The following is a 57671-nucleotide window of genomic DNA, read 5'->3' as shown; positions in this document are numbered from 1 at the left end:
TAAATAGCCATCATTATCAATATCATAGCTTACGTTTTCGTGACCATTTGGAGCACCACTGACGCCTGCACCTGGAGTCACATTAACAAAAACACCGTTTCCATCATTTCTTAACAGCTTATGGGTTCCTGAACTTGCTCCTACAAATGCGTCCATATCACCATCGTTGTCATAATCCCCCCAAGACGAAGACCATGTTTGCATAATATCGTCAAGTCCTAAAGCTGCGGCATTTTCACTGAAAGTCCCATCACCATTATTAGTTAACATGTTGTTTTTTCTTCGATCTTCACTACCACCACATTTTGCAATGAACATATCCATATCTCTATCGTTGTCATAATCTATCCAGATAGAACCATAGTTACCTCCAGAAGGATAATCACCTAAATTTACAGGTGCATTAGGAGTAACATTAGATTGGTAAAATGTTAGATTTCCAGAACCATCATTGATATAATAAACATTAGGCGCTACATCATGGCAGACAAACGCATCGAGGTGACCATCGTTATTGATATCTACAAAGTTAGAACGCTGAGAAAAGACGTAGTCTGAAGTAGAGGACTGTGTAAAACTAGTACCAGCACTATTTAATTTCATAAAGGTTACACCACTACCAGAACCATATAATAAATCTGTTTGTCCATTTCTGTCATAATCTGCAGCTGCCATACTCCAACTAGGCATGAAATCCGCACTAGGTGTAGATAAATCAACCTCATTGAAGCCTCCTGCGCTTAATTGATAATGAACTTTAACACTATTTTGAGATACAGAGATGATATCATCTAAATGATCTCCATTCATATCAACTACAGCTAGGTCATAATCATTAGCAGACATTGGTTGTGTTGAGAAATTTACACGCGAATCAACTAAAGTAGTAAACGTTAAAGGCCCAACCCAATTGCTATAATCTGAACCTCCACAGAAACCTCTAACAAAAACCTCGTAAGAAGTGGATGAAGATAATCCAGAAACGGGGTAAGGATTATTTAATGTTGTAGAAATTCCTGAGCTAGTAGGTACTCCAGAACCAGTATCCTGAATAACAATTTCCCAATTTGTTTCTGTACTTCCTGGTTGCCAATTAACATTTGCAGTATCTGTATTAATATTAGATACACTTAGGTTAGAAACATTAGGACAAGCAGGTGGTGTTTGTGAACTTATTGTAGGAGAGTTAAAACAAAAACCGTATCCCCAAATGTTATTATCGTCATAAGAAATCCGATATCTAAAATTACTTAATTGATTTGGACTAAAGGATGCAATATTTAAAGGAGCGGAATTAAATCCTTCATAAGTTCCAGAACAGAAATTATCTGTTGGTGGGTTTTGAGTTCCTGATATTTCATTTCCCCAGTTTACCCAAGAACTTGAGTCTGCATCCCAATATTGAATGATTAGAGTTTCACCAAAATCATGAAAAACATAACTAGATCCAACTGAAAGCCAGCTTTCGTCAGCATTGAAGGCAGCTGTTAAATTTATGATTGGAGACTCTGCTGCGATATCATCATTGTGACCGTTTTGAGCATCGTCATCATCATATGCAAAGTTTGACGTTACTGTTGGATTGGCTTCAAATACATTAGCATCTGTTAAATAGTCACCTGTAATACTCCAATTGGAGTTAGGCCAGTTCGCAGGTTGATTTAATGTTTGGGAATAGCTAAGAAAAGCACTAAATAATAAGAGAGCGAGAGTAATTTTTTTCATAGTCAAATTAAGTATAGTGCATAAAAGTAACAAAAAAGCCTCTAAATCGTTAATTTAGAGGCTGTATTATTTAGTATTTTATAAATTTTTGACTCTTTATCGAAGAACCTGATACAATTCTTAAAACGTAATTACCAGGCGATAATTTGGAAACATCAATGGACGACTCTTTAAGTTTAGAATTCATTATCCTCTTACCCGTTATATCAAAAATTGTGTAAATCATATTATCATTTAATTCTAAAGAATTAATATTTAATACATCTTTTGCTGGGTTAGGATAAATAACTAATTCATTTGTTAAAGAGTTTTCTAAGCTTAATGTATCTCCTTCAATAACCTCTAATGCTCCATTAATTGGTGGGTTTGTGATGGTATCAATGATACCAGAAGGCCAATAAATAACAACACTATTAATTGTATTATCTGCACCAATACCAATATGAGTGTTTAAAGAATTCATATATCTAAACCCGTCACCACTTTTTACATCTCTAATTCTAATACCAGAAGGCGTATGAACTTCAACACGAGCTCCAATACCATTTATATTACTAACAGTCCCTGTTGTATGTATTTTAATCCAGTTATTATTACTTTCAGCATTATTATAATAAATAGCTCCTGAGTTAAACGAATCAATATAACCATCATCATTTAAATCCCCAAAAGAGCCAGAACCCGGAAATACATTCGTATAAACATCAAATGTCATATCACCTTTTCCGAATAAAATATTATTACCAGAGACTAAATCTAAATGACCATCATTATCAAAATCAAAAGTCACCGTTTCTGTAGAAGTACTAGTTAGAACATTAATACCTGAACCGGGTGTAATATCTGTGAACATTCCATTATCATTTCTCATAAGTTTATGAGGTCCAGAGCTGGCTCCTACAAAAACATCCATATCACCATCGCTATCAAAATCACCCCAAGCAGCAGACCAAGTTTGCATTGGATCTGCAAGGCCTATAGCGAGAGCATTTTCGGTATAATTTTCAGTTCCGTCATTGGTGTGCATTTCGTTAACTCTACGAGCAACTTCTCCACCACATTTAGCAATAAATAAATCTAAATCTCTGTCATTATCATAATCTATCCAAATAGATCCATAATTTCCACCAGAAGGATAATTTCCTAGCCCGCCTTGGTTGAACGTTAAATTGCCACTACCATCATTTAAGTAATACACATTTGGAGCAACATCATGACATACAAAAGCATCGAGGTTACCATCATTATTTATATCTACAAAATTTGAACGTTGAGAGAATACATCTTGAGGTCCAGAAATTTCTGTAAAACCAGTTCCTGTGCTATTTGCCTTCATGAAAGTAACTCCATTACCACCACCGTATAATAAATCTGTATAACCGTTTCTGTCGTAATCTGCAGCCCCTAAGCTCCATGTTGGAGGGAAATCTGCATTGGTGGTTGTAATGTTTTTAGTTGTAAAACCACCACCAGTATTTTGTTCTCTAATATTAATATTATTTGAAGAGATAGAAACCATGTCATCAAGGAAATCACCATTCATATCAACTATTGCGATTCTATAGCTTCCTGAGGCTCCCGAAGATTGTGAATCAAAGGTAATAGGTGCAGGAGGAGGAGCAACAAAATTAGAGGTTTCTAAGCAGAAAGCGACATCAGAGTTTAACGCATAATCATAAATTTGAATGATTAACTCATCGTTAATAGCCCATCCAGATATGTTTTCACTTACAAAGGTATCTGTACACGAAATTTCAATTGTTCCCGTTGCATCCCATATTGTTATTCCTGGGTTTCCAGGATTTCCAGAGGTAAAAAACAACCCAGTACTTGTTGCTGTCCATGTAAAGAATTGATCATTGGCAGAACTCGTACATGACCCTTGAACACCACTATCTGTAGTTCCGTCAGTTGAAAAAGGCAAATAAAAACTTTCCGTACCACAACCAGTACCTTCAGGGGAAGGCGTAATTGGGATTGCACCACTTATATTATCGTTAGCAGGTTGCCCAAAAGATGGGATACAAAGTGCTATCGCTAAAACTGTTAAGATGAGTAATTTTGATTTCATAATTATAATAATTTTATTTTATTGACAGTCTATATTAAGCGAGTTTATCCATTCTTCTATTAATCGAACGCCTTCTTCATGTTTAAGCGTTCTACCTATGATTGGCATTCTATTTTGTTCTTCAATTGAAGTTACTCTATACCTTAGCACAGAAGCCTCTAGATTTCCAGGAGCAACTATAAATGATGTACCTTCAATTTGCGTATCTGGCTCTACACATACACCTTTATTAGTATCATCTTCACTCTCATGGAAAGCAAAGCGTATTGGTCTATACTCACAATAGCTTTCTTCTGAGTGGCAATGCGCACAATTAATATCTAAATAGGACCGCAATCTTAAATCTAAATCAAGAGATTCATCATCCCACTTAACTGTAGAGACTATTGAAGTAGGGAGATTATTTTCTAAGTAACCTACTTCAATCCATTTTTGTAATTGATTTGCAGCGCCATCTGGATAGCTTAAATCTCTATTTAAGTTTTGTGGTTTTGGACCTATTGGCACAGGAGTACCAAATTTATTATGACATGCAAAGCATTCATTTCGTGACGGAATTCTATAAGTAACAGTATTCGTTACACCGTTTTCTAGCCAATCAACATTTGTAAAGCTTCCCGAATTCGTAAAAGTTGCTTCGGTTTGTTCATCATTCCAAACATATTCTGCAAAATCCCAACCATCTTGAGTGAAATACATTAATCGAGTTTCTATAATGCGTGTTGTATTGTTTGGTAGCACATTGTCGTAATAGAAGTTTTTGATTAGCACAGACCCAATAGGAAAATCTAAAGGCGTAAAATCACTATTGTAATTTGCTTTAGAGCCCTCAGGCATCCATACAAATCGCTTTTTATGAGCATAATCTGAAAATAAACTAGAATTTAAATCATAAGGGAAAACACCAAATGATGGGTCTAAATCTTTCATTACACCATCAAAAAAGTTATATTCTGAAAGTGTATTAAATGGAACCTCTTCTAAATTAAAGTTTACAGTAGATACAGGTGTCACTGTGATATTAATTGTTCCTGTTCCGCAGTTATTGTTGTCATCACAAATTGTATATTGAAATGAGTCGCTTCCCACAAAATCATTGTTAGGTGTGTACCGAATAACATCGTCTGATGGATCGTTTGGAGTTGTATTAGGATCTAAAACTTGGGCTGTTCCGTTTTGAGACGTTATGGTGTTTAGTAACCCACTACTAGGAACATTAACATCATTGGACAAAACATCAATTGTAATAGAACTGTTTTGAGAAACCTCTATACTATCAGAATTTGCCTCAATTGTTATTGCTACATAATTATCGTCGTCACTACAGGAAAATAAACCTAGGGCGAACGTAAATATGCTTAAGAATTTTAGGTATTTTTTTAACATTTAATGTGCAATTTGGATAGTAAATATAAATACAAACCAATAGTCTTTATAATTAATTAGTTGTAATACACTTTTTATCAGACAACAAGAGTGAATTTGTTTATAAAATCTATTAAACTCTGTCCTATTTATACATAGTGTGGTTTTCATAATTATAAAACATCTTGTATATGAAAAACCCTACCTAATTATTTGAAGTATTTATAATCAATTTTGTTTCAATAGATACTCTGTTATTTGAATTGTATTTGTTGCAGCACCTTTTCTAAGATTGTTATTTACCACCCATAAATTTAGAGTATTAGGTTGAGAACGATCACGACGAATTCTACAGACAAAAACATTTTCTTTGCTTTTAAAAGAAATACGTGTTAGTTATAGATATAAAACAATAATTAATCTTGGGTTTTTTTTTATTTTGAAATAAGTTTTCTCATATTGACAATCCCAATAATTTTTTCTGTCGTTTTAAGCCCAATAACCTTTATAACTTCCAATCTTATAACATTTAAAAGTGTGAACCATGAATGGTTGTAATGATGAATACAATATGTGTTTTTTGTTTTAAATACTTGACGTGTTTGATGATCTTTAGGGCTAAAATATTCGGAAGGAAATAAAAACAGAGAACTTTTATCTTCAATTAATATCTCAATACCTTGAACCTCAATATATTTGAGTTGAATTATCTTCTTGTATTTCTTAATTTGAGAACGCATTACAACAGGTAATATCTCTTGATTATAGCTTCCGTCTTCTTTTATAAAAGATTTATTATCATAATGTTCTAAACAACCTTTAATCCAATCAGTCCCTTTTTGTGCACCAATAATAGCAGCTTCAATATTATTATCACACTGTAATCCAACGAAATACGGTAAATCAAGTAGTTCGTCAAAGGTTTTTAAAACTTCAACATCACTATCTAAATAAATACCTCCATAGTTGTAAAGAGCATGTAATCTTATGTAGTCTGCTGCAAAGGCATATTGTTTGGCTTCAAAAGCTTGTTTAGTCCATGTTGTTGAGTTGATGTCAAATTTATTTGTATCCCATAAAACAAATTCGTAATCTGGTAATTTATTTTGCCAAGACTCGATACATTTTTTAATAACTTTTGGGTATTCGTCGAAACTTAACCAACAAAAATGGATAATTTTTGGAATCATAATTGTTTTTTAAATGTATTTGTTTTTACAAGTTACATTTTATAAGAACTTACAACAAGTTATTAGCAACTAAATATTCGGCAATTTGAATTGTATTTGTGGCAGCACCTTTTCTAAGGTTGTCACTTACCACCCATAAATTTAGAGTATTAGGTTGAGAACTATCACGACGAATTCTACCGACAAAAACATCATCTTTTCCATTGGCATAAATTGGCATTGGGTAAGTATTTACATCAATATTATCTTGGACGACTATTCCTGGGGATTCATTTAATAAGTGTCTTACTTCGACTATATCGAAATCATTTTCAAACTCTACATTTATCGATTCACTATGACCTCCAGCAGTTGGTATTCTTACAGCGGTTGCAGTTACTGCAATTGTGCGATCATCGAATATTTTTTGAGTTTCTCTCACTAATTTCATTTCTTCTTTAGTGTAGCCATTCTCTTCAAATACATCACAATGAGGAATTGCATTTTGGTGAATTGGGTAAGGGTACGCCATTTCACCTTTTATTCCAGCCATTTCATTTTCTAATTGTTTAACCGCTTTCACACCAGTACCTGTTATAGATTGGTAAGTAGAAACAACAATACGCTTGATTTTGTATGTATTATGCAGAGGAGCTAAAGCCATAACCATTTGTATGGTAGAACAGTTTGGATTTGCAATAATTTTATCTTCGGAAGTTAATTGAGCCGCGTTAATTTCTGGAACAACAAGTCGTTTTGATTGATCCATTCTCCAAGCCGAAGAGTTGTCAATAACAGTAATGCCAGCTTCAGCAAATTTTGGAGCCCATAGCAAAGACGTATCACCTCCAGCCGAAAATAACGCAATATTAGGCTTCATATCAATAGCTGTCTGCATTCCGACAACTTTATAATCGTTTCCCTTAAACGAAATTAATTTACCAATAGAGCGCTCTGAGGCCACTGGGATTAATTCTGAAACAGGAAAATTACGTTCTGCAAGAACTTTAAGCATGACTTCGCCAACTAAACCAGTGGCACCAACTATAGCTATTTTCATTGTATGAAATTTTAAGCTATAAAATTATAGATTTTATTAGATTAAATCAGTTTAACAAGACACTTATTTTTAATAAATAAAGCGTTTTGTTAAAACTAGTGTTTTTGATTTTAAAATTTAATTTTTAAGAATTCAACAAGAAAAAACCGCTTACATGTGAAGCGGTTTAAGTTTAATTAAATAGGTAATGTAGCGGTTAGCTAAAAGCCCTTATTTTTTTAACGAGTCTCTAATTTCTTTTAAAATATCGAGCTCAGAGGGTCCTGCTGGAGCTTTTGGCTCTGGCGGAGTTTTTGTTTTATTGTATGCTTTAACAATCATAAATAAAACAAGACCTACAATAATTAAATTGATGATTGAATTTACCCATTTACCGTACATGACAGCATTTTCTGGTTTTATGATTTCACCATCTGCTCCAATTGTCGCAGGAGACAGGACGTGTTTTAGGTCAGCAAAATCAACTCCTCCAGCAAAGTTTCCTATTACTGGCATCATAATGTCATTTACAAATCCGTTAATTACCATTCCCATAGCTCCTGCTAGGATTACAGCAACAGCTAAATCAATGACATTTCCTGTCATTATAAATTTTTTAAATTCTTTAAACATAATTTGGAATGTTTTGTTAGTTAGTTATAGGACTCCAATTTAGTTAAAAAGTCACATAACACAATAAAAAGATATTAACCCTTTATAAGTAAGCGTTTAACGCGTTGAGAAATCGCAGTGATTATCTCATATGTAATTGTATTTGTAGCATCTGCAAATTGAGAGGCATTTGGGTGATTACCAAAGATTATAACTTCATCCCCTTCGTGACAATTAATATTAGTTATGTCAATCATAATCATATCCATGCAGACATTACCTATGATTGGTGCTTTGTTTCCATTCACAGTGACAAAGCCTTTTTTATTTCCATATTGTCTGCCTATTCCATCTGCGTGACCAATTGGTATGGTCGCTGTTTTTTCAACTCCCTCACTTTTATATGCTCTGTTGTAGCCTACAGTTTCTCCTTTTTCTATAGTATGAATCTGAGAAATCACAGACTTAAGTGTTGCGATAGGTTTTAAATTTTTATTTTCTTCTTTAGAATTTCCAAAACCATACAATCCAATTCCAGTTCTAACCATATCTAAATGCGCTTCAGGATAGTTTAATACACCAGACGTATTTGCTAAATGAAGCATGGGTTGGTAACCGATAGCTTTAGAAAATTCTTTCGAAATAGATTTAAATGTTTTTATCTGTCGTTCTGTAAACGTTTTTTCATTAAGATCTTCGCTTGCCGCCAAATGAGAAAAAATAGATTTCACTTTAATGGCAGACGTTTCCAAAGCTTTAGAAACGATATAGTCTACATCATTTTCAGAAAACCCTAATCTATTTAAACCTGTATTAAATTTAATATGAACCGGATAGTTACTTTGCTTTTCTTCGGAAGCAATAGCGATAAACTCATTAAAGATTTTAGCACTGTACAAACTGGGCTCTAAGCAACGCTCAATTACGGTTTTAAAATTTATAGCTTGTGGATGGAGCACTAAAATAGGTGTTTCAACACCAGCATCCCTAAGCGCAACACCTTCACTAGCATAAGCCACAGCAAAGTAATCTACTTCTAAACTTTGAAGATAATTGGCAACTTCATTCGCATCACTGCCATAAGCAAATGCCTTAACAACCGCTAATATTTTGGTGTTGTTATTAAGCTTTGATTTAAGATACTCAAAATTGTGTTTTAGTGCTTTTAAATCAATTTCTAAAACAGTTTCTCTAGCTTTAGGCATTTGATTTACCATCTTTATTAGGGATTTCCTCAGCTTCATTTACATCCATATGACTTACTTTTTCACGTAACATTGCTTTGTAATAGGCGCCTCTACTTAGGGGTTCATATTCATCAACTTCTCCCAATAAAACGAGTGCGTCACTTGAGGCCTTTCTGTAGCTGTATTGTGCTAAATTTCCGGTTCTAGTGCAAACAGCATGAACTTTAGTAACATACTCGGCAGTTGCCATTAAACTTGGCATAGGTCCAAAAGGATTACCTTTAAAGTCCATGTCTAATCCAGCGACAATAACACGAATGCCCTTGTTAGCTAAATCATTACAAACTCTAACAATTTCATCATCAAAAAATTGTGCTTCATCAATACCAACGACATCGCAGCCATCTGCCAAAATTGGAATATTTGCAGCCGCGGGAACAGGCGTAGATCTTATTTCGTTAGAATCGTGAGATACGACCATATCTTCATCATAACGCACATCAACAGTAGGTTTAAAAATTTCAACCTTTTGTTTTGCAAATTGAGCACGTCTGAGCCTGCGAATTAACTCTTCGGTTTTACCAGAAAACATTGAGCCACAAATGACTTCAATCCATCCAAATTGTTCTTTATGATTTACTGTATTTTCGAGAAACATTTCGTAATTTTAACACTAAAACCAACTTTGCGTTCGTTTTGTATAAAGATGAAGCAAATTTATTAAAAATTAAAAACCTAATCAGGAATTAAAAACAAAAGTTATGAAGAAGAAACTTGAGGCAGATTTAATTAGCATTGCCCATAGAGTTTTAAAGCTTACAGGAAAAGAAAATATTGCGAAATTGCATGCCGAAACGGGAGCTTTATATGAAAAACTAAGTGTATTAAAATTTGCGAATGAGAATTTTGAAGGCGATTTACCAACAATTGGAAGCGATTCTTCTTTCTTTGGAATGTTAGATACCGCTTTTAATAATAAAGTAAGTGATAATATTGAACACGACGACAAAATTTATGTCAATCTTGATGAGAATGAAGACGACGGTATCTATGAGCCAGTGATGGAAAAAATAAAAGATATGGTGGCCCAGATGCCACAAGAATCACAACAAGTAGATGATATGTTTGCGAGTGCTGTAGCTCAAAAAGAAGCGCCTAAAACACACTTAGAAGATATCACTGCTGGCTTTGAGGAAATACCGGTTTTTGAACCTATTAGTCAGGCTAATGAGAATCTTAGAAAATCATTAAATGATAAACTTAAAAACAGTGGATTAAACATAGGTCTTAATGATAAATTAGCATTTATTAAGCACCTTTTTAATGGTGAAGTTCAAAATTATGAACGTGTGTTATCTCAATTAAATACAACAAGTACTTACCAAGAGGCTTCTCATCTTCTTAACGATATTGTTAAACCAGATTATAATAATTGGAAAGGTAAAGAGGAATTTGAATCACGTTTTTTTAATATTGTTGAGCGAAAGTTTGATTAAGTTTAAATGGTTTTTATTCGGAAATTTTAATATACCTAGTAATTTAGATACAACCAACCTGTCCTAGGTTCATCTCCAGTCTTTAAGTCTAGAATGTAAAAATAAACACCAACAGGAAGTACGTTTGAAGTCTTTGTTAAACCCATATTTGCTGTGCCATCCCAATTATTTTGGTAATTATTACTTTCATAGATTTGAACACCATCTCTATTATATATTTTAAGATTGTTATCTGGGAATTCTTCAATACATTCACTATGAAATGTATCATTAAGGCCGTCGTTATTTGGTGACAATCCATCTGTTATATAAATACAGTTATCAATGGTAACTTCAGCATCATCCCTATTATTGGTATCATCCCTATCTGGTTCATTTAAAGAATTAAGTAGCGCTGTGTTTAAAAGTGCTGTACTTGACAAGATTTGAGCAACAACTGTTAAGGTTTCAGATTGATTACTTGATAACACATTAATTGACCAAATAAAGGTGTTATTATTAAATAGTTCTTCGGATGTTGATGCAGATATCTGTTCCATCAGTACTTAGTGCTTGAGTAACAATTGACAAATCTGTTGTTTGCGCGTTTAATTGGACGCAAAAAAGGAGGAAAAATATAAAGCGGACTAATTTTTCAATCATAAAATGCTTGGTTTCTATAAAGATGCTAAATATTGGTAAAGGTTGCGTCAATTTATATGAAAACATTGTAAATTTGAAATGAAATCTCTTACTAATGAGCAAACTTTATATTGTACCAACACCTATCGGAAATTTAAAAGACATGACTTTTCGTGCTGTAGAAGTTTTAAAGGACGTTGATTTAATTTTAGCAGAAGATACTCGTACCTCTGGAAAGCTCTTGAAACATTATGAGATTAACACACAAATGCAAAGTCATCATATGCATAATGAGCATAAAATGGTTGATAATTTGGTTGAAAAATTAAAAAGTGGAATTACAATTGCACTTATCAGTGACGCAGGAACTCCTGCTATTTCAGATCCTGGATTTTTAATAACGAGAGCGTGTGTAGAACATAATATTGAAGTGGATTGTTTACCAGGAGCTACTGCTTTTGTTCCAGCATTGGTTAATTCTGGTTTACCAAATGATAAATTTATATTTGAAGGTTTTTTACCAGTAAAAAAAGGAAGACAAACGAGGTTACTGTTTTTAGCAGAAGAAACGCGAACAATTATTTTTTATGAAAGTCCGCATAAATTGATAAAAACACTCACTCACTTTTGTGAGTATTTTGGAGAAGATAGACCAGTTTCTGTATCCAGAGAACTGACAAAGCTATATGAAGAAACGGTGAGAGGTACTGCGAAAGACGTTTTGGAGCATTACACAAATAAACCACCAAAAGGGGAGATTGTAATTGTGGTTGGTGGGAAAAAGTGAATAAATTAGAAGTGTTCAAAGTATATTGAATAACCTTATCTCTATAAAAAAACCTCCAATTTCCGAAGCATCGAAAAAAAAAGGTTAATTGTTTATATATCATATTTCGACTCATGTAGCACAACAGTAAACCGCTGTAAACTGCAACTGTAAACTAATAACAGGCTAATACTTAGAACCATCATGCTTTCCAACCTCAAAACCGTGTTGACCTAGATATTGATTTCCACTGTCAACAGCATCGTCTTCGATATCTGTTCCCATAGAATCATTCCAGCGGTTCAGGTAGCCAAAGAGAGAAATAACGCCAAGCATTTCTACGATTTCACCTTCATCCCAGTGTTCATATAAACGGCTTTTAATATCTGCATTCACCGCATTTGGCACTTGAGAAGCAGCCAAACTAAAATCGAGCGCAGCACGTTCAGCATCAGAAAAGGCACTGTGTGTTCTATACTCCCAAATATGATCTAATTGCTCTTGCTCTGCACCATAACGTTCTGCCGCTCTAATAGCGTGTGCTTGGCAGTAACGACAACCTGCAGCATTACTGGAAACCCAAGCAATCATGCGCTTTAAGGCAGAAGTTACGCAACCTTCATTGGCCATAACCGCTTTGTTGAGGTTAATGAATGCTTTTGAAATTGCAGGACGACGTTGCATAGTTAACACCGAGTTTGGACAAAAGCCAAGCGTCTCATTAAAGAATTCTGCTAATTGTTGCGTTTCTGGATCGTGTTCTGCAGATAAAGGAGTTACTAATGCCATAGTTTTGATTTTTTAAGTGGTATTTTTGATTCTAAATGTACTTAAAGTGTCTAACGTTATAAGTATTTAAAGTTAAAAATTTTTCAAAACCGTAACCTCTTTCTGGTGCAGATAAATTACTTTAACTCTAAATATTTCAAGAACTCTTAATTTAAAACTTATAAAAATGTCTCATAAAGTAGTCACACATTGGAAAGGAAACTTACAGTTTGAATCTGATAATCCAAGCGGAAATTTGGTCACTATGGATGCCTCTCCTGAAAACGGAGGTTATAATTCTGGTGTATCGCCAAAAGCCATGATGTTGTCATCTTTGGCGGGTTGTTCTGGATTGGATGTGGTGTCTATTCTTAAGAAAATGAAAGTGCCTTTTTCAGATTTTAGAATTGATACCTATGGAGAACTCACAGACGAGCATCCTATATATTATAATAAAGTTTCAGTAGAATATCATTTCTACGGAAATGAGCTAGACGAGAAAAAAATTGAAAAGGCAGTAAATATGTCGATAGATACATATTGTGGTGTGATGGAAATGTTCCGAAAGTTTGCAGATATAAAAACAGCCATTCATTATCATAATTAGTCAAATTATTTAATGAGACCTCATAGGGTTTTAAAATCTGTGAGGTCTTTAGATCGTAAATGTTATATGCGCTGGACGCTAAAACCAAAACCAGATTCTAAAACCGTTGAAGAGCTGCAAAAGGCTCTTCAGGTAGATCGCTCTGTGGCAGTGTTACTTGTTCAGAGAGGGATAGATACTTACGAACAAGCGAAGCGTTTTTTTAGACCCAGTTTTGATGAGCTGCATGATCCGTTTCTTATGAAAGATATGGATAAAGCAGTGGCAAGAATTGAAGCAGCGCTGCTCAACAATGAAAACATCTTAGTATTTGGAGATTATGACGTGGACGGTACAACCTCGGTTGCTTTAATGTCTTCCTATTTAAAAACAAAATCAGATAGAATTGCGACTTATATTCCTGATCGTTATGATGAAGGTTATGGGATTTCTTATAAAGGGATTGACTTTGCTCAGGACAATGAGTTTTCATTAATAATCGCATTAGACTGTGGTGTAAAAGCGATTGACAAAATAAACTATGCTTTAGAAAAAGGGGTAGATTTTATTATCTGTGATCACCATAGACCAGGCAAGGAATTACCAAAAGCAGTGGCCGTTTTAGATCCTAAACGAGACGATTGCAACTATCCATTTAAAGAACTTTGTGGTTGTGGCGTCGGGTTCAAACTCATACAAGCCTTAGCCTCAAAAGACGGAAAAACTGTTGAAGATTTAGGCGAATACCTCGATTTGGTAGCGACTGCAATCGGTGCAGATATTGTTCCTATTGTTGGTGAAAATCGCGCATTGGCTTATTTTGGTTTACAAATTATCAATACACAACCAAGACCAGGAATTAAAGCTATTATTGAACAGGTCGAAAAAAAGGTACTCACAATTACTGATGTTGTATTTATTGTGGCTCCAAGAATAAATGCAGCAGGTCGCATGAAACACGGTAATTATGCAGTGACTTTATTGACAGAGAATGATGAAGAATTGGCCAAAACGTACGCCCATGAAATCAACGAATTTAATCTTGATAGACGAGAAACCGATAGACGAATTACTGAAGAAGCGTTAATTCAAATTAAAGAAAATAAGGAAGAAGACCGATTAACAACCGTTGTTTATAACGAAACTTGGCACAAAGGTGTGATTGGGATTGTTGCTTCTAGATTAATTGAAACGTATTACAGACCAACGTTAGTTTTTACAAAAAGTGGTGATAAATTAGCAGCATCAGCGCGATCAGTAGAAGGCTTTGATGTGTATAACGCCTTAGAAGCTTGCGCAGAACATATTGAGCAATTTGGCGGACATAAATACGCAGCAGGATTAACTCTCCATCCAGAAAATTACGAAGCCTTTAAACAAGCCTTTGAAGAGGAGGTCACCAAAACTATTGATAGAAATTTACTCAAACCAGAAATTAAAATTGATATGCAGATTGATTTGCAAGATATTACACCAAAATTTCACCGTATTATTAGTCAGTTTGCACCTTTTGGACCAGGCAATATGACACCCATTTTTATGACTGAGAACTTAAAAGATACAGGGTATGGAAAGTGTGTTGGTGAGGATGATAAGCACTTGCGTTTAACTGCGAACCAAGGCAAAGAAAAAATAGTGTGTATTGGTTTTAACTTAGGTGATAAGAGTAATTTGATTACCAATAAAAAATTGTTTGACGCTGTATATTCCATTGATGAAAATCACTGGCAAGGGAATGTGAGTTTGCAATTGAAGTTGCGAGATATAAGATAAATTCAATCTATACCGAGAAGCACTACAATTTTAGTATTTAATAAAAAACTAAAATAAGAGGACTTCTTATTTTACATTTGCGCATAAAACTAAATTAGATCTATCAGATTGTTAAAATCTTTAAGGTCTGTTATCTCATTATTTTGCAAAAAAAAGACCCATACGCAGCATTGCGATACAGAGAATTCAATATATTTTTATTGGTGCGTTTTGCCTTAATTTTTGGTTGGTCTATGCAATTTATTGTTATCGAGTGGCAGGTTTATGCGTTAACAAAAGACCCTTTGAGTTTAGGCTTAATAGGTCTTTTTGAGTTTGCCCCTGCGTTTCTTATGGCCTTGTTTGCGGGTCATATTGTAGATCAGCGTGAAAAACGAAATCTTTTAGCGTTATGTATTGCTGCTTTTTCTTTAATAAGTTTCGGATTATTTTGGTTGACGTCTCAATCGGTTATAGAGGCGTGGTCTAAAAATAGTATTCTCTACTCCATTTATGCTTTGGTGTTTTTTGGTGGTTTTTTAAGAGCATTTTTTGGACCCACTATATTTTCATTAGTTGCGCTTATTGTTCCGAAGAAAATATATCCTAACGCAGCGACATGGAATAGTTCTACATGGCAAATGGCACGTGTTTTAGGTGTTGGTTTTGCTGGATTTTCAATTAGCTGGATTGGTGTACACTGGTCGTTATGTGTCGTTTTTGGACTCGTCGTGTTTTCGTTTATTATGTTGTTTCAAATCCCTAAAAAACCGATTCTCAATCCAAAAATTGGAGAGAATATAGTATCGAGTTTAACTGAAGGTTTATCCTTTGTTTTTAAGACCAAAGCTGTTTTAGGCGCATTAACACTTGATATGGTGTCCGTTTTATTTGGAGGAGCCATAGCACTCGCAGCAGTTTTTGCTCAAGATATTTTAAAAGTTGGACCTCAAGGTTTTGGGGTTTTAGTTGCAGCACCTTCAGTTGGTGCTTTTTTAACGATGTTGGTGACTGCTTATATCCCAATAAGTAAAAATGCTGGTATGAAATTGTTGGTGGCTATTTTTGGTTTTGGCGTTTGTATTATCGTATTTGGATTATCCTCAGTATTTTGGATTTCGGTGGTTGCACTATTCTTTAGTGGTGTGACAGATGGTGTATCAATGGTGATTAGGCAAACGATATTACAAATTAAAACACCAGACCACATGCGTGGTCGTGTATCATCAGTAAATTCTATGTTTGTAGGCTCTTCTAATGAATTGGGTGCACTTGAAAGTGGACTCACAGCTAAACTCATGGGAACAGCAACTGCGGTTGTTTTTGGCGGTACGATGACGTTGATAACCGTTGTGACTACAGCATTAGTATCTCCTACGTTTAGAAAATTAGATTTGACTAAGGATATTGAGGCGCATGAGCGGGAGGAAGGTTAAATTTGTATTTAAAAACTATAGCTAAAATTTAATAGAATGTACCTATTGAGCAAATCAACTCGTTGTATGTTTGTCGAGTTATCAGTAGTGTTAATTTGTTCAAAAACTTTTTCATTTAGCAAATTAACGCCATTGATGTTCATTTGCCAATTTTTATCTTTTGGTTTATATGAAATAGTAGATTCTAAAAATGAAAAATTATTTGAATACGTATCAAGGTTAGGAACTATATAATTGTAATTCAAACTTACTACTAATTCTTTGTTAGGTTTGAAAACCAATTTAAATTCATTTTCTATGGATTGATTTATAAATAAATTTTCACTTCTATTTTCTTGATAGGAATGTGTGGTTTTGTTTTGAAAATTTATGGGTGAATTAAATGCTGTTTTGAAGAATATAGAATTAATAAAAAAATTGCTTTTAATGTCTCTTAGTTCTGAATTATTTAAAATATTCTTGAAATTAGCTATTGAATAATTAGATGTTACTTTAATAGTTGTGTCAATCCATGGTAATAATTTAGTGGCATCAAAGAAAAAATTTAAATTTTCATTACGTTCACGCAAAAAGAAATCTGTTATAGTAGTTGATAATTCATCAATCTCTGTGTTTGTAAAAAAAGCATCACGTTGTTTAACATAATTAGTTCCTAGAGATAATTCTAATTGATTAAAAAGATCATTTTTTTGATATGTCAAACTATAATTTTGGCTTTTATTTAATCTTAAATCAGGAATATTGTTGCGCAGGATTCTATTATCTAGTAATATGCCATTGGTGTAAAAGTTTTGAATAGAATTTGTTCCTTGATAAATTCTAGAAGTGAAATTTATATCAGATGATTGATCTATTTTATATATGAGCCTCAGTGAAGGTTCAAAAATGAAATCGCTTGATTTTAGGGATGTATTATCTTGTAATAATTGTAATGATTGATTAAGTATTCTAAAAGTATATTCTGGAGAAATGATAAATTTCCCTAGTCTCCGGGTATAAGAACCTTGCGTAAATATGTCATTAAATGTATATTCCAGATTATTCAAATTACTACCATTAGCAACTGTTTGAAAGTTGTTTTGACTCAATAAAGCCGAACTAAAATTTTCGGTATTATGCGTGCCACCAAATATCAAACTGTAGTTACTGTTTTTATGCTTGCCTAATAAAAGGGTTTTGAAAGTCAAATTATGCTTTTTGGAATCTGTATTCTGAACATCGTCATCAAACTCAGGATTATTGAATACAGAAGGTTCAATATTAAAATTTTGCCCTAGGTCATTGGTAACATAGTTTAAATTAAATTGTAAAGCTTTTTCAGGTGATAACCTTTTAGTGAATTCTAAGTTTTGGTTAATAAATACATTTTCTGAGTCTAGAAATGAGCTAAAATTATTGGCTTGATTAGAAGAAATAGTCCTGTCTGTTTTGATGATTTCATCTCTAAAACTTATATTATATTCAAGTAAGGACGACTTAGATGAATTTAACTTTAATTCTAAATCACCACGATATTGTACAGGACTTTTCGTGAAAATAGCAGCGTCGAAAATAGTAAACCGCTCATCAACTATTTCAATATCGCTTTTTGAGAACTGATTACTGTTAATTCGATCATTGACATAAAATAAATTAACTCTAGCTTTTAATTTCTTATTTAGATCAAAAATACCATTGAAATTACCAAAAAATTGATGGTTTATATTAGATAAATTATTGTTTGTTACTCGAGGAAGTGAAAGCTCTGGAATTACTCTTTGAGCGTATAAATTGTCTTCTCTAATTTGTTCTATACTAACTTCATTTCCGTAATAATTAAATGGTGATAAATTGTTACCAATAGTATTGTAACTACCTACCGCAAAAGATTTAAGTGAACTATTTATAGCCAAAAGATTAACAGATGTATTAATTGGGGTATCTTTTGCATCAGGTTTATCGCCTAATCCTAGATCCATGCTGCCAGTAAGATCTGTTATGTTTTTTTTAAGCTTTAGATTTAATGCTACTTTATCGCTATTTTCAATACCTTTTAGGAGCTTATTTTCAGAGTAGTTTTCAATAGCTTCAATTTCATCTACTAAATCTATATTTATATTTTTAGTGCCTATAGTATAATTATACTCAAAAAGATTATCACCTTCTAGAGTTACGGTTTCTATTAATTTTCCTCTGTATTTAATTGCACCAGTGGTTTCATTTACCTCAATACCTGGAATGTTTTTTAATAAATCTTCTACTTTACGTTCGGTTCCATCTTTATAAGCGTCTACACGAAATACAGTAGTATCTTTTTTGATTAAGAATGGCTTTGTTTTACTTTTGACAATGACTTCATCTAGTAGTTCAATTTTTTCATTAATTAAAGTAATATTATAAACAAGAGTTTCTTCTTTATTTGTCGAAGTTATAATTGTCTCAAAATCAGAATAACCTGCAGCAGTTACCCTTAAAATAAGACCATTATTATAGTTTTTTTTAAGCTTATAAGAAAATTTACCATTTAAAGCTAAGCAATACTCACTAACTATATCGTTTTGGTTAGAAGCTATAAATAATATTTTAGCATTCAAGGGTTTTCCTATGCTATCTAAAACTGTACCTTCAAGTGTTTGTGAGAAACCCAAGCTAATATTAAGAACAAAAAAACTAAATAGCGTTAGAAACTTGAGAGATTGTGTAAGTGTCAAAATAATAATTGTTATTGCTTTTTCATTTTTTCTAGCGCATTATTATAATCAACGTCATCTTCGGTTATGTAAGTTTCAATACCTCCTCTTGAAGTCTCAACACCAAAAGAGTTTTCAGTAGGTCTATAACTCATTAGTTCAACAGCTTTAATTTTGTATAATTCTGTAAATTCTTGCCAAGTCAATACTTTTTCTTTTGAAAGCGGATTTTCAAGATTTTTTAATTCAATATAACCATTTTTTATACTTGTGGCTTTGAAAGAAATAAAATTATCAACCGATGTAATTTCTAAGATCATCCCTGGTAATCCGTCATATTTCCATGGACCACCAGTAGGAAGTGTTGTTGCAAACCATGCTTCATAATCTCTGCCTCTAAAATTCATTTTAGCTAGTTGACAACTATATCCTAATATGTCTTTTTGAGTGTCTATAATTTCCCAATTAAAAAGGTCTAAAGTGTCTTGAACGACAAAATATTTATATGATACTTCATGTTTAGAGAACAATTCTTGCTTAAGATAATCTTTATAAACTAAGCTAATATTTTTACCTGTAGGCTTAAAGTAAAAAACAGTATCATCATCATCACTTTCAACTAGTGAATTTTGATTTTCCTCTGATGATTTTACCTCCTTTGGATTAGTTACGACATTAAATATAGATTTATTCAATTCAATAAATCTAGTGTATGTATGACTAGCAGAAAAAGATCCTCCAGATTCAAAATTAATCGTCTTTACATAGTCAATTGTATAGGTGTTTACCTCATTGTTTTGTGAATTTCCAAAATGAAAACTAGAAATTAATATATAGTATAAAAGGTTTTTTTTCATAATTTATATAATTAACAGCTCAATATTAATTTTAAATACTGAGCTGTTTAATATGTTTATTTACCGAAAACTATTATTCTATAATAAAAAATTCTCTTTTAGCTTTCGCTCTAGCATTTTTTTCGCAATCTAGAAGAGCTAAGCCAGGTGTTGCTCCAGTTCCTGAACTAAAAACTTTTCTTTCTTCTCCCGTAACTTGATTCACAATTGTTATGTAGCAGGTGACTCCCCATCCAGAATCTTCAATAGTAGTAAAAGTTTTATTATCTATTTTAGTAAATTTAAAATCTAATTTGTTTGAAATAGCATTACTTGAGAAAGCCGAAAATGTCAAAGACATCATAAATAAAAACACAATTTTTTTCATAATTTTAAATTTTTAAATTTACTGTTCGGTTATTAAATTTTGCAAAATTTTAATTATGTAAATGTCTATGTAAATGTCCATTATAACTATAACTATTTAGAGCAAATGATTACTTTTGGTAATAAAATTATAATATTTAGTTATGGACAGTGTTATCGAAAATATTAAGCGTATTCGGAAAGAGAAAGGATATAGCCATGAATATATCGCACATGAGTTGGATATTAGTCAAGTAGCATACAGTAAATTAGAGAAAAAAGAAACTAAACTCAGTGTAGAACGTTTGTATAGACTTGCAGAATTATTTGAGGTCAACGTTTATGAATTATTAGAAATAAATGTCATAAATCAATTTAACAAAGAGGATTCAATTCGGTATTCACAGCAATTACAACGTTTTCATGAAGAAAACAAAGAGCAACATCAAAAAATCATTCAACTCTATGAGGCTCGCTTACGAGATAAGGATATACTTATTGAAAAATTAGAAAAAATGATAAAGTGATTTTCTCAAAGTTTAAAACTACTTATAAGTCTTTAATTCAAAATTCTCACCATCAAAAACACCATAAGTAAAATAAGTAATCCAGTCTCCTAGATTTACATATTTTGATCCTTGTCCAATATCTAGATCCATTGGTAAATGTCGATGACCATAAACAAAAAAGTCACTATGTTTTTTCTCCAGTTCTGACTTACTAAATTGAATAAGCCATTCTTTATCTTCTCCTAAAAATGTAGCGTCATGCTCTCCAGAAATGAGCTTGTTTTTTACAGATAAATATTGTGCAACTTTCATCCCAATATCAGGATGTAGCCATTTGAAGAGAAACTTAAATATAGGGTTTGTAAACACTTTTTTCATACGTTTGTAACCTTTATCAAAAGGGCCTAAACCGTCACCATGAGCAATATAAAACGTCTTGTCATTGAAGGTAAATTCTTTAGGTTTGTGATACACAGGAATATTAAGCTCTTTTTCAAAATACCCATTCATCCAAAGGTCGTGGTTACCAACAAAAAAATAGATTGGGATACCAGAATCGCTAATTTCAGCCAATTTCCCTAGAGTTCTTACAAATCCTTTTGGAACTACTGTACCATATTCAAACCAGAAATCAAATAGATCACCTAATAGAAAAATAGCTGCAGCATCTGTTTTAACATCGTCTAACCAAGCTACAAATTTCTTTTCACGCGGCAGTGATGCCTCATCGGTTGGAGCACCTAAATGATTATCGCTTGAGAAATATATTTTTTTTCCTTTGGGGATTTGCATGTTGTAAATATAAATAAAATAGCCGCGAATTCACGAATGCGCTTCCTAAGCTAGACGGTGCACTGAAGATTGTTAACTGAAGACTTTTTTAATTATCACTCGCAAACCACTGTGCATAAGAGCTTGCTGTTTCTTGTAGTTTTAAAGAATGTAACGTGATATTATTTGGTAGACGTCTTTTAATCTTTTCGGCAAAATCAATGACCATCATTTCACTTGTAGGCTGATAGTCTACTAATAGAACGTTATGATCTCTCTTTTGAAGCTCTCTTGCTAATTCTAGGTGTGGTGTGTTCTTATTAAATACTGTAGCGTGGTCAAATACATCTACAATTTCTTCTTTAACGATTTTTTTGAGATCAGTGAAATCAATGACCATTCCAAATTTAACATTAGTATTATCTGAAATAGGTTGTCCAATAACGGTGACGTCTAAACGGTAGCTATGTCCATGAACGTTTTTACATTTTCCGTCGTAACCATATAAAGCATGGCCAGTTTCAAAAGAAAACTGTTTTGTGATGCGAATATTACTCATTTAATTATATGTTTTCGGTGCAAAGATATTCATTTTGTGAAAGCAATTGGTTTTTAGATTACATTTGCTCGCTTTTAACTAAGAAAGCTTAAATTTTGAAAAAGGAAGGATATGATTGAAGCCATTCAAAATCAACTTTTCGAAGAGATTTCTTTTGTTGAAAACCCAGTCTACGAGCAGATAATCCAAGATATCGGATTGAAGAAGTTTAGTGTAATAGATGATTTTTTTTCTTCGGAAATCGTCTCACATTTACGGCAGTCTCTACTAAACAAACATGAGGAAAATCATTTTAGAAAAGCGGCTATAGGCAACCGTGTTAATGAGTTAATCTTAAAGTCTATTAGAGGTGATCATATTTTATGGATTGATGAAATGACTGCCAATACTGCAGAGAGCTTATTTTTTAATCAAATTAATGACCTTGTCTCTTATTTAAATAAAACCTGTTTTATGGGGATTTTGCAAAAAGAATTTCATTATGCACTTTACCCTAAAGGTACTTTTTACAAGCGTCATATTGATACATTTCAAAATGATGATAGACGTAAACTATCTTTTGTATGCTATTTAAATACGGAAGATTGGAATCCAGAAAACGGAGGAGAACTCGTTTTATATCTTGGTGAAAAGGCTATGGAAACTGAAAAGATAATTTACCCGTTTCCTGGACGGATTGTGATTTTTGAAAGTCAAATTATTGAACACGAAGTGAAGCCTGTAGAAATCGAGCGATTTAGTATCACGGGTTGGTTAAAAACGAGATAACTACCGTCTTTTATTACGGTTGTAGAAATAAACGATGACTAGTACGATTCCTAGAATTAGAAAGAGTCCGCTTCCACTTATAAATGACATGAAATCCATAGGTTTTACTGTTTAGATTTATTCTTAAAATATCTGAACAAAAAGTAGGCGATAACAGCCAGAGTTAAAAAAGGTAAATATTTGCCAATTACATAACCGATATTGTATCCAGAATTGTTTGCAGTTGAATCTTGCAATAGATTTATTAAAATCATAACTTAATTTAAGTTGCTTTTCTCTCAAAGTTACATCTTTTGTGAAAGGGACAAGAATAGTTGTCTGAATTTTATGATTAGCGGGAAACCTCTGGCAATAATCCAAACCGTTAATGCTATAAAAACGGCATGTAATTTAAGACCATAGCTGTCTAGTAAAAATAATAATGGAATAAAAACAAGTCCAGTTGAGAGCAAGAGTAAATTTCTTAGAAATTTCATTTTACCCATACCTTTAAACATACCGTCAAAAATAAAAGCGAGTGCGCACAGCGGTTGCATGGCTAATACAATCCAAAATACATTATAAAACTCGTTTAGTACAAGTTGATCTTTAGTAAAAATAGGGCCTATAAAACTATAAAACAGGAGTCCTAGAGTACTGAGTAGGAACCCGACTCCAATACCACATTTAATGAGTAGTCGACTAAGCTCTAGTAGTTTCTTATAATTTTTTTCACCTAATAATTTTCCTGAAAGAATATTTCCTGCACTCGCATATCCATCAATAATAAAGGCGCCTAAAAACCAAAGGTTTATGGCTATAGTGTAAGCAGCAATATAGTTTGTGCCGTAAGACGTTGCAAAACGGGTTGCGAAATAAAGTGTTGCATTTAGTGCTAATGTGCGAACAAAGAGATTGATAATCATGATGCTAAACGTCTTTATTTCTTTATTAAAAGGAAATGTAATGCGCAATGAGATAGGTGTCTTTTTGAGTAAATAATAGGCAGAGCAAATGGCCATTATTATTTGTGCGATTACACTCGCATACCCAGCACCTTTAATGTGCATTGGGTCGATAATTCCGTGAACTCCGTAGACAAATGCAAAGTCTAAAACAACATTTACAATCGTCCCAATAATTGCTATAATCATGGGGTAGTAGGTGTTTTGAAGACCTCTAAATGTTCCAAAAATTGCAAATGTGAAGAGCGTAAAGGGAAAACCGAAAACACGAATATTATAGTATTCAACGCTATAATTTAGAATGGTACCAGACGCACTGTAGAGTTTGAAAATTTCCGAAGAAAAAGGCAAAGTGGTTACAATAATCAGAATACTTATGGACGTAATTATAAAAATTGCCTGTGCAGGAAGATTTTTAACGTGTTCTAATTTGTTTGCACCAACATGTTGAGAGACTATGGATGAAATGGCACTTCGTGTTTGTCCTAATACCCAAATAAGCATAGAAATAAATGTACCTACGATGCCAACAGCTGCTAGAGATTCGGCAGCATTGTAATCTATATTACCAATAATTGCGGTATCAGTTAAAGATAATATAGGCTCGGCCACTCCCGCAATTAAAGCAGGAACAGCTAATTTATTAATATTTTTTAAGGTGATATCTGTCTTCAAAATACGAGTTCGTAACAATAAAAAGGATGCTTACTTTGTTTTTGGAAATAGATATTTCCTAATTTTTGATAACCGCGAAGTTCGTAAAACTTCTGATTTCTTTGATTTTGCGAAAAGGTGTCTAATCTTATTGACGCATATTTATTTTTCCTTGTATGCTGCTCTGCATAATCCATGAGCTTTTGCGCAAAACCTTTTCCTTGATGTTCAGGATGGATTGCTAATCGGTGAATATAACTATGACTCGTATTGGATGTTAGCCATTTAATCGGTTTGTATTCTTTATCCATATTTATTGAGATTACAATACAACCCACAATACTATTTTTGATCTCAAGCACATATAATTCCTGTCTATCAACATCGTTTTCAAACGCTTCTCGGTTTGGGTAATGGTCATTCCATTGAAAAATATTATGCGTTATCATATGCTTTGCACAGGCTTTAGTAATGTCTAGAATAGCATCAATATCTGTTGCTGTTGCTTTACGTATCATTTTTAATAATTACCTTTGGCGGATAGTAGCACAAAGTTACTTTTAAAATATTTGATTATGAAGTCTATTCTTGTTCCCGTTGGATCCTCTAAAAATGCAGAAAGTCATTTGCAATATGCAATAGATTTTGCTCGAGTTTTTGGGGCTAAAGTGTATGTTGTACAAATCTATAATGTGTATACAAAAGCAGGTACAATGATTAAGGTAGATCATATTTTGGAGCGTGAAAGTTTATCCTTCTTAAATAGTCATGTCGCTAAAATAGACACTAAAGGTGTTGAGGTTGTTGTAAAAACTTTTAAAGGAAAATTAATAGATACTCTTGAGTTAGCTTGTAAAGCTTTGGACATCGATTTAATTTTATTAGAGCCTAGAACTAATTCTATTCAGGATGAAGTGTATTTAGGAAAAACCTCAGGAAAAATAGTAAAGCAAACTAATATTCCTGCTTTAATTGTACCAGAAGGTTATACATATAGACCTATTATTTATATTTTAATTGCTTTAAAATCTGCAGTAATTAAAAAACAAGAAGCGTTACAACCTTTAAAAGACATTAAGAATCAATTTAAATCTATTCTTAATTTATTATTAGTGAAAACAACGTTTTATAATGAGGGTGATTTTAATGTTAATGAGGATTTAGCTTCTATGATTACAAAAACCACCTATTCTGAAAATGCAACTACTTTTCAAGGTGTGTTAGAACATCATCAAGCTAATAAACCAGATTTATTATGTGTTGTGAGACGTAAACGTGGTTTTTTCACGAAATTATGGGAAAGCAATACGATTTTAAAGAAAGACTTTCATAGTTCTAGCTTGCCAGTTTTGGTCTTAAGCGGAGTCAAATAATTACCAAAATATTGAGATTTTGTTTAAAATGGATTAGTTTTTTATAAAAGCTATACTTTTTTCGGCTACAGTTTTTAATGCTGGAGGTAGAATTTTATGCTCCCAAGGATGACTGGCATCGAAGACATGGTTAGAATTATCAATGACTAATAGTTTGCTTTTACTATTCCAAGAGTGTAATGTTGTGGCTTCTTCGAATGGTACTGAAGGGTCGTTTTTTGAATGAATAATTAAAATAGAAGTGTCAATCTGTTTTATAGCGGTTTCAATATGTAAGCGTTGTTCATTGGCTCTAAAATCCTCATAAAATTGAAAATTATGAGGCATTTGCTGTTTGGTTCTCCCGTTTAACACATATTTCACACCCTCTTCTCGCCATTGTTCTAAGTCACTAATTGTAACTGTCCTTTTGCCGAAATCGCAGATACTAGCCCAGGTTATAAGTTTAGTAATGCGCTTGTCTTCACGTGTTTTAATGATTGAAATGCCGCCACCTCTAGAGTGTCCAATTAAAGTGATATCTGTTATGTCGATTTCATTTTTATATTCAAATTCTTGAGAAAGTAGGTGGTTTAATAGGGCGTCTAAATCTTCAATTTCTTTGCTGTAGTTATTTTCAGCAAAGGCTTCTAGGTCTGGAAAATCTATTGGATTTTCTGTAGTGCCACCATTATGAGAGAAATTGAACTTAACAAAAAACAACTGGTCTTTACTAAAACGTTTTGCAACCAAATTCCAGCTTCCCCAATCTTTAAAACCTTTGTATCCATGACAAAAAATAACGATCGGTTTTCGTTTTCCGTTTGAATTGAAAAAAGCATCCCAAACGATCGGTTTTTTTTCAGTTCTATATAAAATTTTATTTTTGAAAATCATACTTCTTTTTCTATAAAATTTATGTCCTGATTATAGATTTCTGTAATTAGTTTTTTGAGCTCAACTTCAAATGAATCTAACGTTTCTGTAGTAATAGAATAATCATTTGCTCTGCTATTTGGTGGTTTTTTAGCAAATTTTAATACTCCAGAATTTAAACTTTTGAAGGAGATTATGCCTGCTTCAACAGGTAGTTTTATCTTATTATCCTTATGCATCATATAGGCATACATAAGCACTTGAAAGCTTTTACTGTATTTTTCATAATCTGTTGTGATCTCTTCCCAGTCTACAATTTGTATTTTTCCTGGTTCTACTTTTCCTGTTTTATAATCTATTATTCTAGTGGTACCATTATATTCATCAACACGATCTACTTTTCCTGTTAGATTCACCGTTTTTGAAAGGTCTTCGATATAGATTGGTATCTTATTATTAGTTTCAATTGCTATTATTTTTATCGTATTTCCTTTTTTAATATCGTCCATTTCAATGTCTAAAAAATTTGATATATACCGTTTTGAAATTTCAAATATGATAAGATTTTTGCCACTAGTAATATCCCCTTCTTTAAACTCTTCTTTAAAGTGATATGCAACAGTAGTATTTATTTTTGATTTCATTTGTTTAATGTGATCCGTCTTAAGAATCTGGCCAACTAGCGGTTTGTAGAAGTCTTCTAATGTATTGTGTATTACTGTTCCCAAGGTATTGAAAGCAACACTTTCTTCTACTTCTTCATACCTTTTAATCCCTAGGACTTTTTCATAATAAAAATCTATTGGGTTTCTCATGTAGCTCGTTAAAGAAGATGGTGAAAAACCGTTTAAAGCGACCTTGTTGAGTTTATCAATAACTGTTAAGGTCTTTTGTACTTGTTTTAATTTTTTTTCAATCGAAGGGACGTGAGCAGAAACCACATGATGTGTTATATCATGTTTCTTTTCTATTTCAAGCTGTGTTATAAACCTGCTTTTTTCACCGCCATTAAGTACGTCTGGTTCTGTATTATAAAGTATATAGACGTTTTTGGCACGTTGTAGTAATCGATAGAAATGATAGGTGTATACGGCATCTTTTTCTTTGTACGTAGGTAACTTGTTTTCGATTTTCACATCAAAAGGAATAAACGAATTATTACTTTTTCCTGCTGGTAAAACACCTTCATTTACAGAGGTTATTATTACGGTTTCGAAATCCAGTACTCTAGATTCTAGCATACCCATAATTTGTAATCCTTTGAGTGGTTCTCCTTTAAAGTCTAGTGTTTCTCCCTTTATAACTTCTCTATACAGGCTAAATAATGTTGCAATGGATCCAATATGAGAGAATGACTTATTTAGTGTGTCAAGCGTATTAAATATCTGATTGAAACGAAATAAATATTCTAGAGGTAAAAGATTATCGGTTTTGTTTTGTTCTAAATTTATTTTAATCTCATGGATCAGATGAGAGCAGTTTTTTAGAGCTTTTTCAGGCTGGTCTTGCCAATTACTAAAAAGTATGTCAATAAGGTCATTGTGGTCGCTTATTACCTCTTTAATGCTCTCGATGCTCAGATAGACTTTATTGTTGAGTTGAATATGGTTAATTAAGTCTTCTGCTCCATTAGATGTTTGATTTTCAAATAAAGGCTTCACAAACGAATTGGATAATAAATTGATAATATCTTTATAATATAGATTTTGAGTAGGTGATTTGTGAAGAGTAAACAGGCTTTCAAATAAAGAGGCTAACGGAATTACTTTTAGCGGTAACCCCATTGTAATATTAATTGTTTTTATAGATGTAGGAATAGAGTTAAGTAACGGTATAAGTAAGGTTTCATCCCCTAGTATAACTGCGGTATCTTGGAGGTTTTGTTTTTCATCATGAATCTTTTCTAAAAGTTCTCCTACATATTTGATTTGACTTATATTTTTGGGAGCACCAATAATTTTAATGTTTTTTTCTTTGGAATAATGTTTTGTAATCCAATTAAATTCGTGGGTATTAAAATAAGACCAGTCCTTTTTATGAGCCCTTGTAAACAAGCCTGCGTCATGAACGGGGTTTTCAATAAAGGTTTCATCTATATCCCAATATATAAGCGCGAGATCTTGTTCTAATAAGGCCTGTATGATAATCTCCTCTGCTTTATTGAGTGCATTAAAACCAACAAAAACAAATGTTTCATTCTTATTTAAGGTGATGTAGTGTTTAATATTATTAACGGCTTCCTTATATATTAAACCTTGATATCCTTTTCTCTTATCGCGAAGCTGTTTTTGAAAATTAGCGTAGTAGTTTTTTAAGCGATTCCAGAACTGAAGATAATTTTTTATGTATTGTGTAGGTTCTTCTTCTAGTGACCAATGGTAATTTTCAATTTCTTTTATGGCTGTCAAATAATCAAATACTTTATTGGATTCAATTAAATAACGATCTAATTCATTGAAGTCTTGGAGTAGTATTTGCGCCCATTTAGAAAACTTATCAAAAGATTCTATATGTTCTTTAGGTGTGCATTTAGTATAAACATCGTAGAATTCAAAAAGCAACTCAGCATTGGTCGCATATTGATAACCTGAAAGCGTCTTAACAAATTCTTCAATAGAGACTATTTTAGGAGAAAATATAGTCTTTTTAATATGCTTGGAAATAGCCTGTTTTAAAAATGTGCCAGCACGTTTGCTAGGCAATACAAATGTTAATTGAGATAGATCATGTTCTCTTTCTATTAAATCTGTAATTACGTCATCTATGAATGTTCTCATAGTATAAAAATAAAAAACGCTCCGAATATCGGAGCGTTTTTTTTATTTATTTATGTTGTGAATGTGAAACTTATTTAAGTTTTACTTCAACACGTCTGTTTTCTTTTCTGCCGTTTCTAGTTTTGTTAGAAGCGATAGGGAATTCTTCACCGAAACCATTTGCAGTTAATCTTGCTGCGCTAATTCCGTTAGCGATTAAATAATCTCTAACAGCATTTGCTCTTCTACCAGATAAAGCTTGATTAGTAGATTTAGAACCTACACTATCAGTATGACCTTCTATTGCGAAATCTGCTTGAGGATATTCTTTAAAGATTACAACCATAGCTTGTAACACGTTATCAGTTTCTTTTTGGAAAGAAGCTTTACCCGTATCAAACAAAATAGATCTTGCATATGTATTTAGTGCCTTTACTACTTCTGGAGTAGGCTTAACTTCTGGACAACCATTGTTAGCAACAGTACCAGCTTCGTTAGGACATTTATCATCTTTGTCTAAGATTCCATCACCATCTGTATCAGGCCAAGGACATCCTTTGTTAGCAGAAGGACCTTTTTCGTTAGGACATGAATCATCTTTATCAGCTACCCCATCAGCGTCAGCATCAGGACATCCAGCTAAAGCTTTTAAACCAGCTACAGTAGGACAAGCATCATCTTTATCAGCAATACCGTCACTATCTCCATCAGGACAACCATTAAACTCAGCTAAACCAGCTTCGTTAGGACAATCATCTTTAGAATCTTCGATGCCATCGTTATCAGAATCAGGACAACCGTTGAAAGCTTCTAAACCAGGAACATCTGGACAAGCATCATTTTTGTCATATATTCCATCACCATCTGTATCTTTACCACCAAATTTGATAGCTACACCAAGTGTATGTTGCCAGTGCGTAGGAAGATAATCTTCAAAAGCATGTTTGTATGAAGTTTGAGCCGTAAGACCTATGTTGTCAGAAAACCAGAAATTAATACCGAACGTACCATTTAAAGTACCAGCACCAATATCATCAATCCAAGTGTAACCACCACCAACTCCTAAATAAGGATCTAGCCAGCCATTTTTCTTGATAGCATCTTGGAAACTGTAAGAAACATTACCATCTAAAGCGTAGTAAGATAAATCATCAGCGCTAGAATCTCCAATCTTGCTAATTTCGTTGATAGATCCTGCTGCAGTAAATGTAAACCCACTTTCTATGTATCTCGATACAGAAAGAGATGACAATGAAGGTAACATATTCCAGTGATCTGTAGCATTGAAGAATTCATCAAATAACTCACCACGAGGAGCATCTTCTCCGACAGGATAAAGATCAACTGCATTAGCACCAAGAGTAAACTTCCAAGGGTTGTTACTATCTTGTGCATTTGCATTGAAGCTAAGTACTAGCAACAAAACAAAAAATAATCTGCTAAGATTTTTCATATTCAAAATAATTTAATTTTAAGTGTTAATTAATCACAAAAGTAAGTTGTTAAACTTTATTAACAAAGACAAATATATAAAAATATTGATTATTAGCACTAAAAATAGGGAGTTTGGAATAATTTTAAATAACCTTTAGTGCTTTCCCTACTTTAATAAATGCTGTAATTGCCTTGTCTAAATGAGATGTTGTATGTGCAGCAGATAGCTGTACTCGTATTCTCGCTTTATCTCTCGGTACAACAGGAAAAAAGAAACCAATAACATATATTCCTTCTTCCAATAACATTTTAGCCATAGTTTGAGACAGTTTTGCGTCATATAACATAACAGGTACAATAGCAGAATCACCGTCTATAATATCAAAACCAGCAGCCATCAGTCCTTTTTTGAAATAGTTTGTGTTGCTTTCTAAGATATCTCTTAAGGAGGTATCATTAGCAAGCATTTCAAAAACTTTTATGGAAGCACCTACAAGAGCAGGGGCTAACGAATTTGAAAATAAATAAGGTCTAGATCTTTGACGTAAGACTTCAATAACTTCTTTTTTAGCAGTTGTGTAGCCACCCATTGCGCCACCCATTGCTTTACCAAGAGTACCAGTAATGATATCAATACGACCTAAAACACCTTTTTCTTCAAGGGTACCTCGACCTGTCTTTCCTATAAAACCTGTAGCGTGACATTCATCTATCATGACGAGTGCATCGTACTTATCGGCTAAGTCACATATATCATCTAATGGCGCAAGTGATCCATCCATAGAAAATACACCATCGGTTACAATAATCTTAAATCTTGCACCATTGTCATTAGCAGCTATAAGTTGCTGCTCTAAATCTTGCATGTTATTATTAGCATAGCGATAACGAGCTGCTTTACATAAGCGTACACCATCAATAATTGATGCATGATTTAAAGAATCTGAGATTATGGCATCTTCCTTTCCTAATAAAGGTTCAAAAACGCCTCCATTAGCATCAAAAGCTGCGGCATATAATATGGTGTCTTCCGTTCCGTAGAAATCTGCAATTTTTTGTTCTAGTTCTTTATGGATATCTTGTGTTCCGCAGATAAAACGAACAGATGACATTCCAAACCCATGTGTATCCATAGCATCTTTGGCTGCTTGAATAACTTCTGGGTGAGAAGATAAGCCTAGGTAATTGTTTGAGCAAAAGTTTAAAACTGTTTGTCCTGTAGACAAACTTATCTCTGCACCTTGAGGAGACGTAATTATTCGCTCTTCTTTAAATAGACCGTCATTTTTTATAGATTCTATCTCGTTTTCTAAGTGCTGTTGGATTTTTCCGTACATAGTTAATTTAATTTTTTACAAATTTAAAATTCTTTTATCACAATATCGTCGTTAATGTAAATAAGGACTTTATTTATAACTTCAAAATTCATTTCTTCTAATATATATTGATAATCAAATAGTTGTTCTTTATGATTTGAATCTTGTAACCCTGTTTTGTAATCTATTATTGTCGCTTGTTTTTTAGCATTAACGACAACTCGGTCAGGTCTGAATAGTTTTCCGTTTTTAGAAATGATATCCTGTTCATTATATATAATATTTTGATCATCAAAGTAAGACTCCAGTTGTTTGTGGTTTACAATACGATTTATAATATCTTGAAGCTCGTCATATTGAGCCGAATTAATAACCCCTGAACTTAGAAAATGCTCTAGTGCAAATACCACATCAAGTGGTGTTTTAATAAGAGCCATAATATGATGTACAAGATCTCCACGCTCAATTGCTTTTTCTTGAGCAGTGTCCCATAAGTAGGCAGAATTTGTAATAATATTCAGATTATGATCTTCTTTTCTAGTTGAAATCAATTGGCCTTGTTCAATTGTAATACTCTGTTCTTCTTTTACTTTTTCTTCGGAAGTTTTTCTGTTTTCACCAAAGCTATATTCTAATTCGCTATCATTCCACTTACTAATGGCTTTGAGGTAATTAATGAACAGCCCAGAATAATGAGTTAGTTTTTCGTCACTCGTCTTTTTATCTACATCATATTCTGAAATGATGTACAATTGCTCTACAGCCCTTGTCAAAACAACATATAGAAGGTTTAAACTATCTAGTTCTAATTGCGAGCGATAATTGGTGTACATTTCAGCTCCTAAGTCATTAAAGGACTCCAGATCTTTATTCATGTTGATATATAAGTTAGAGAACCCATTAAATTTTTCCTGATCTACAGGAAACCATATTTTAGGATTCATATCAAAGTAGATATCTTGATTAGCATAAGGGAAGATAACTACGGGGAACTCCAACCCCTTAGATTTGTGAATGGTCATAATCTGTATGGCATCTTTTCCAGAAGGCGATACAATACTCAATTGGTCTTTTTTACGTTCCCAATAGTCCAATAATCCTTGAAAACTAGCATTGTATTTTTGGGAGTAATCAAAAACTTCATCTAAGTAGAACTGTAGATATGCGTTTGATGTTTTATTTAATTGAAATCCTCTAATGATACTTTCTGTGGCTTCATAAATTGGGAGCTGTAAAAACTCATGGTAGTTAAAATCAAATCCAAAACCGTTTAGTTTTTCAAAAAAAGAATTAGTGTTTAAATGCACAAGACCTTCATAAAAGTTGTGTGCATCCTCAAGTTGCAATTGGTTTTCGGCTATATAATTTAAAAGGTCAGCTTTTATAGCATCGTTTTGAGGTTGCAAACTCAATGTGATAAGCTGACTTATAAATTGTACTTCTGGAGAATTCTTAATGAGTAAACTTTCCGAAGAAATAATATCAATATTTAAATCACTTAAAAATTCTGCAATTGCAAAGCCTTCTTTCTTTTTTCTAACAATGATGCAAATGTCTTTTCTTTTAAAACCTGTGCTTTCTGCTTTTTTTATGGTTTTTAAAACAGCTTCACATTGTAAATCGTTTTTATCTTCATCTTTGGTGTTTAAAAAGGATAATTCTACATAGCCTGTTTTATTAATGATTACATTTTGTGATGCATTTTTAAATATATGTTGATGCTTTGGGTTCGTAAATGACACATCAGCAATATGATTAAAAAAGGTGTTGTTAAACTCCACAATGGTTTTATGACTTCGATAATTATCAGGAAGGTTTTTAATAATTTGTTCTATCGCAAGTGGTTTTGTGTCTTCATTATAGAGATTTATAAACTGTTCTGCACGTCCACCACGCCATCTGTAAATAGCTTGTTTTGCATCACCAACCAACATCGCAGTGCCAGTTTCTCCTTTTAAATTTTCTCCAGAGACAATATTATTTATTAACGGAATTAGATTTTCCCATTGCAACTCAGAGGTATCCTGAAACTCATCAATAAAATAATGTTTAAATTTTTCTCCAATACGTTCGTATATATAAGGTGCAGGTTGCTCTTTTATTTCAGTATTGATAATGGCATTAAACTCAGATATTAATAAAATATCATCCTCATCTTTTATGTCTTGAAGTGTTCTACTTATAGCGCTTAGAACAGATAAAGGCGTTATGTTTTTTAAAGCATTTTTTAAAAATTTAGAGGTGAAAACGAATTTTTTAATCGTTAGGTAGTTGGTTTCAATTTCTGGTAACAGACCATCTATTATTAGTGCTTTATCAGCATCTAAGGTTTTGTTATAAATAGAGGTTTTATTAGCTAAATTTTCTTGTAATTTATTATCATAAAGTCCCAAGAAATTTAAGCTATTGGCTTTTATGAAATGGTTAGGCAGAGTTTTTCTACTAAAATCTTCTACCTCTAATCCATTGGTATCTATTAAAGACAATGAAGTTTCTGCTAGACTTACAATTTGACTTTCAATATCCTTATTTTGCTTTTGTAGAATGCTTTTTAAACCTTTAAAATCAATTAAAGACTTATCCTTAAGATCATTTAGATACTTAAGATCATTTTCTTTAACCAAGAGCTGCGCTATGGCATTAAAATCATAAGAAATATCCCAGCTTTTATTGTCATCAGTTTTTTCAATAGCAAAATCCACCAATACTTTGGTAAGCTCGTCATCACTTCCTGCTTTGTCAATAAGTTTGTCAACTGCTTTGCTTAAAATTGAAGAGGTGTCTAATTCAACCTCAAAATTTACGGGTAGCTTAAGATCAAAAGCAAAAGTCCTAATGAGTTTATGATTAAACTTATCTATTGTAGAAATATCAAAAGCTGCATAATTATGCACAATAGTTTCTAGTAATTTTTTTGATTTATAATGAAGATCTTTTGGAGAGATAGCAAGTTCATTTGCTAAATCCCTAAACATGTCGTTGGGATTATCAATTATTTTTTCTTCGGAAAACGTTTTAAGCATATCAATGATGCGCTCTTTCATTTCACCAACAGCTTTATTGGTGAACGTTAGTGCTAAAATATTTCTAAACGTTAATTTGCTTTTAGATTGAAATAAAAGTCGGAGGTAATCTTTTACAAGTGCGTAGGTTTTCCCGCTTCCTGCGGACGCATTGTAAATTGTAAAACTAGAAAGTTGGCTCACAGCTAAATTTTTATACAAGATAAAAAACCCATTTCTTTTACCGTCATTTTCTCGATAGTATTTAGTAAGTAATTATCAGAACCAAATCAGTCTTTTAATAACGTTAAAATTTTCATAAGTAATGGTTTATGTAAGCTTTATAATTTTAGAATTCGCTGTTTTTTGCTTAAGTTTGAGAGAATGAACAATTAAATTAAAAATCTATACTATTATGGCTTTCGAATTACCGAAATTAAAATATGCATACGACGCATTAGAACCAAATATCGATGCTCGTACAATGGAAATACATCATACCAAACATCACCAAGGTTATACAAATAAACTAAATGACGCTATCAAAGGGACGGCTCATGAAGGGAAGAGTATTGAGAATATCTTAGATAATCTTGATATGGACAATAAAGCAGTTAGAAATAATGGAGGTGGTTTTTATAACCATTCTTTATTCTGGGACGTCATGAATCCAGAAGATAGAGGCTATCTTTCTGGCGATTTAAAATATGCAATTGATGCTGCTTTTGGGTCTAAAGAAGCTTTTATGGAGGCTTTTAGTAAAGCTGCAGCAACACAATTTGGATCTGGATGGGCTTGGTTATGTGTTCATAAAGGAGGAAAAGTTGATGTGTGTTCAACACCAAATCAAGATAACCCATTAATGCCAGGAGTAACATGCGGAGGAACACCAATTTTAGGATTAGATGTTTGGGAGCACGCTTACTACTTAAACTATCAAAATAGAAGACCAGATTATATTGATGCGTTCTTTAAAGTAATCAATTGGAATGAAATTGAAAGACGTTACGCAGAAGCTAAATAGTCGCAATAACATAAACATTAAGAAAGCAAACTCATTTGGGTTTGCTTTTTTTATGCTTCGGAAATAGAAAAGATTTAGGTGTGAATTAAAAATGAAAAAAGGTGAACGAGAGTTCACCTTTTTTGCCCCAAATCTACCATAAACTTAACCTACTTATGTTATGGTTTAACAAATATAAGTGGACTTTTAATTAATAGTTTAATTTTTTAGACCAACGACGAATAAATTGGCTTAAACGAGAAAATGAGCGTTTTCTTTGGGGTAATATGCGTTAAAAGAATACATATCGATACCGTTATGACTATTTGTGAGTTATCTGTATGACTATTTGTGAGTTATCTGTTAAGTAGAATAATCTAAAAATATTTTGCAGAAAAAGTGGAGGGACAACTCGTGAGTTGTTCGTATATATCCATAAAAAAAGGTGAACAGATGTTCACCTTTTTTTGCCCCAAATCTACCATGAACTTAACCTACTTATGTTATGGTGAGACCAATGTATGTGTTATTTAGAGATTCGTTACTAAATATTAGACTAAATGCACTTTTATCCGATAAAAATGATAATATCTTAGATAAAGTGACAATTTTATGTTTTTTATCTAGTAAGCTCTCTCTTTATTTCCTTCATAAAAATTAATAAAAGCTCTATTAACCACGCGGTTACCACCAGCAGTAGGGTAATTGCCGGTAAAATACCAGTCCCCTAGATTTTTTGGACACGCCTTATGTAAATTTTCAATAGGTTGAAAAATAGTTTTTACTTTTGCTTTTATTGATGGATCTGAAATTAACTCAGAAATCTTACTTGATATTTCTTCTGTTGTAAATTGACGATATAAGTCCTTCACATAATTTTTTACTTCTTTATCTTTTAGGGCTAATTGTGCTTTACATTTATGATATACTTCTTCAATTAAATAATAGTTATTAGTCTCTTTTAATAACGCCAACATTGCTCTAAACGCAATTAAACTCTCTAGATTTGCCATATCAATACCATAACAATCTGGATAACGAATTTGAGGAGCAGAGGATACGACCACAATTTGTTTTGGATTTAAGCGATCCATCATCTTGATAATACTCATTTTGAGTGTTGTACCTCTCACAATACTATCATCAATAATGACAAGATTATCTGTTGGTTTAATGACGCCGTAGGTCACATCATATACATGAGCTACTAAATCATCACGACTACTATCTTCTGTAATAAAGGTTCTAAGTTTAACATCTTTAATAGCAATTTTTTCAATTCGAGGTCTTTCAGATAGGATCTCTGTAACTTTTTCTGCGGAAAGTTTTCCGCCACCATTCAAAATAGCTCTCGTTTTGCGCTCATTCAGATGTTGTTCTACGGTTTCAATCATTCCAAAGAAAGACGTTTCCGCAGTATTCGGAATATATGAAAACACAGAGTTTTTTGTATCACCATCAATGGCTTCCAAAACTTTAGGCATTAACAATTTCCCTAATGTTTTTCGCTCCTGATAGATTTCAGCATCACTTCCACGGGAAAAATAAATGCGCTCAAAAGAACATGCTTTACGCTCTAGGGGCTCCAATATTTGTTCTATAGAAACCTCACCAGATTTTTTTGTAATTATAGCGTGACCTGGAGCTAACTCTTTGACATCTTCAAAATCAACGTTAAAAACAGTCTGTATTACTGGGCGCTCTGAGGCAACCACAACAACTTCATCATCTTCATAATAGTAAGCTGGACGTATACCAGATGGATCACGTAAAACAAACGAATCACCGTGACCTAATAAGCCAGCCATAGCATAACCACCATCCCAATTTTTAGCAGCTTTTCTTAAAATCTTAGCAACATTCAAACGCTCTGCAATTAGTGGAGAACATTCATTTTTGTTATAACCTTCTTTCTTTAATTTTTTATAAATTTTAGACACTGCATCATCCAAGAAATGACCAATCTTCTCCATAATAGTAACGGTGTCTGCCTTTTCTTTTGGATGCTGACCCAACTTTACTAAACCATCAAATAAGTGATTAACATTAGTCATATTAAAGTTACCTGCAACGATGAGGTTTCTGTGCATCCAATTATTTTGTCTTAAAAATGGATGAACACTTTCTACACTGTTTTTACCGAAGGTGCCATAGCGAACATGACCTAAAAAAAGTTCACCAATATAGGGAATGTGTTGTTTTTGTAGCGCAACATCGTCTTGATATTCTGGATGCTCTGTGAGCTCCTCATTAATACGCTCATTGATTTGAGCAAAAATATCTTGAATAGGTTGTTGAGCGATTGAGCGTACACGACTAATATAACGATCTCCTGGTTTTGTGTCTAATTTAATACTTGCAAAACCTGCACCATCCTGTCCACGATTATGTTGCTTTTCCATTAAGAGGTACATTTTGTTTACTCCGTAAAATGCACTTCCATATTTTTCTTTGTAGAATTCTAATGGTTTTTTGAGTCTTATGAGTGCAATTCCGCATTCATGTTTTAAAGCATCGCTCATTGGTGTGTTGTTGTTTTAATGTATTTTAAAATTAAAGATTATGAACTAAATTTAGCATAAAAAAAACGCACTCAATTTTGAGCGCGTTAGTTTATGATAATTCAATATTGAATTGTGTTAGCCTTTTAAAGTCTTTTAATCGATGGTCAATTTCACCTTTGCTCAAGTTCTGCATTCGTTCTGTACCAAATTTTTCAACACAAAAGGATGCTAAAGTAGATCCATAGATGACAGCGTTTTTCATATTCTCAAAACTATAATCTTCTGTTTTTGCTAAATAACCAGCAAATCCTCCAGCAAATGTATCTCCTGCTCCTGTAGGATCAAAAACTTCCTCTAGTGGTAAAGCAGGGGCATAGAACATATGCCCATTATTGAATAATAACGCACCATGTTCTCCTTTTTTAATGACTACATATTTAGGACCCATTTCATGAATCTTTCTTGCCGCAACAACCAATGAGTATTCTCCAGTTAATTGTCTCGCCTCTTCGTCATTAATGGTAATAACATCGACATTTTTTATGACTGCATGTAAATCGTCTAAAGCGATATCCATCCAAAAATTCATAGTATCTAAAATAGCCAACTTTGGCTTTTTATTCATCTGGTCTAATACCCCTTGTTGTACCATTGGATGTAAATTTCCAAGCATTACAACATCTGCATCTTTATAAGCATCAGGCACAACAGGATTAAAATGCTCTAAAACATTTAATTCAGTCGCTAACGTATCACGAGAGTTCATATCATTATGATATTTACCACTCCAGAAGAATGTTTTACCCTCTTTTACGATCTCAATACCATCAGTATTGACGTTTCTATTAGATAAAAGATCTAAATATTTCTGCGGAAAATCGCCACCAACGACAGATACTGCTGCTGAGTCAACATCAAAATTTGAAGCAGATAAACCTATATAGGTTGCTGCTCCTCCAAGAATTTTGTCTGTTTTTCCAAAGGGTGTTTCAATAGCGTCAAAAGCGACTGTACCAACTATAACTAATTTGCTCATAAAGCGTTTTAAAATTTGCTGCAAATATACAGTTTTTAAGAACTAAAGGGCGAATTTATTTTCGTCCAAAATCCGCAGGAATTTCACCCCAAGCTTTAGTTTCCCATTTTACAATAGTCGTCTTGTACTCATTCTCTTTTAACCATTGTACTGCGCGGTCTACGAGGTCATAAACGGGTTTATTTTTTGTACTGCGTTCTAGCTTAGAGTTACAGTGTTTTTTTCGCACCCAACTCATGGCCGTCCTAGAATCTGTATATAAGATGCGGTCGCTATTGTGTTTTTTTAGAAAACCTAATCCGTGAACTAATGCCAGAAATTCTCCTAAATTATTTGTTCCTTGAGCAAAAGGGCCTTGAATAAAAAGCTGTTTTTTTGTTTTAGTATCTACACCACGATACTCCATAATACCGGGATTACCTGAAGATGCTGCATCAACAGCAATAGAATTAAAATTAGGTTTCCCAATCTTTTTGAGTTGTTCTTTAGTGAGCTCACCAGCAAATGACTTGTTTTTGCCTATATAATCAAAATAATTACCTTTTAAGGCTTCTTTTGCAGTATCAAACGTTTCAAAAGATTTGTATTGAGCACCTTCAAAATTTTTGATTTGTGCTTTACAATCATTCCAGGATTCAAAAACACCTGCGTGATGTCCTTTCCAAACGGTGTAATATTTTTTTTTCTTTTTACTCATCTTTAGTTTCCGTAAAAACGGGAGTTTTTTTGTCATTCAGAAGGAGGTACGACTGAAGAATCTATTTATTTAAAGGTGAGATTCTTCGCTACGCTCTGAATGACATTTATGATTTTAACAATTCCTCCACCACCTTCGGAAACCACTCCATCTCCAAACCATGAATCTTATCTGCAACATCTTGAGCAGAATCAGTTTTGAGTACAGCACATTTCGACTGAAAAATGATAGCACCTTCATCATAATGCTCGTTCACATAATGAATGGTGATTCCAGTTTCGGTTTCTTTGTTAGCAACAATGGCTTCATGGACATTCATTCCATACATTCCTTTTCCGCCATATTTTGGTAACAGTGCAGGATGCACATTAATCACTTTATTAGGAAACATGTTTAAAATTTTCTTTGGAAACATCCATAAAAAACCAGCTAGGACTATGAGGTCAGGTTTTGAATTCTGAAGAATATTTAAAACGTCATCAGTCTCAGTAAATGCTATTTTGTTGAATGATAGCGCACTAACTTTTAGTTTTTTTGCGCGATCCAAAACTTTGGCATGAGGATTGTTAGTAAGTACAAGACTAACAGAAGCATTTTCTCTGTTGTGAAAAAACCTAATTAAATTTTCAGCATTAGTGCCACTTCCGGACGCAAAAATTACAATACGTTTTATCTGCACGTTTATATTTTTATAGGGTTATCAGGTGAAATTCGCAAATTGAATTTATTAAATATTCAGCAAAATTTCTCAAGCTCATTTCATTTCAGACAATCAGTTAGTGTTATTCAAAACAAAAAAAAGAATAATAATTAACAAATAGAACGTAAAACATAAATTCTTCAAAGTAATTTTACTAAATTACCATCACATTTTTAAATTAAAGGTGTGTATTGAAATAAAGTTTTTTTATTTTTGCGAACTAATTAAAATTTAAAATTAAAAAATTATGTCAGACATTGCATCAAGAGTAAAAGCGATTATCGTAGACAAATTGGGAGTTGATGAAAACGAAGTTGTAACTGAAGCGAGCTTCACAAACGATTTAGGAGCAGATTCATTAGACACTGTCGAGTTAATCATGGAATTTGAAAAAGAATTTGATATTCAAATCCCAGACGACCAAGCTGAAAATATTGCAACAGTTGGTCAAGCGGTCTCTTATATAGAAGCAGCAAAATAATTCAATAAATATTTATGGAATTAAAGCGAGTTGTAGTTACTGGTTTAGGAGCACTTACACCCATTGGTAATACCAAAGATGAATTTTGGGATGCGCTTATAAGTGGTAAAAGTGGTGCTGCACCTATAACATATTTTGATACTGAAAAGTTCAAAACAAAATTCGCTTGCGAATTAAAAAACTTTAATGCTACCGACTTTTTTGATAGAAAAGAGGCTCGTAAAATGGATAGATTTGCACAGTATGCCATGGTAGCTTCAGATGAAGCTATTGTAGATTCTAAGCTAGATCTAGATAAAATAGATAAATTACGAGTAGGTGTTATTTGGGGAGCAGGAATTGGAGGCTTGGAAACATTTCAGCAAGAAGTTTTAAACTTTGCAGCTGGAGATGGTACACCAAGATTTAATCCGTTCTTTATTCCTAAAATGATTGCAGACATTGCACCAGGAAACATATCTATTAAACATGGGTTTATGGGACCTAATTACACAACAGTATCTGCATGTGCCTCTTCGGCTAACGCCATGTTTGATTCATTAAATATGATTCGTTTGGGTCATTGCGATGTGATTGTAACAGGTGGGAGTGAGGCAGCAGTAACTATTGCTGGGATGGGTGGTTTTAATGCTATGCATGCGCTATCTACAAGAAATGAAAGTCCAGAAACAGCCTCTAGGCCTTTTGATGCGACCAGAGATGGTTTCGTTTTGGGTGAAGGTGCTGGAGCTATTGTTCTTGAGGAGTATGAGCACGCAAAAGCAAGAGGAGCTAAAATTTATGCTGAATTGTTAGGAGGCGGATTATCGTCTGATGCATATCACATGACAGCGCCACATCCTGATGGTATAGGTGTTATTGCGGTAATGAAAAATTGTTTAGAAAATGCGGGTATAAAACCTGAAGAAGTTGATCATATCAACACGCATGGAACATCAACACCTCTTGGAGATGTTGCTGAACTTAAAGCGATTTCTGAAGTGTTTGGAGACCATGCTAAAAATATTAACATCAATTCTACTAAGTCTATGACTGGACATTTATTAGGAGCAGCTGGAGCTATAGAAGCTATTGCGTCAATTTTAGCAATGGAACATAGTTTAGTGCCTCCAACAATAAATCACGAAGTAGTTGACGAGAATATTGATCCTAAACTTAATTTAACATTAAACAAAGCACAAAAAAGAGACGTTAAAGTTGCTATGAGTAATACGTTTGGATTTGGCGGTCACAACGCCTGTGTATTATTCAAAAAATTAGACTAAATCCCGAATGAGCTTCATTCGTAACATATTTAAAAATTCCCGCTCTACTAAAGACGGGAATTTTTTTTTATTACTCAACGATATTCTCGGTTATAAGGTCAAAAACAAATCACTGTACTTTAAGGCCTTTACTCATCGTTCTATGAATATCAGAGACGAAAAAGGGAATGCATTAAATTATGAGCGGTTAGAGTTTGTTGGCGACGCTATGTTAAGTGCTGTAATTGCTGCTTACTTATTTGAAGAAGTACCACATGGTGATGAAGGGTATTTAACCAAAATGAGATCTAAAGTGGTGAGTAGAGAACATCTTAATGAATTAGGGAAGGACTTAAAACTTATTGATTTGGTAGAAAGTAAAATTCCTAAATCTAATTTTGGTAATAATATTCATGGAAATCTATTTGAGTCTTTAGTTGGTGCCATTTATTTAGATAAAGGCTATCATTTTTGTGAAAAATTTATTCATAAGCGTGTTATTAAACCACATGTGGATATTGAAACCTTAGAAGGTCGTGTTATCAGTTATAAGAGTTTATTGATAGAATGGTGTCAAAAAGAAAAGAAAACTTTTGATTACAATGTTTATGAAGATACAGGAAATGATGAATTAAAGCATTTCTCTGTAAAGCTCTCAATAGATGATAAAGTCGTTGCAAAAGCTAGAGCAACTTCCAAAAAGAAAGCGGAAGAAAAGGCCTCAAAGCGTGCTTTTTTCGCATTTCAGAATGAAATAAGTAAAGTGTTTTAAATGACTTATTGGTGCTTTAACTAATTCTTGCGCAACTACAACGTTTTCGCTATGTCCCGTCGTTAAGATTAACCAAAACTTCATGTTTTAATACCTATAATATACTATATTTACATTATGTAGTTGATTCATTATGGCATTACACAAGTTACTCGTTGACGATTTTTATGATGCGTCCTTCTCGCTTATAGCAATTCATTGCAAGCTTGAAGATTATCGTTTAGCTTATCTTCTTAATAAGTATTTAGGACTTAATTTGCGACGTAAAGCGCACGATTTAGACTATAATTATTTTGATGCTTCTTTTTCGATTTTTGAGTGGGAAAATGAAAAAATAGATAGTGTCTGGAATCTCGTGTCAAACGTATGCAAGAAAGAAGAAGCAGCATTACAAAGCTCAGGATTTTTATTTGATAACCAAACTACAGTAACAAGAACTGTTAATTTACTACCAGAATTAAAAACAGTAGACTATCTCATAAAAGTATCCACTGAGGATCGTCATTTTAATGAGAAACTCATTTTAAATAAAATACAAACAATACCTCAAGTCATAACGACATACAGCGTTGATATTGAGAAATTAAAATCTAAGGAACACTTAATTTTTGACTAATGCAAAGAAGAAAAAAAACAAAAATAGTAGCTACACTAGGACCAGCAACGAGTACTAAAAAAGTACTTAAAGCGATGCTAGAAGAAGGTGTAAATGTATTTAGAATTAACTTTTCTCATGCAGATTATAAAGATGTAGAAGAGCGTGTAAAAATGATTAGAGAATTAAACGAAGAGTTTGGTTTCAATGCGTCTATACTTGCAGATCTTCAAGGTCCAAAATTGAGAGTTGGTGTCATGAAAGGTGAAGTTATCGTAAATGAAGGTGATGAAATTATATTCGCCACAGGAGAACGTTTTGAAGGCACGAAGGAACGTGTCTATATGACGTATGATAAATTCCCACAAGATGCAAATCCTGGAGAACGTATCCTTTTAGATGATGGTAAATTAATTTTTGAAGTGGTTTCTACAGATGGCATATCTGAGGTTAAAACACGTGTTATTCAAGGTGGACCGCTACGTTCTAAAAAAGGAGTCAACCTTCCAAATACGAATATCTCACAACCAGCATTAACAGAGAAAGATATTGAAGATGCCATTTTTGCATGTAGCCTAAAAGTAGATTGGATGGCATTATCATTTGTGCGTCATGCAGAAGATTTAATGCAATTAGAAGAATTGATTAAAAAACATAGCGATCATAAAATCCCAATCATAGCAAAAATTGAAAAGCCAGAAGCGGTAGCCAATATTGATAAGATTGTTGCTTACTGCGATGGATTAATGGTTGCTCGTGGTGATTTAGGAGTTGAGATTCCGGCAGAAGAAGTGCCTTTAGTACAAAAGCAATTAGTATTACGTGCTAAGCGGGCTAGAATTCCTGTGATTATTGCAACCCAAATGATGGAAACAATGATTACAAGTTTGACACCAACGCGTGCAGAGGTGAATGATGTTGCTAACTCGGTAATGGATGGAGCAGATGCAGTAATGTTGTCAGGAGAAACATCAGTTGGAAACTATCCAGTACAAGTGATCACACAAATGGCTAATATTATTAGAAGTGTTGAAGACTCAGATTTGATTAAGGTACCACAATCACCACCGCATATTAAAACTAAGCGTTACATCACAAAGTCTATTTGTTATCACGCAGCACATATGGCTAATGATATTAAGGCAAAGGCAATTTCTACATTAACAAACTCAGGATATACAGCCTTTCAAATATCGGCTTGGAGACCAAGCGCTCATATCTTAGTGTTCACCTCTAATAAACGAATCTTAACACAGTTGAGTTTGCTTTGGGGTGTTGAAGCTTTTTACTATGATAAATTTGTAAGTACAGACGAAACTTTAGAAGATGTAAATGCCATTGCCTGTAAAAAAGGCTACCTAGAAGTAGGTGATATGTTAATTAGTTTAGCAGCAATGCCTATTCAAGAAAAAGGAATGGTAAATACGCTAAGAGTTACAGAGATTACGAGTTGTAGTTTTTAATATCTTAAGTTATTCGATATCTTAATAGAAATAAAAAATGCGTTAGCTATTTTGTGTAACGCATTTTTTTATGACTTTTTAGTTTACATGATCTAGGCAACAATACTTAATGTCTTTTTAGTTTCAACCCTGTTTAACTTCGCTTCAAATTGATTGCTTGTATTATTCTCCCCTCCAGCTTTTAAAGCTTTTTCTCCTGCAAAAAATGTTTTATGATCATCACCAAGATCTGAACCAGCCATTCTTTGGTGTTTTACACAGGAAACGTTTTTTCGTATTTCTTGTCTTTGCACATCTTTTACATAAGCCAACATGCCGTCTTCTCCAAAATAGCCTTTAGTCAAATCATCCATGTGAAGAGCTGATGTATGATAGGTTGGCAACGTAATTAAGTGATGAAAAATTCCAGCTTCTTTGGCGCCATCTTTTTGAAATGTTCTAATTTTGTCGTCTGCGCGAAAGCATAGTTCTGAACCATCATATTGGGCATCCATTAAATTGTTTCTGTCATAGGCTGTCATGTTTTTTCCTTCTGCAAGCATGTCTTCAAATACTTGATTTCTAAAGTTTAATGTCCAATTAAAAGAGGGCGAATTATTGTAAACTAATTTGGCTTTTGGCTCCACTTCTCTTACTCTATTTACCATGTGTGCAATTTGTTTCACATTTGGTGTTGGTGTTTCGATCCATAATAAATCTGCACCATTTTGAAGACTAGTAATACAATCTAACACCACACGATCTATGTTTGAACCTTCTTTAAATTTATATAAACCGTTTGGTAATCTTACAGGACGAACTAATCTTCCGTCTCTTTTTAAAAGCACATCATCTTCCCTAGCATCACAAATAGCAATTTCCTCTGCTTCAACAAAAGCTAAATATTGAGATGCTAAATCTCCAGGCTCTGTGCTAACAGGTAATTTTTGCGTTAAACCTGCACCTTCAGAATCTGTTCTAGCAACTATAATTCCATCATCTACTCCTAATTCTAAAAAGGCATATCGAATAGCATTTAGTTTTGCTATAAAATCTTCGTGTGGAACTGTTACTTTTCCGTCTTGATGACCACATTGCTTCGCATCAGAGACTTGATTTTCAATTTGGATTGCGCATGCGCCAGCTTCGATCATTTTTTTAGTAAGTAAATAGGTCGCTTCTTCATTACCAAAACCGGCATCAATATCTGCTATAATAGGAACGATGTGTGTTTCATAATTATCAATCTGATCTTGTATATCTTCGCCATTTTCTAATCTTTTGAATAAATCATTCAGTTCTATAGCATCTGCTTGACGTAAAAAGGCGTAGATTTCTGCTATAAGATTGGGTACTGCCGTTTTTTCGTGCATAGATTGATCGGGTAATGGTCCAAATTCTGAGCGTAATGCAGCAACCATCCAACCCGAAAGATATAAGTATCTTTTATTTGTCGTTTTATGATGTTTTTTTACAGCAATCATTTTTTGTTGTGCCACAAATCCGTGCCAGCAACCTAGTGATTGGGTATAGTTTGACGAGTCTGCATCGTAAGCTACCATATCCTCTCTCATGATGGCAGCTGTATATTTGGCGATATCTAAACCTGTTTTAAAACGATTTTGAGTAATCATTCTTGCCGCACTCTCCGGTTGTATTGCATTCCAAGTGTGTCCATACTTTGCTTTAAGATTTCTTACTGTTTCTAAAGCAGAACTATAATTGCTTTGTGCTATATTTTTCATAATTTTGTATTTACTTATTAAGATTTTTCGAGATTTTGATATGTTAGTCTCGCAAACTATTCCAGTAGTTGCGAGACATTTTTTTTATATGTATTGGTATGCTGGAAGCGTTAAAAATTCTTCAAAATCTTCTGCAGTTACTAGTTTATTAAACAATTCTATTGCTAACTTAAATTTGGTATTTACAATGTGGTCTTGACCAACTTCTGTAATGATTTTTTCAACTTCATTATCAAAAATATCATTAAACAAAGCCTGTGTAAATAGTCTACCATCTTCCAGCTTGACTTCATTTTTTAACCATTGCCAGACTTGTGTTCTTGAAATTTCGGCAGTGGCAGCATCTTCCATTAAATTATAAAGCGCTACAGCTCCATGACCTCTTAACCACGCTTCGGTATATAAAACACCAACATTAATATTTTTTCTAATCCCAGCTTCTGTTACTGTACCTAAAGGTCTTTCAACTAAGTCTTGTTCTGTTATTTTCACATCTTCTCGTAAGACATGTAATTGGTTTGATGTAGGCATGTGTTTGTCAAATTCGTTCATAGCAACTGCTACTAAATCTGGATGTGCAACCCAAGTACCATCATGACCGTTTTTTACTTCTCGCTCTTTGTCTTTTCGAACTTTTTCTAATGCAATTGCATTTGCCGCATTGTCATTTTTAATAGGAATTTGAGCAGCCATACCGCCAATGGCTAGAATACCTCTTTTGTGGCAACGTTGAATAACTAACTTAGAGTAGGCATCCATAAAAGGAGTTGTCATCGTTACTTGATCACGATTAGGAACTACAAAGTTTGGATGGTTTCTAAACTTTTTAATGTAAGAGAAAATGTAATCCCAACGTCCACAGTTCAAACCAGTAATATGATTTTTGAGCTCATAAATTATTTCGTCTAATTGAAAGCTTGCAGTAATGGTTTCTATTAGAACGGTTGCTTTAAAAGTTCCTTGTGGCACGTTTAAATAGTCTTGCGCAAAGGTAAAAACGGCGTTCCACCAACGAGCTTCTAGGTAATGTTCTAACTTTGGAAGATAAAAATACGGAGCTGTACCTTGTGCTATCATAGTTTTGGTATTATGAAACACATATAAACCAAAATCTATTAGACTTCCTGAAGCGTTTTCATTATTAATAATAATATGCTTTTCATTTAAATGCAAACCTCTTGGTCTCACTAATAAAACTGCTGTTTTAGTATTTAATTTATACGACTTATCCTTTTTAGAATCGTATAATGAAATAGTTTGCTTGTTAGCATCTAATAAATTTTGTTGACCCCCTATAGCGTTTGACCAAGTTGGTGCATTACTATCTTCTAAATCTGCCATAAAGGTTTTAGCTCCAGAATTTAGAGCGTTGATAATCATTTTTCTGTTAACAGGTCCAGTGATTTCTACACGTCTATCTTGGAGGTCTTTTGGAATGTCTCCTGCGGTCCAATTACCATCTCTAATATGTTTTGTTTCTTTTGGGAATTCAGGGAATTTTCCAGCATCGAAAACTAATTGTTCTTGTTCTCGTCTATCAATTAACTGTAGCCTTTTTGCATTAAACTTTTCATGCAATGCAGTTATAAAGGCTAAAGCGCTGTCTGTTAATATTTCTGGGTAGTAATTTTTAACTTCTTTAGAGAATTGTGTTTTCGGTAGTTTTAATAGTGTGTTTTCCATAGGGTTATCATTTTACTCTACAATGATAAAACAAACATTTTAAAAAACCTAGCGAACGTTCGCTAAAAATATATATTCGCTAAAAGTGTGTTTTCGCAAAATATCCTATATTTGCTAATATGGAAGAAGAGTATATTAAACTTATATTTGGGTTAAAGTTAAAGCAGATAAGGACTGAAAAGAAGTTATCTTTATTTGGTTTGTCAAAACTTTCTGGTTTATCAAAATCATATTTAAACGAAATTGAAAAAGGGAAGAAATATCCTAAACCTGATAAAATCGCAATGCTTTCGGATAAACTTGACGTTCCTTATGATCAAATGGTATCTTTAAAGTTGGATAAAAATTTAGCGCCAATAGGAGCACTATTACAGTCAAAAATTTTAAAGGAAATTCCTTTAGATTTGTTTGGTATTAAAGAGACCAATTTAATAGATATTGTAGCCAGTGCGCCTGCAAAAGTGAATGCATTTATTAGTACTATAATTGAAATTGCACAGCACTATAACTTTAGTAGAGAACGTTTTTTCTTAGCTTCGGTACGTTCTTTTCAAGAAGCAAATAATAATTATTTTGATGATTTAGAACAGCAAGTTTTAATGTTCTCAAAAGCCTATCATGTTGATTTAACTACACTTATTTCCTCAAATTACTTGGAAGAGATTTTAATAGAAGAGTATGGGTATAGTATTAACAATTCTGAATTAATTAAATATGAATCTTTAGAGAGTTTACGTTCTGTTTTTGTCCCTAAATCTAAAACACTATTACTTGCTAAGGGGATAGACGAGGCACAACGTTCTTTCATTTATGCTAAAGAGATCGCTTATAATTTTTTAGATATTAAGGATCGATTATATACTTTTCCTTGGATAAAATTTAAAAATTTTGATCAAGTACTTAATAATTTTTATGCCTCATATTTTGCTGGAGCGTTAATGATTCCTAAAGATGAATTGACATTGCAACTAGAGACTATTTTTCAAAAAGAATCTTTTGATGAAGCCTTATTTATTAAAACGTTGGAAGCTTTCAATGCGTCACCAGAATCATTCTATCAACGCTTAACCAATATTCTTCCTAAAGCATATAATATTCAAAATTTATTCTTTTTAAGGTTTACACACAAGGCAGATAGTGAAAAATTTGATTTAAAAAAGGAGCTTCATTTATCACACCAGCATTCACCTCGCGCTAATGAAGCCAACGAGCATTATTGCAGACGTTGGGTATCTGTAAATGTTTTAAATGATATTAGCAAAAATAAAAAGACTCACGAATTTGATATTCAAATCTCTAATTATGAAGGTGAGAATACAAAGTATTTAGTACTATCATCTGCCACTAAAGATCCCTTTAAAGACAATCAATATAGAAGTATAAGTATTGGGTTATTGATTAATAAACAATTAGAACGCAAACTAAAATTTTTAAAAGATAAAACAATTAGAAGACAAGACGTTGGTGTAACCTGTGAGCGTTGTTCTATAAAAGATTGTAAGGTGAGGCAAGCACCAGCATTAGTTTTGAATCAAAGTACTAAAAACAAAAAAATTGAAAAGATTGTCGAAGTGTTAAATCAACAATTCGAGTAATAAATAAGTTTTAAAATTCAAACTTTAACTGTACACTAACAGCTTTTTCTTTGGCTTCTAAAACTTTAATTTTAGATGTCTCCGTATTTAAATTAGATAACGAAATCCCTAATAATCGCACGGAGTTACTCATCTTTTCCTGAAATAATAAATCTTTTGCAGTTTCGAGAATGATACTTTTTTCACTAACAAAATAGGGTAACGTCTTGCTTCGAGTTTGCAACGTGAAATCGCTATACTTGATTTTTAAAGTGATTGTTTTTCCTGAGACTTTACTTTTTTTAAGCCTCTTGACAACTTCTTCCGTAATATGATCTAGCTTTTCTAGCATGAAAATTTCCGAAGATAAATTCTCACTAAACGTTCGTTCGGCAGCAAGAGATTTTCTAATTCGGTTGGGTTTCACGTCACTATTGTGGATACCTCTTACAACATGATAATAGTAGCTACCTGACTTTCCGAAGTGGTCCTCTAGATATTCTAATGATTTTCCTTTTAAATCTTGACCAGTAAAAATCCCTTTTTGGTACATTTTTTCGGCCGTCACTTTACCAACACCATAAAATTTCCTGATGTCTAAATCTTCTAAGAACTGAAGTACTTCCTCTGGATTAACTGTTTTTTGTCCGTTGGGTTTGTTATAATCGCTAGCTACTTTAGCAATAAACTTGTTAATAGAAATTCCCGCAGAGGCTGTTAAGCCTACCTCAGTAGAAATCCGGTTTCTAATCTCTTGAGCTAATAATGAAGCACTTGGGTTGCCTTTTTTATTCGCAGTAACATCAAGATAAGCTTCGTCAAGGGATAAGGGTTCAACAAGATCTGTGTAGTCATGAAATATGTGTCGTACTTTTTTAGAAATCTCATTATAGCGATCAAAATTTGTCTTTACAAATATGAGTTCTGGACATAGCTTTATCGCTAATCGTCCAGACATTGCGCTTTTTACACCAAATTTTCGTGCTTCATAACTTGCAGCGCTAATGACACCCCTTGCACCACCGCCACCAACTGCAATGGCCTTACCTCTAAGTTCTGGATTGTCAAGCTGCGCTACAGAGGCGTAAAACGCGTCCATATCCACATGAATAATCTTTCTAATTGGTAAATCATTTAGCATAAAGCAAATTTATAATATCTTTGATTTAATTGACGCTTCATTTATGAAACTTATACAAACACTTTTAGGATTTACTTTTTTATTATTAGTATGGTCTGCTATAAATCCTTACGACTATTTTACATGGTTTTTAGAGGTTTTACCAGCTATAATCGGTGTCGTGGTTCTTGTCATTACCTTTAAAAAATTTAGATTTACAAATTTTGTATATGTACTTATTTTTCTCCATTGTACAATTCTTATTATAGGTGGTCACTATACTTATGCAGAAGTCCCATTATTTGATTGGATTCAAGAGGCTTTTAATCAATCCAGAAATAATTATGATAAGATAGGTCACTTTGCGCAAGGTTTTGTGCCGGCAATGATTACAAGAGAATTATTATTTCGCAAAAAAGTTGTGCAGTCTAATAGTTGGCTCAATTTCGTTGTCGTATGTATTGCCATGGCAATAAGTGTGACCTATGAGTTTATAGAATGGGTAGTGTCGCTTTTAACAGGTGAAGGGGGAGATTCTTTTTTAGGAACTCAAGGGTATATTTGGGATACGCAATCTGATATGTTTTATGCAACGATTGGTGCAATTTTAGCTTTGATTTTCTTCGGAAAATATCATATCAGACAAATAAACAAACACGAGTTAAATTAATAAGAGATTCCCGTTTTTAGGGGAACTAAAGATGATAGAAATAGAACGTAAATTTTTAGTCAAATCAGAAGATTTTAAAACAGAATCTCATAAACACACACGAATTATTCAGGGGTTTTTAAATACGAATCCTGAACGAACAGTTAGAGTGAGATTGAAAGGAGATAAAGGGTATCTAACTGTTAAAGGAAAATCAACTAACGATGGTTTATCTCGTTTTGAGTGGGAGAAAGAAATCTCTAAATTAGATGCTGAAGCACTTTTTAAATTGTGTGAAAAAGGTCTTATTGATAAAATCAGATACGAGGTTAAAATTAGACAACATGTGTTTGAAGTGGATGTGTTTTCTGAAGAAAATCAAGGTTTAATAATTGCTGAAGTTGAATTAAGTCACGAAGAAGAAACTTTTGAGAAACCAAATTGGCTCGGACAAGAAGTCACAGGTGACAAACGCTATTATAATTCTCAATTAAGTCGGCACCCTTTCAAAAATTGGGTATAAAAAACCACTCTATTTATCATTTCGACTAGCGTAATGTACAAAGAGTAGTTTTTAATTATTTTGAAGACTTACTAGATTTTCTTAGCGCAACAGTCTTTTTTACAATCGTCTGCACAAGCCATTTTTTTAGCGTCTTTTGCTTTATCTGTACAGCAAGCTTTAGAGCAATCTGCTTCGCATTCATGCTTTTCCGAAGAAAAATCTTTTACGGTACGCATGTTTTTTACTTTGTAAGTATCTCCTGCTTTTGCAACAGCTTCTTCCAATGTATTTGGAGTTACCATAGCTTCGTCGTACTCTACCATTGCTAATTCTTTCTCAAAATCTACTTTTGCAGATTTCACACCATCCATTTTAGCAATTTTCTTTTCAATAGTCTTAGCGCAACCCATTGCACAAGTCATACCTTCAATACCAAATTCTGCCTTGGCATAAGTGGCATTGGGATTTAATTTTTTAGCTGCATTTGTATTGATTTCAGAAGTAATTTCAACAGTTTTCACTTCTGGTTCTTTATCACTTTTACAGGCAACTAGTGATGTTGAAATTAATGCAATAGCCAATATGTTTTTCAAGGTCTTCATAAGAGTTTTTAATAATTGTTCAAACAAACATAATAAATATTGATGTCCCTTGCATATAAATTAACGAAATTTGTGAATTACTTAAGAAATCTTATGAGAGAAACGACCAAAAAATGGGTATTCCTGTTTGTATTAGCGCTAATTTGGGGAAGCTCGTTTATTTTGATTAAAAAATCCTTATTGGGACTAACACCTTACCAATTAGGTGCATTGCGAACTATTATTTCTGGTTTGTTTTTGTTTTCAGTTGGGTTAAAGAGCTTGAGAGCTATTAAAAAAAACGAATGGAAATGGGTTGTGATTTCAGGTTTTCTAGGCTCATTTATACCTGCCTTCTTATTTGCAATTGCAGAAACCGAAATTGATAGTGCGATTACTTCAATTTTAAATTCATTGGTCCCATTGAATGCTATTTTACTAGGGTTTGCAATTTTTAAAATTGGTTTCTCAAGACGCCAATTGTTTGGCGTTATTATTGGGTTTATTGGTACAAGTATATTGATTTTTCAAGGTGCAGATTTAAATCCAGATCAAAATTATTTATATGCAGGCTTCGTAATTATTTCAACAGTTATGTATGCCCTTAATGTGAACATTATAAAGAAGTATCTTCAAAATGTAAAACCTTTGAGTATTGCCACAGGTAATTATGTTGCAATTATGATTCCTGCCATTATAGTATTACTGTTTACAGATTTCTTTTCTGAAAGTACATTTACACATAAAGATTTTGAAATGTCAATGGTATATGTTATTGTTTTGTCTTTATTTGGAACAGCACTTGCCAAGGTTTTATTTAATACACTGGTTCAAATATCTACACCAGTATTTGCCTCTTCGGTAACCTATTTGATGCCAGTTGTTGCTTTGGCTTGGGGTTTATTGGATGGCGAAACATTTGGGCCTTTGCAGATTGTTGCTAGTGTGATTATCTTATTGGGTGTTTATTTGGCTAACAAAGGAAGGTATAAAAAAAACCCGAAGTATTAATTACTCCGGATTTTTTTAAATAAAATATGTAGTAAGCTTACTTAAAATCTGCTTCTGTTACACCTTCATTAAATTTAATATCAGTAGAATTTAATATAATAATTTGTGGACCAGCAGTAATTTTTTGAGTAAAAGGCATCATCACACCATCTACTTCTTTATAGTTTGATACATCTTCAATAGTCGTTACACTTTGACCTTGCGCTTCTGTGGTAGATTCTGATCGCATTAGTAAACCAGTTTCTACATTGTAGAATCTATGTGAAACTTCGCCACCATTAGTCACTTTGATTTTGTAAGCATCGACACCACTTAAAGGAACGATAGCTTCTAACTCTAGCGAGGTCGCCGCCATATGAATTTCCGGAAACAATCCCTTTTCAGCTTGTTTGCTAGAAAGCTCTTTTTCAGTCATTGGAATTTTCATTCCTTGTTGTTCACTGTATCCTGCAGCACCATCAAACTTTTGTTTCATTACAGTACCCATACCTTCAATCATCATTTCCATAGACGTTTTATTTGGAGCCATGACTTTTATAATTGCTTTTGGTTTGAAAGGAGCTCCTTCAATTGTAACATCTGCATTAGATAATACCGAGTTTACTTTTTCTAAATTACTTTTTCCTCCTATAGCTGTGATGTAGTTATCAATTACTGTTTGTGCTGTTACTCCTGAAGGGATTGGTTTTGAAAAAACGGGTTTATCAACTGAATTTGCATACTTGTCAAAATACATTATTGGAATTCCTGTTTTTTCAAGGTTTTCTAATACGTCGCTACCTTTACCAACAATTATAATTCTAGCATTTTCAGGTTTCATGTATTTATTAGCTACACGTGTTACATCATCTGCGGTTACTGCATTAATTTTTTGTAAAAACGTTTTGTAGAAATCATCTGGAAGATCATTTAACTTTATGTTTAGTGCGAAGCGGGCAATTGTTTGAGGGCTTTCTAGCGCCATTACAAATTGACCAACGTATGCAGCTTTTACATTTTTAAGTGTTTCTTGTTCTACAGGTTCTGTTCTAATACGATTCATTTCTTTTAAGGTTTGAACCACAGCGCTATCTGTTACCATATTTCTAACAGATGCTCCAGCTGTAAATCGAGCTGCGTATTTATCAGTCCCTACATTAGAACGTGCGCCATAAGTATACCCATTCGCTTCACGAAGATTCATGTTTAAGTAACTACTAAAATCTCCTCCAAAAATTCTATTTGCAATTAATACCGCATGATAGTCTTCGTCTTTTGTTTGTAAATCTACATTATTCGTTATTGAAATATTAGATTGTACGGCATTGGGCATATCTACAAAGTTAATTTGAGTGTATTGTGCATTGGGAGCTTCATTTGGTACAGTATATTCTACGCCTACAGATTTTTCCCATTTAGAAAAATATTTTTCTATTTGCTTTTTAACATCTTTATACTTGACATCACCAACAACAACTAAATAAGCGTCGTTTGGATTAAAGTATGTTTCATAAAATGCTACCGCGTCACCAAACGTAACATTTTTTACTGTTTCTTCAGTTGTGAATTCGCCATAAGGATGCTTTTTTCCATAAGATAAAGCGCTACCGACTCTACCAGCAATAGCATCTATGCTTTTTTCATTAGACTTTAAACCGTCTATAAGTTGTGCTTTTTCTTTATCAAACTCTTCTGCAATTAATAATGGGTTGATTGCTGCATCTGCCATTAATTCTAAAATACGATCTGAGTATTTTGATAATGAGCTAGCAGAAGCACCACGAGTACTAAAGTTGATATTCGCTCCTAAGAAATCTACTTCTTCATTGAACTCATCTTTAGAAATATTTTTGGTACCATTACCCATCATACTTCCAATTAAGCTCTCAACTCCTGCTTTATCACCAGTAGTCATCGGCTTATTATCAATAGTTAACGAGAAAGATACTCTAGGTAATTTATGGTTTTCTACAACTAAAACAGTTAATCCGTTTTTTAGTGTAAATTCTTCAGGTTTCTCGAATGAAATTTTCGGAGCAGGACCTGGTTCTGGCATTTTAGAGCGATCAACTTGTGCAAACGCACCAACCGACATTAAAAATGCTACTATTATTACTGATATTTTTAATTTCATGTGTATGTTTTTAATTTGTTTTTTAGTTGTCCGTGTTTTCTTTTGGTAAGTATTCTAATTCAACACGTTGGTTAGGATTCAAGTATTTCTTTACCACATCTTGAATTTCCTGTCTAGTGATTGATCTATAGATCTCAATTTCAGTATTGATAAGATTAATATCATCGTATAACATGTAATTTGTCACTAAAGATCCAGCGATACCTTGAATACTTGAATTAGAATTCACGTATCTGTTTTCAAATTTATTCTGAAGTTTTTGAAAATCATTTTCAGAAATTAAGTCATTTTGCATTTTTACGATTTCCTCATCAATTTCAGTAAGTAAGGTTTCTAAAGTTGTTTCACCTAATGGAAGTCCATAAAGAATATACATACCACCATCCATTTGCTCTACGTATAGTGTTCCAGTTTGAAGTGCCAATTTCTTGTCATCAACTAACTCCTTAAATAATTTAGATGTTTTCCCATCACTTAGATAAGCAGAAACCATATTTAAAATATAAGAGTCACGTTCTTTAAATCCTGGAGTTCTATATCCAGCCATAATTGCTGGTATTTGTATGTTTGGATCATAAAACGTAGCCTTAATAGTTTCATCAATTGGTTCTTCTTTTGAGAAATTTCTAGTTGGTGTTGGTCTACTCTCAACATCTTTAAAATATTTTTCAACTAATTTCTTAGCTTCTTTTTTGTCAATATCACCAGCAACAACTAAAGCTGCATTATTAGGTCCATACCAGTCTTTAAAGTATTGTTTGAATTCTTCTAGAGTAGAGGCATCTAGATCTGCCATTTCACCAATATTCTT

General features: G+C 33.2%; 50 protein-coding genes and 1 pseudogene (2 of these 51 cut by a window edge). 18 read left to right on the top strand and 33 right to left on the bottom strand.

The genetic code is table 11. The annotated features are described in order from the left end of the window. From H593_RS0107985 to H593_RS0107950, 9 genes and pseudogenes are all read right to left on the bottom strand, one after another. A protein-coding gene (locus tag H593_RS0107985; RefSeq protein WP_028871975.1) for an FG-GAP-like repeat-containing protein crosses the window boundary here: on the bottom strand, positions 1-1725 show its 5' portion. 690 nt of this gene lie to the left of the window's left edge; only the first 1725 of its 2415 coding nucleotides appear in the window; its start codon is at positions 1723-1725; its stop codon lies off the left edge, out of view. A 70-nt stretch (positions 1726-1795) separates the two neighbouring features. Continuing rightward, the gene (locus H593_RS0107980) at positions 1796-3796 is read right to left on the bottom strand and encodes an FG-GAP-like repeat-containing protein (RefSeq protein ID WP_051229661.1); all 2001 of its coding nucleotides are present in this window, start codon (positions 3794-3796) and stop codon (positions 1796-1798) included. 18 nt (positions 3797-3814) lie between these two features. After that, the gene (locus tag H593_RS0107975; protein WP_037051779.1) at positions 3815-5182 is read right to left on the bottom strand and encodes an Ig-like domain-containing protein; all 1368 of its coding nucleotides are present in this window, start codon (positions 5180-5182) and stop codon (positions 3815-3817) included. Between the two features lie 207 nt (positions 5183-5389). Then, positions 5390-5533, bottom strand: a pseudogene (locus H593_RS21225) (aspartate-semialdehyde dehydrogenase); the annotation flags it as partial. Between the two features lie 62 nt (positions 5534-5595). Further along, complete coding sequence (locus tag H593_RS0107970) at positions 5596-6351, bottom strand: glycosyltransferase family 32 protein (protein ID WP_028871972.1); 756 nt, start codon at positions 6349-6351, stop codon at positions 5596-5598. Between the two features lie 49 nt (positions 6352-6400). Continuing rightward, positions 6401-7390 (bottom strand): aspartate-semialdehyde dehydrogenase, encoded by a 990-nt coding sequence (locus H593_RS0107965; RefSeq protein WP_028871971.1) that lies wholly within the window; start codon positions 7388-7390, stop codon positions 6401-6403. 210 nt (positions 7391-7600) lie between these two features. Then, a complete protein-coding gene (gene mscL / locus H593_RS0107960) occupies positions 7601-8002 on the bottom strand; it encodes a large conductance mechanosensitive channel protein MscL (RefSeq protein ID WP_028871970.1) in 402 nt (133 codons plus the stop codon). Between the two features lie 74 nt (positions 8003-8076). Next, positions 8077-9186 (bottom strand): alanine racemase, encoded by a 1110-nt coding sequence (gene alr / locus H593_RS0107955; RefSeq protein ID WP_028871969.1) that lies wholly within the window; start codon positions 9184-9186, stop codon positions 8077-8079. Continuing rightward, entirely contained in the window at positions 9179-9826 is a 648-nt protein-coding gene (locus tag H593_RS0107950; protein WP_028871968.1) for a thymidine kinase, read from the bottom strand. The genes alr and H593_RS0107950 overlap by 8 nt, the downstream gene beginning before the upstream one ends. A gap of 103 nt (positions 9827-9929) precedes the next feature. On the opposite strand from H593_RS0107950, the gene H593_RS0107945 reads away from it, so the two are divergent. Further along, positions 9930-10664, top strand: a complete 735-nt coding sequence (locus tag H593_RS0107945) for a hypothetical protein (protein ID WP_028871967.1) — start codon at positions 9930-9932, stop codon at positions 10662-10664. 35 nt (positions 10665-10699) lie between these two features. Here H593_RS0107945 and H593_RS0107940 read toward each other — a convergent pair whose 3' ends face one another. After that, on the bottom strand, positions 10700-11203 hold the full coding sequence (locus H593_RS0107940; RefSeq protein WP_028871966.1) for a T9SS type B sorting domain-containing protein: 504 nt from the start codon (positions 11201-11203) through the stop codon (positions 10700-10702). Between the two features lie 197 nt (positions 11204-11400). On the opposite strand from H593_RS0107940, the gene rsmI reads away from it, so the two are divergent. Then, entirely contained in the window at positions 11401-12072 is a 672-nt protein-coding gene (gene rsmI, locus H593_RS0107935) for a 16S rRNA (cytidine(1402)-2'-O)-methyltransferase (protein ID WP_028871965.1), read from the top strand. Between the two features lie 165 nt (positions 12073-12237). Here the strand turns inward: rsmI and H593_RS0107930 are convergent, their stop codons facing one another. Beyond that, the gene (locus H593_RS0107930) at positions 12238-12840 is read right to left on the bottom strand and encodes a carboxymuconolactone decarboxylase family protein (protein ID WP_028871964.1); all 603 of its coding nucleotides are present in this window, start codon (positions 12838-12840) and stop codon (positions 12238-12240) included. 166 nt (positions 12841-13006) lie between these two features. Between H593_RS0107930 and H593_RS0107925 the strand changes: the two genes are divergently transcribed. The 3 genes from H593_RS0107925 to H593_RS0107915 all read left to right on the top strand — a co-directional run bounded on the left by H593_RS0107925 (position 13007) and on the right by H593_RS0107915 (position 16593). Further along, a complete protein-coding gene (locus tag H593_RS0107925; RefSeq protein ID WP_028871963.1) occupies positions 13007-13426 on the top strand; it encodes an OsmC family protein in 420 nt (139 codons plus the stop codon). Positions 13427-13492: 66 nt separating this feature from the next. Then, positions 13493-15178 carry a single-stranded-DNA-specific exonuclease RecJ gene (gene recJ / locus H593_RS0107920; RefSeq protein ID WP_028871962.1) on the top strand — a complete coding sequence of 562 codons (1686 nt, stop codon included), beginning with the start codon at positions 13493-13495 and terminating at the stop codon, positions 15176-15178. 143 nt (positions 15179-15321) lie between these two features. Continuing rightward, positions 15322-16593 carry an MFS transporter gene (locus H593_RS0107915; RefSeq protein ID WP_028871961.1) on the top strand — a complete coding sequence of 424 codons (1272 nt, stop codon included), beginning with the start codon at positions 15322-15324 and terminating at the stop codon, positions 16591-16593. A gap of 8 nt (positions 16594-16601) precedes the next feature. On the opposite strand, the gene H593_RS0107910 is transcribed toward H593_RS0107915, so the two are convergent. The 3 genes from H593_RS0107910 to H593_RS0107900 all read right to left on the bottom strand — a co-directional run bounded on the left by H593_RS0107910 (position 16602) and on the right by H593_RS0107900 (position 20486). Beyond that, complete coding sequence (locus H593_RS0107910; protein ID WP_028871960.1) at positions 16602-19283, bottom strand: peptidase associated domain and porin domain-containing protein; 2682 nt, start codon at positions 19281-19283, stop codon at positions 16602-16604. A gap of 11 nt (positions 19284-19294) precedes the next feature. After that, positions 19295-20119, bottom strand: coding sequence for a GLPGLI family protein (locus tag H593_RS19960; protein ID WP_028871959.1), 825 nt, complete (start codon positions 20117-20119; stop codon positions 19295-19297). 73 nt (positions 20120-20192) lie between these two features. Then, positions 20193-20486, bottom strand: coding sequence for a hypothetical protein (locus H593_RS0107900; protein ID WP_028871958.1), 294 nt, complete (start codon positions 20484-20486; stop codon positions 20193-20195). A gap of 142 nt (positions 20487-20628) precedes the next feature. Here H593_RS0107900 and H593_RS0107895 point away from each other — a divergent pair, with 142 nt between their 5' ends. After that, complete coding sequence (locus tag H593_RS0107895) at positions 20629-20991, top strand: helix-turn-helix domain-containing protein (protein WP_028871957.1); 363 nt, start codon at positions 20629-20631, stop codon at positions 20989-20991. Positions 20992-21009: 18 nt separating this feature from the next. Here the strand turns inward: H593_RS0107895 and H593_RS0107890 are convergent, their stop codons facing one another. Together H593_RS0107890 and H593_RS0107885 are read right to left on the bottom strand one after the other, a co-directional pair. Further along, positions 21010-21765, bottom strand: a complete 756-nt coding sequence (locus H593_RS0107890; protein WP_028871956.1) for a UDP-2,3-diacylglucosamine diphosphatase — start codon at positions 21763-21765, stop codon at positions 21010-21012. Between the two features lie 88 nt (positions 21766-21853). Next, positions 21854-22303, bottom strand: coding sequence for a 6-pyruvoyl trahydropterin synthase family protein (locus H593_RS0107885; protein ID WP_028871955.1), 450 nt, complete (start codon positions 22301-22303; stop codon positions 21854-21856). Between the two features lie 111 nt (positions 22304-22414). On the opposite strand from H593_RS0107885, the gene H593_RS0107880 reads away from it, so the two are divergent. Further along, positions 22415-23071 carry a 2OG-Fe(II) oxygenase gene (locus tag H593_RS0107880; RefSeq protein WP_028871954.1) on the top strand — a complete coding sequence of 219 codons (657 nt, stop codon included), beginning with the start codon at positions 22415-22417 and terminating at the stop codon, positions 23069-23071. A 284-nt stretch (positions 23072-23355) separates the two neighbouring features. Here H593_RS0107880 and H593_RS0107875 read toward each other — a convergent pair whose 3' ends face one another. Together H593_RS0107875 and H593_RS0107870 are read right to left on the bottom strand one after the other, a co-directional pair. Continuing rightward, entirely contained in the window at positions 23356-24690 is a 1335-nt protein-coding gene (locus H593_RS0107875) for an MATE family efflux transporter (protein WP_028871953.1), read from the bottom strand. Next, positions 24687-25187: a GNAT family N-acetyltransferase gene (locus H593_RS0107870; protein WP_028871952.1), complete on the bottom strand. Its 501-nt coding sequence runs from the start codon at positions 25185-25187 to the stop codon at positions 24687-24689. The genes H593_RS0107875 and H593_RS0107870 overlap by 4 nt, the downstream gene beginning before the upstream one ends. Positions 25188-25244: 57 nt before the next feature. Between H593_RS0107870 and H593_RS0107865 the strand changes: the two genes are divergently transcribed. Beyond that, positions 25245-26042 (top strand): universal stress protein, encoded by a 798-nt coding sequence (locus H593_RS0107865; protein ID WP_028871951.1) that lies wholly within the window; start codon positions 25245-25247, stop codon positions 26040-26042. Between the two features lie 33 nt (positions 26043-26075). On the opposite strand, the gene H593_RS0107860 is transcribed toward H593_RS0107865, so the two are convergent. From H593_RS0107860 to H593_RS0107840, 5 genes are all read right to left on the bottom strand, one after another. Next, complete coding sequence (locus tag H593_RS0107860; protein ID WP_028871950.1) at positions 26076-26918, bottom strand: alpha/beta hydrolase family protein; 843 nt, start codon at positions 26916-26918, stop codon at positions 26076-26078. Beyond that, complete coding sequence (locus H593_RS0107855; protein ID WP_028871949.1) at positions 26915-29674, bottom strand: PD-(D/E)XK nuclease family protein; 2760 nt, start codon at positions 29672-29674, stop codon at positions 26915-26917. Before H593_RS0107855 ends, H593_RS0107860 begins: the two co-directional genes overlap by 4 nt. 70 nt (positions 29675-29744) lie before the next feature. Continuing rightward, positions 29745-31106, bottom strand: coding sequence for an OmpA family protein (locus H593_RS0107850; protein WP_028871948.1), 1362 nt, complete (start codon positions 31104-31106; stop codon positions 29745-29747). A 124-nt stretch (positions 31107-31230) separates the two neighbouring features. Continuing rightward, positions 31231-32424: a glycine C-acetyltransferase gene (kbl, locus tag H593_RS0107845; RefSeq protein WP_028871947.1), complete on the bottom strand. Its 1194-nt coding sequence runs from the start codon at positions 32422-32424 to the stop codon at positions 31231-31233. 23 nt (positions 32425-32447) lie between these two features. After that, complete coding sequence (locus H593_RS0107840) at positions 32448-35609, bottom strand: UvrD-helicase domain-containing protein (protein ID WP_028871946.1); 3162 nt, start codon at positions 35607-35609, stop codon at positions 32448-32450. Positions 35610-35820: 211 nt separating this feature from the next. Here H593_RS0107840 and H593_RS0107835 point away from each other — a divergent pair, with 211 nt between their 5' ends. Beyond that, positions 35821-36429 carry a superoxide dismutase gene (locus tag H593_RS0107835; protein WP_028871945.1) on the top strand — a complete coding sequence of 203 codons (609 nt, stop codon included), beginning with the start codon at positions 35821-35823 and terminating at the stop codon, positions 36427-36429. A 602-nt stretch (positions 36430-37031) separates the two neighbouring features. Here H593_RS0107835 and H593_RS0107830 read toward each other — a convergent pair. The 4 genes from H593_RS0107830 to purN all read right to left on the bottom strand — a co-directional run bounded on the left by H593_RS0107830 (position 37032) and on the right by purN (position 41318). Beyond that, positions 37032-38930, bottom strand: coding sequence for an amidophosphoribosyltransferase (locus H593_RS0107830; protein WP_028871944.1), 1899 nt, complete (start codon positions 38928-38930; stop codon positions 37032-37034). A gap of 91 nt (positions 38931-39021) precedes the next feature. Continuing rightward, on the bottom strand, positions 39022-39948 hold the full coding sequence (locus H593_RS0107825) for a PfkB family carbohydrate kinase (RefSeq protein ID WP_028871943.1): 927 nt from the start codon (positions 39946-39948) through the stop codon (positions 39022-39024). Between the two features lie 55 nt (positions 39949-40003). Then, the gene (locus H593_RS0107820) at positions 40004-40645 is read right to left on the bottom strand and encodes a ribonuclease H1 domain-containing protein (protein ID WP_028871942.1); all 642 of its coding nucleotides are present in this window, start codon (positions 40643-40645) and stop codon (positions 40004-40006) included. A 106-nt stretch (positions 40646-40751) separates the two neighbouring features. Continuing rightward, positions 40752-41318 carry a phosphoribosylglycinamide formyltransferase gene (gene purN, locus H593_RS0107815; RefSeq protein WP_028871941.1) on the bottom strand — a complete coding sequence of 189 codons (567 nt, stop codon included), beginning with the start codon at positions 41316-41318 and terminating at the stop codon, positions 40752-40754. Between the two features lie 274 nt (positions 41319-41592). On the opposite strand from purN, the gene H593_RS0107810 reads away from it, so the two are divergent. The 5 genes from H593_RS0107810 (at position 41593) to pyk (ending at position 45900) form a co-directional block, all read left to right on the top strand. Next, the gene (locus H593_RS0107810; RefSeq protein WP_013869581.1) at positions 41593-41826 is read left to right on the top strand and encodes an acyl carrier protein; all 234 of its coding nucleotides are present in this window, start codon (positions 41593-41595) and stop codon (positions 41824-41826) included. Positions 41827-41840: 14 nt separating this feature from the next. Continuing rightward, positions 41841-43091 (top strand): beta-ketoacyl-ACP synthase II, encoded by a 1251-nt coding sequence (gene fabF, locus H593_RS0107805; RefSeq protein ID WP_028871940.1) that lies wholly within the window; start codon positions 41841-41843, stop codon positions 43089-43091. Between the two features lie 7 nt (positions 43092-43098). Continuing rightward, positions 43099-43842: a ribonuclease III gene (gene rnc, locus H593_RS0107800; RefSeq protein ID WP_028871939.1), complete on the top strand. Its 744-nt coding sequence runs from the start codon at positions 43099-43101 to the stop codon at positions 43840-43842. A gap of 133 nt (positions 43843-43975) precedes the next feature. Beyond that, complete coding sequence (locus H593_RS0107795; protein ID WP_028871938.1) at positions 43976-44458, top strand: IPExxxVDY family protein; 483 nt, start codon at positions 43976-43978, stop codon at positions 44456-44458. Further along, positions 44458-45900: a pyruvate kinase gene (gene pyk, locus H593_RS0107790; protein ID WP_028871937.1), complete on the top strand. Its 1443-nt coding sequence runs from the start codon at positions 44458-44460 to the stop codon at positions 45898-45900. Before H593_RS0107795 ends, pyk begins: the two co-directional genes overlap by 1 nt. A 92-nt stretch (positions 45901-45992) precedes the next feature. Here pyk and H593_RS0107785 read toward each other — a convergent pair whose 3' ends face one another. Then, positions 45993-47624: an isocitrate lyase gene (locus H593_RS0107785; protein ID WP_028871936.1), complete on the bottom strand. Its 1632-nt coding sequence runs from the start codon at positions 47622-47624 to the stop codon at positions 45993-45995. An 84-nt stretch (positions 47625-47708) separates the two neighbouring features. After that, on the bottom strand, positions 47709-49307 hold the full coding sequence (aceB, locus tag H593_RS0107780) for a malate synthase A (RefSeq protein ID WP_028871935.1): 1599 nt from the start codon (positions 49305-49307) through the stop codon (positions 47709-47711). Positions 49308-49426: 119 nt separating this feature from the next. On the opposite strand from aceB, the gene H593_RS0107775 reads away from it, so the two are divergent. Then, the gene (locus H593_RS0107775; RefSeq protein ID WP_028871934.1) at positions 49427-50902 is read left to right on the top strand and encodes a helix-turn-helix domain-containing protein; all 1476 of its coding nucleotides are present in this window, start codon (positions 49427-49429) and stop codon (positions 50900-50902) included. A gap of 10 nt (positions 50903-50912) precedes the next feature. Here H593_RS0107775 and dinB read toward each other — a convergent pair whose 3' ends face one another. After that, positions 50913-52022 carry a DNA polymerase IV gene (gene dinB / locus H593_RS0107770; protein ID WP_028871933.1) on the bottom strand — a complete coding sequence of 370 codons (1110 nt, stop codon included), beginning with the start codon at positions 52020-52022 and terminating at the stop codon, positions 50913-50915. Positions 52023-52065: 43 nt separating this feature from the next. Between dinB and H593_RS0107765 the strand changes: the two genes are divergently transcribed. Both H593_RS0107765 and H593_RS0107760 read left to right on the top strand, forming a co-directional pair. Continuing rightward, positions 52066-52671, top strand: coding sequence for a DUF2238 domain-containing protein (locus tag H593_RS0107765; RefSeq protein ID WP_028871932.1), 606 nt, complete (start codon positions 52066-52068; stop codon positions 52669-52671). 31 nt (positions 52672-52702) lie between these two features. Then, entirely contained in the window at positions 52703-53173 is a 471-nt protein-coding gene (locus H593_RS0107760; RefSeq protein WP_028871931.1) for a CYTH domain-containing protein, read from the top strand. A 71-nt stretch (positions 53174-53244) separates the two neighbouring features. On the opposite strand, the gene H593_RS0107755 is transcribed toward H593_RS0107760, so the two are convergent. Then, positions 53245-53757 carry a heavy-metal-associated domain-containing protein gene (locus tag H593_RS0107755; RefSeq protein ID WP_028871930.1) on the bottom strand — a complete coding sequence of 171 codons (513 nt, stop codon included), beginning with the start codon at positions 53755-53757 and terminating at the stop codon, positions 53245-53247. A 93-nt stretch (positions 53758-53850) separates the two neighbouring features. Here H593_RS0107755 and H593_RS0107750 point away from each other — a divergent pair, with 93 nt between their 5' ends. Beyond that, a complete protein-coding gene (locus tag H593_RS0107750) occupies positions 53851-54747 on the top strand; it encodes a DMT family transporter (RefSeq protein WP_028871929.1) in 897 nt (298 codons plus the stop codon). A 37-nt stretch (positions 54748-54784) separates the two neighbouring features. Here the strand turns inward: H593_RS0107750 and H593_RS0107745 are convergent, their stop codons facing one another. Then, positions 54785-56860 carry a M16 family metallopeptidase gene (locus H593_RS0107745; RefSeq protein WP_028871928.1) on the bottom strand — a complete coding sequence of 692 codons (2076 nt, stop codon included), beginning with the start codon at positions 56858-56860 and terminating at the stop codon, positions 54785-54787. 22 nt (positions 56861-56882) lie between these two features. After that, on the bottom strand, positions 56883-57671 hold the 3' portion of the coding sequence (locus H593_RS0107740) for a M16 family metallopeptidase (RefSeq protein WP_028871927.1). It continues 546 nt past the right edge of the window; the window shows 789 of its 1335 coding nt (coding positions 547-1335); the start codon falls outside the window, past its right edge — the gene reads right to left on this strand; it ends in the stop codon at positions 56883-56885.

Origin of the sequence: Psychroserpens burtonensis DSM 12212 (assembly GCF_000425305.1) — a bacterium.
Lineage (GTDB): Bacteria > Bacteroidota > Bacteroidia > Flavobacteriales > Flavobacteriaceae > Psychroserpens > Psychroserpens burtonensis.
Note: the sequence above shows the minus strand (reverse complement) of the source record. Positions and strands in the feature narration are given on the sequence as shown.

What these genes read in the sequence shown, in the direction of transcription:
- H593_RS0107900 (WP_028871958.1), bottom strand. Translation starts at nt 20,486, where the DNA reads ATGAAAAAAATTGTGTTTTTATTTATGATGTCTTTGACATTTTCGGCT.
- H593_RS0107810 (WP_013869581.1), top strand. Translation starts at nt 41,593, where the DNA reads ATGTCAGACATTGCATCAAGAGTAAAAGCGATTATCGTAGACAAATTG.
- H593_RS0107850 (WP_028871948.1), bottom strand. Translation starts at nt 31,106, where the DNA reads ATGAAAAATCTTAGCAGATTATTTTTTGTTTTGTTGCTAGTACTTAGC.
- H593_RS0107965 (WP_028871971.1), bottom strand. Translation starts at nt 7,390, where the DNA reads ATGAAAATAGCTATAGTTGGTGCCACTGGTTTAGTTGGCGAAGTCATG.
- H593_RS0107940 (WP_028871966.1), bottom strand. Translation starts at nt 11,203, where the DNA reads ATGGAACAGATATCTGCATCAACATCCGAAGAACTATTTAATAATAAC.
- H593_RS0107855 (WP_028871949.1), bottom strand. Translation starts at nt 29,674, where the DNA reads ATGAGAACATTCATAGATGACGTAATTACAGATTTAATAGAAAGAGAA.
- H593_RS0107835 (WP_028871945.1), top strand. Translation starts at nt 35,821, where the DNA reads ATGGCTTTCGAATTACCGAAATTAAAATATGCATACGACGCATTAGAA.
- aceB (WP_028871935.1), bottom strand. Translation starts at nt 49,307, where the DNA reads ATGGAAAACACACTATTAAAACTACCGAAAACACAATTCTCTAAAGAA.
- kbl (WP_028871947.1), bottom strand. Translation starts at nt 32,424, where the DNA reads ATGTACGGAAAAATCCAACAGCACTTAGAAAACGAGATAGAATCTATA.
- H593_RS0107895 (WP_028871957.1), top strand. Translation starts at nt 20,629, where the DNA reads ATGGACAGTGTTATCGAAAATATTAAGCGTATTCGGAAAGAGAAAGGA.
- H593_RS0107745 (WP_028871928.1), bottom strand. Translation starts at nt 56,860, where the DNA reads ATGAAATTAAAAATATCAGTAATAATAGTAGCATTTTTAATGTCGGTT.
- H593_RS0107860 (WP_028871950.1), bottom strand. Translation starts at nt 26,918, where the DNA reads ATGATTTTCAAAAATAAAATTTTATATAGAACTGAAAAAAAACCGATC.
- H593_RS0107755 (WP_028871930.1), bottom strand. Translation starts at nt 53,757, where the DNA reads ATGAAGACCTTGAAAAACATATTGGCTATTGCATTAATTTCAACATCA.
- rnc (WP_028871939.1), top strand. Translation starts at nt 43,099, where the DNA reads ATGAGCTTCATTCGTAACATATTTAAAAATTCCCGCTCTACTAAAGAC.
- rsmI (WP_028871965.1), top strand. Translation starts at nt 11,401, where the DNA reads ATGAGCAAACTTTATATTGTACCAACACCTATCGGAAATTTAAAAGAC.
- pyk (WP_028871937.1), top strand. Translation starts at nt 44,458, where the DNA reads ATGCAAAGAAGAAAAAAAACAAAAATAGTAGCTACACTAGGACCAGCA.
- dinB (WP_028871933.1), bottom strand. Translation starts at nt 52,022, where the DNA reads ATGCTAAATGATTTACCAATTAGAAAGATTATTCATGTGGATATGGAC.
- H593_RS0107865 (WP_028871951.1), top strand. Translation starts at nt 25,245, where the DNA reads ATGAAGTCTATTCTTGTTCCCGTTGGATCCTCTAAAAATGCAGAAAGT.
- H593_RS0107950 (WP_028871968.1), bottom strand. Translation starts at nt 9,826, where the DNA reads ATGTTTCTCGAAAATACAGTAAATCATAAAGAACAATTTGGATGGATT.
- fabF (WP_028871940.1), top strand. Translation starts at nt 41,841, where the DNA reads ATGGAATTAAAGCGAGTTGTAGTTACTGGTTTAGGAGCACTTACACCC.
- H593_RS0107775 (WP_028871934.1), top strand. Translation starts at nt 49,427, where the DNA reads ATGGAAGAAGAGTATATTAAACTTATATTTGGGTTAAAGTTAAAGCAG.
- H593_RS0107890 (WP_028871956.1), bottom strand. Translation starts at nt 21,765, where the DNA reads ATGCAAATCCCCAAAGGAAAAAAAATATATTTCTCAAGCGATAATCAT.
- H593_RS0107870 (WP_028871952.1), bottom strand. Translation starts at nt 25,187, where the DNA reads ATGATACGTAAAGCAACAGCAACAGATATTGATGCTATTCTAGACATT.
- H593_RS0107820 (WP_028871942.1), bottom strand. Translation starts at nt 40,645, where the DNA reads ATGAGTAAAAAGAAAAAAAAATATTACACCGTTTGGAAAGGACATCAC.
- H593_RS0107925 (WP_028871963.1), top strand. Translation starts at nt 13,007, where the DNA reads ATGTCTCATAAAGTAGTCACACATTGGAAAGGAAACTTACAGTTTGAA.
- H593_RS19960 (WP_028871959.1), bottom strand. Translation starts at nt 20,119, where the DNA reads ATGAAAAAAAACCTTTTATACTATATATTAATTTCTAGTTTTCATTTT.
- alr (WP_028871969.1), bottom strand. Translation starts at nt 9,186, where the DNA reads ATGCCTAAAGCTAGAGAAACTGTTTTAGAAATTGATTTAAAAGCACTA.
- H593_RS0107795 (WP_028871938.1), top strand. Translation starts at nt 43,976, where the DNA reads ATGGCATTACACAAGTTACTCGTTGACGATTTTTATGATGCGTCCTTC.
- H593_RS0107830 (WP_028871944.1), bottom strand. Translation starts at nt 38,930, where the DNA reads ATGAGCGATGCTTTAAAACATGAATGCGGAATTGCACTCATAAGACTC.
- recJ (WP_028871962.1), top strand. Translation starts at nt 13,493, where the DNA reads ATGCGCTGGACGCTAAAACCAAAACCAGATTCTAAAACCGTTGAAGAG.
- H593_RS0107970 (WP_028871972.1), bottom strand. Translation starts at nt 6,351, where the DNA reads ATGATTCCAAAAATTATCCATTTTTGTTGGTTAAGTTTCGACGAATAC.
- mscL (WP_028871970.1), bottom strand. Translation starts at nt 8,002, where the DNA reads ATGTTTAAAGAATTTAAAAAATTTATAATGACAGGAAATGTCATTGAT.
- H593_RS0107760 (WP_028871931.1), top strand. Translation starts at nt 52,703, where the DNA reads ATGATAGAAATAGAACGTAAATTTTTAGTCAAATCAGAAGATTTTAAA.
- H593_RS0107765 (WP_028871932.1), top strand. Translation starts at nt 52,066, where the DNA reads ATGAAACTTATACAAACACTTTTAGGATTTACTTTTTTATTATTAGTA.
- H593_RS0107885 (WP_028871955.1), bottom strand. Translation starts at nt 22,303, where the DNA reads ATGAGTAATATTCGCATCACAAAACAGTTTTCTTTTGAAACTGGCCAT.
- H593_RS0107945 (WP_028871967.1), top strand. Translation starts at nt 9,930, where the DNA reads ATGAAGAAGAAACTTGAGGCAGATTTAATTAGCATTGCCCATAGAGTT.
- H593_RS0107975 (WP_037051779.1), bottom strand. Translation starts at nt 5,182, where the DNA reads ATGTTAAAAAAATACCTAAAATTCTTAAGCATATTTACGTTCGCCCTA.
- H593_RS0107930 (WP_028871964.1), bottom strand. Translation starts at nt 12,840, where the DNA reads ATGGCATTAGTAACTCCTTTATCTGCAGAACACGATCCAGAAACGCAA.
- H593_RS0107880 (WP_028871954.1), top strand. Translation starts at nt 22,415, where the DNA reads ATGATTGAAGCCATTCAAAATCAACTTTTCGAAGAGATTTCTTTTGTT.
- H593_RS0107750 (WP_028871929.1), top strand. Translation starts at nt 53,851, where the DNA reads ATGAGAGAAACGACCAAAAAATGGGTATTCCTGTTTGTATTAGCGCTA.
- H593_RS0107785 (WP_028871936.1), bottom strand. Translation starts at nt 47,624, where the DNA reads ATGAAAAATATAGCACAAAGCAATTATAGTTCTGCTTTAGAAACAGTA.
- H593_RS0107980 (WP_051229661.1), bottom strand. Translation starts at nt 3,796, where the DNA reads ATGAAATCAAAATTACTCATCTTAACAGTTTTAGCGATAGCACTTTGT.
- H593_RS0107825 (WP_028871943.1), bottom strand. Translation starts at nt 39,948, where the DNA reads ATGAGCAAATTAGTTATAGTTGGTACAGTCGCTTTTGACGCTATTGAA.